Origin of the sequence: Chitinolyticbacter albus (genome assembly GCF_024437655.1) — a bacterium.
GTDB lineage: Bacteria > Pseudomonadota > Gammaproteobacteria > Burkholderiales > Chitinibacteraceae > Chitinolyticbacter > Chitinolyticbacter albus.
This window is the reverse complement of record NZ_JANBVF010000015.1, coordinates 1-57,671: the sequence shown is the minus strand read 5'-3', so window position 1 is coordinate 57,671 and position 57,671 is coordinate 1. Positions and strand designations below refer to the sequence as shown.

42 protein-coding genes and 1 tRNA gene are annotated in these 57,671 nt (G+C 64.6%); 24 read left to right on the top strand and 19 right to left on the bottom strand.

Features of this window, described 5'->3' with window-relative positions; all coding sequences use genetic code 11:
* Positions 1-117: 117 nt before the first annotated feature.
* Genes NLI84_RS10590 through NLI84_RS10570 form a run of 5 tightly spaced genes read left to right on the top strand, consistent with a single transcriptional unit; the run spans position 118 to position 6,593 of the window.
* A complete protein-coding gene (locus NLI84_RS10590) occupies positions 118-2,844 on the top strand; it encodes a DUF2339 domain-containing protein (RefSeq protein WP_255990061.1) in 2,727 nt (908 codons plus the stop codon).
* A complete protein-coding gene (locus tag NLI84_RS10585) occupies positions 2,841-4,142 on the top strand; it encodes a DUF3999 domain-containing protein (RefSeq protein WP_255990060.1) in 1,302 nt (433 codons plus the stop codon). Before NLI84_RS10590 ends, NLI84_RS10585 begins: the two co-directional genes overlap by 4 nt.
* Positions 4,143-4,183: 41 nt before the next feature.
* Positions 4,184-5,470 (top strand): aminodeoxychorismate synthase component I, encoded by a 1,287-nt coding sequence (locus NLI84_RS10580; protein WP_255990059.1) that lies wholly within the window; start codon positions 4,184-4,186, stop codon positions 5,468-5,470.
* On the top strand, positions 5,467-6,291 hold the full coding sequence (gene pabC, locus NLI84_RS10575) for an aminodeoxychorismate lyase (RefSeq protein ID WP_255990058.1): 825 nt from the start codon (positions 5,467-5,469) through the stop codon (positions 6,289-6,291). Before NLI84_RS10580 ends, pabC begins: the two co-directional genes overlap by 4 nt.
* The gene (locus tag NLI84_RS10570) at positions 6,270-6,593 is read left to right on the top strand and encodes a hypothetical protein (protein WP_255990057.1); all 324 of its coding nucleotides are present in this window, start codon (positions 6,270-6,272) and stop codon (positions 6,591-6,593) included. Before pabC ends, NLI84_RS10570 begins: the two co-directional genes overlap by 22 nt.
* 2 nt (positions 6,594-6,595) lie before the next feature.
* On the opposite strand, the gene NLI84_RS10565 is transcribed toward NLI84_RS10570, so the two are convergent.
* Together NLI84_RS10565 and NLI84_RS10560 are read right to left on the bottom strand one after the other, a co-directional pair.
* Positions 6,596-8,125, bottom strand: a complete 1,530-nt coding sequence (locus tag NLI84_RS10565) for a cyclic-di-GMP receptor FimW-related protein (RefSeq protein ID WP_255990056.1) — start codon at positions 8,123-8,125, stop codon at positions 6,596-6,598.
* Between the two features lie 75 nt (positions 8,126-8,200).
* Complete coding sequence (locus tag NLI84_RS10560) at positions 8,201-9,382, bottom strand: aminotransferase class I/II-fold pyridoxal phosphate-dependent enzyme (RefSeq protein WP_255990055.1); 1,182 nt, start codon at positions 9,380-9,382, stop codon at positions 8,201-8,203.
* 120 nt (positions 9,383-9,502) lie between these two features.
* Here NLI84_RS10560 and NLI84_RS10555 point away from each other — a divergent pair, with 120 nt between their 5' ends.
* Complete coding sequence (locus NLI84_RS10555; protein ID WP_255990054.1) at positions 9,503-11,107, top strand: ABC-F family ATPase; 1,605 nt, start codon at positions 9,503-9,505, stop codon at positions 11,105-11,107.
* Between the two features lie 45 nt (positions 11,108-11,152).
* Here the strand turns inward: NLI84_RS10555 and NLI84_RS10550 are convergent, their stop codons facing one another.
* Positions 11,153-13,429, bottom strand: coding sequence for a DNA internalization-related competence protein ComEC/Rec2 (locus NLI84_RS10550; protein ID WP_255990053.1), 2,277 nt, complete (start codon positions 13,427-13,429; stop codon positions 11,153-11,155).
* Positions 13,430-13,525: 96 nt separating this feature from the next.
* Here NLI84_RS10550 and NLI84_RS10545 point away from each other — a divergent pair, with 96 nt between their 5' ends.
* Both NLI84_RS10545 and NLI84_RS10540 read left to right on the top strand, forming a co-directional pair.
* Entirely contained in the window at positions 13,526-14,701 is a 1,176-nt protein-coding gene (locus tag NLI84_RS10545) for a UbiH/UbiF family hydroxylase (RefSeq protein WP_255990052.1), read from the top strand.
* Positions 14,702-14,716: 15 nt separating this feature from the next.
* Positions 14,717-15,475, top strand: coding sequence for a DsbC family protein (locus NLI84_RS10540; protein WP_255990051.1), 759 nt, complete (start codon positions 14,717-14,719; stop codon positions 15,473-15,475).
* 56 nt (positions 15,476-15,531) lie between these two features.
* Here the strand turns inward: NLI84_RS10540 and rquA are convergent, their stop codons facing one another.
* Positions 15,532-16,248: a rhodoquinone biosynthesis methyltransferase RquA gene (gene rquA / locus NLI84_RS10535; RefSeq protein WP_255990050.1), complete on the bottom strand. Its 717-nt coding sequence runs from the start codon at positions 16,246-16,248 to the stop codon at positions 15,532-15,534.
* A 369-nt stretch (positions 16,249-16,617) separates the two neighbouring features.
* Between rquA and NLI84_RS10530 the strand changes: the two genes are divergently transcribed.
* The 7 genes from NLI84_RS10530 to NLI84_RS10500 all read left to right on the top strand — a co-directional run bounded on the left by NLI84_RS10530 (position 16,618) and on the right by NLI84_RS10500 (position 24,134).
* Positions 16,618-17,037 (top strand): VOC family protein, encoded by a 420-nt coding sequence (locus NLI84_RS10530; RefSeq protein WP_255990049.1) that lies wholly within the window; start codon positions 16,618-16,620, stop codon positions 17,035-17,037.
* A gap of 287 nt (positions 17,038-17,324) precedes the next feature.
* On the top strand, positions 17,325-18,926 hold the full coding sequence (locus NLI84_RS10525) for an ABC transporter substrate-binding protein (protein WP_255990048.1): 1,602 nt from the start codon (positions 17,325-17,327) through the stop codon (positions 18,924-18,926).
* A gap of 52 nt (positions 18,927-18,978) precedes the next feature.
* Positions 18,979-19,989: an ABC transporter permease subunit gene (locus tag NLI84_RS10520; RefSeq protein ID WP_255990047.1), complete on the top strand. Its 1,011-nt coding sequence runs from the start codon at positions 18,979-18,981 to the stop codon at positions 19,987-19,989.
* Positions 19,990-19,993: 4 nt separating this feature from the next.
* Complete coding sequence (locus NLI84_RS10515) at positions 19,994-20,899, top strand: ABC transporter permease subunit (protein WP_255990046.1); 906 nt, start codon at positions 19,994-19,996, stop codon at positions 20,897-20,899.
* A gap of 109 nt (positions 20,900-21,008) precedes the next feature.
* Entirely contained in the window at positions 21,009-21,989 is a 981-nt protein-coding gene (locus NLI84_RS10510) for an ABC transporter ATP-binding protein (RefSeq protein WP_255990045.1), read from the top strand.
* Positions 21,982-22,992 (top strand): peptide ABC transporter ATP-binding protein, encoded by a 1,011-nt coding sequence (locus tag NLI84_RS10505; RefSeq protein WP_255990044.1) that lies wholly within the window; start codon positions 21,982-21,984, stop codon positions 22,990-22,992. Before NLI84_RS10510 ends, NLI84_RS10505 begins: the two co-directional genes overlap by 8 nt.
* A gap of 164 nt (positions 22,993-23,156) precedes the next feature.
* Positions 23,157-24,134, top strand: a complete 978-nt coding sequence (locus NLI84_RS10500) for a DUF2860 family protein (protein WP_255990043.1) — start codon at positions 23,157-23,159, stop codon at positions 24,132-24,134.
* A gap of 495 nt (positions 24,135-24,629) precedes the next feature.
* On the opposite strand, the gene amaB is transcribed toward NLI84_RS10500, so the two are convergent.
* Genes amaB through NLI84_RS10485 form a run of 3 tightly spaced genes read right to left on the bottom strand, consistent with a single transcriptional unit; the run spans position 24,630 to position 28,086 of the window.
* Complete coding sequence (amaB, locus tag NLI84_RS10495) at positions 24,630-26,159, bottom strand: L-piperidine-6-carboxylate dehydrogenase (RefSeq protein ID WP_255990042.1); 1,530 nt, start codon at positions 26,157-26,159, stop codon at positions 24,630-24,632.
* Between the two features lie 8 nt (positions 26,160-26,167).
* Positions 26,168-27,286, bottom strand: a complete 1,119-nt coding sequence (locus NLI84_RS10490; RefSeq protein ID WP_255990041.1) for a saccharopine dehydrogenase family protein — start codon at positions 27,284-27,286, stop codon at positions 26,168-26,170.
* Complete coding sequence (locus NLI84_RS10485) at positions 27,283-28,086, bottom strand: DUF1338 domain-containing protein (RefSeq protein ID WP_255990040.1); 804 nt, start codon at positions 28,084-28,086, stop codon at positions 27,283-27,285. The genes NLI84_RS10490 and NLI84_RS10485 overlap by 4 nt, the downstream gene beginning before the upstream one ends.
* A 288-nt stretch (positions 28,087-28,374) precedes the next feature.
* Between NLI84_RS10485 and NLI84_RS10480 the strand changes: the two genes are divergently transcribed.
* Positions 28,375-29,223: a dienelactone hydrolase family protein gene (locus NLI84_RS10480; protein WP_255990039.1), complete on the top strand. Its 849-nt coding sequence runs from the start codon at positions 28,375-28,377 to the stop codon at positions 29,221-29,223.
* A 55-nt stretch (positions 29,224-29,278) separates the two neighbouring features.
* Here NLI84_RS10480 and NLI84_RS10475 read toward each other — a convergent pair whose 3' ends face one another.
* Both NLI84_RS10475 and NLI84_RS10470 read right to left on the bottom strand, forming a co-directional pair.
* A complete protein-coding gene (locus NLI84_RS10475) occupies positions 29,279-29,599 on the bottom strand; it encodes a DMT family transporter (protein WP_255990038.1) in 321 nt (106 codons plus the stop codon).
* A gap of 118 nt (positions 29,600-29,717) precedes the next feature.
* Positions 29,718-30,470 (bottom strand): c-type cytochrome, encoded by a 753-nt coding sequence (locus tag NLI84_RS10470; RefSeq protein ID WP_255990037.1) that lies wholly within the window; start codon positions 30,468-30,470, stop codon positions 29,718-29,720.
* Positions 30,471-30,607: 137 nt separating this feature from the next.
* Between NLI84_RS10470 and NLI84_RS10465 the strand changes: the two genes are divergently transcribed.
* From NLI84_RS10465 to NLI84_RS10440, 6 genes are all read left to right on the top strand, one after another.
* A tRNA-Arg gene (locus tag NLI84_RS10465) sits at positions 30,608-30,684 on the top strand.
* Between the two features lie 156 nt (positions 30,685-30,840).
* Complete coding sequence (locus NLI84_RS10460; protein WP_255990036.1) at positions 30,841-31,164, top strand: hypothetical protein; 324 nt, start codon at positions 30,841-30,843, stop codon at positions 31,162-31,164.
* 138 nt (positions 31,165-31,302) lie between these two features.
* Positions 31,303-33,465 carry a type I secretion system permease/ATPase gene (locus NLI84_RS10455; protein ID WP_255990035.1) on the top strand — a complete coding sequence of 721 codons (2,163 nt, stop codon included), beginning with the start codon at positions 31,303-31,305 and terminating at the stop codon, positions 33,463-33,465.
* Positions 33,462-34,874, top strand: a complete 1,413-nt coding sequence (locus NLI84_RS10450) for an HlyD family type I secretion periplasmic adaptor subunit (protein ID WP_255990034.1) — start codon at positions 33,462-33,464, stop codon at positions 34,872-34,874. The genes NLI84_RS10455 and NLI84_RS10450 overlap by 4 nt, the downstream gene beginning before the upstream one ends.
* Positions 34,871-35,476 (top strand): response regulator transcription factor, encoded by a 606-nt coding sequence (locus NLI84_RS10445; protein WP_255990033.1) that lies wholly within the window; start codon positions 34,871-34,873, stop codon positions 35,474-35,476. Before NLI84_RS10450 ends, NLI84_RS10445 begins: the two co-directional genes overlap by 4 nt.
* Before the next feature lie 119 nt (positions 35,477-35,595).
* Positions 35,596-44,118 carry a retention module-containing protein gene (locus NLI84_RS10440; RefSeq protein ID WP_255990032.1) on the top strand — a complete coding sequence of 2,841 codons (8,523 nt, stop codon included), beginning with the start codon at positions 35,596-35,598 and terminating at the stop codon, positions 44,116-44,118.
* A gap of 61 nt (positions 44,119-44,179) precedes the next feature.
* Here the strand turns inward: NLI84_RS10440 and NLI84_RS10435 are convergent, their stop codons facing one another.
* Entirely contained in the window at positions 44,180-46,102 is a 1,923-nt protein-coding gene (locus tag NLI84_RS10435; protein ID WP_255990031.1) for an EAL domain-containing protein, read from the bottom strand.
* Positions 46,103-46,111: 9 nt separating this feature from the next.
* On the bottom strand, positions 46,112-46,687 hold the full coding sequence (locus NLI84_RS10430; protein ID WP_255990030.1) for a transglutaminase-like cysteine peptidase: 576 nt from the start codon (positions 46,685-46,687) through the stop codon (positions 46,112-46,114).
* Positions 46,688-46,965: 278 nt separating this feature from the next.
* Between NLI84_RS10430 and NLI84_RS10425 the strand changes: the two genes are divergently transcribed.
* Entirely contained in the window at positions 46,966-48,741 is a 1,776-nt protein-coding gene (locus NLI84_RS10425) for a TolC family outer membrane protein (RefSeq protein WP_255990029.1), read from the top strand.
* Between the two features lie 68 nt (positions 48,742-48,809).
* Here NLI84_RS10425 and NLI84_RS10420 read toward each other — a convergent pair whose 3' ends face one another.
* The 5 genes from NLI84_RS10420 to NLI84_RS10400 form a co-directional block, all read right to left on the bottom strand.
* Positions 48,810-49,364 (bottom strand): NUDIX domain-containing protein, encoded by a 555-nt coding sequence (locus NLI84_RS10420; RefSeq protein ID WP_255990028.1) that lies wholly within the window; start codon positions 49,362-49,364, stop codon positions 48,810-48,812.
* 154 nt (positions 49,365-49,518) lie between these two features.
* Entirely contained in the window at positions 49,519-51,489 is a 1,971-nt protein-coding gene (acs, locus tag NLI84_RS10415) for an acetate--CoA ligase (protein WP_255990027.1), read from the bottom strand.
* Positions 51,490-51,665: 176 nt separating this feature from the next.
* Positions 51,666-53,312 (bottom strand): MFS transporter, encoded by a 1,647-nt coding sequence (locus tag NLI84_RS10410; RefSeq protein WP_255990026.1) that lies wholly within the window; start codon positions 53,310-53,312, stop codon positions 51,666-51,668.
* Between the two features lie 267 nt (positions 53,313-53,579).
* The gene (locus NLI84_RS10405; protein WP_255990025.1) at positions 53,580-55,271 is read right to left on the bottom strand and encodes a cation acetate symporter; all 1,692 of its coding nucleotides are present in this window, start codon (positions 55,269-55,271) and stop codon (positions 53,580-53,582) included.
* Positions 55,268-55,579: a DUF485 domain-containing protein gene (locus NLI84_RS10400; protein WP_255990024.1), complete on the bottom strand. Its 312-nt coding sequence runs from the start codon at positions 55,577-55,579 to the stop codon at positions 55,268-55,270. The genes NLI84_RS10405 and NLI84_RS10400 overlap by 4 nt, the downstream gene beginning before the upstream one ends.
* 219 nt (positions 55,580-55,798) lie before the next feature.
* Between NLI84_RS10400 and NLI84_RS10395 the strand changes: the two genes are divergently transcribed.
* Positions 55,799-56,686 (top strand): LysR family transcriptional regulator, encoded by an 888-nt coding sequence (locus tag NLI84_RS10395; protein WP_255990023.1) that lies wholly within the window; start codon positions 55,799-55,801, stop codon positions 56,684-56,686.
* Positions 56,687-56,769: 83 nt separating this feature from the next.
* On the opposite strand, the gene rpmG is transcribed toward NLI84_RS10395, so the two are convergent.
* The 3 genes from rpmG to NLI84_RS10380 all read right to left on the bottom strand — a co-directional run.
* The gene (rpmG, locus tag NLI84_RS10390) at positions 56,770-56,925 is read right to left on the bottom strand and encodes a 50S ribosomal protein L33 (protein WP_013441158.1); all 156 of its coding nucleotides are present in this window, start codon (positions 56,923-56,925) and stop codon (positions 56,770-56,772) included.
* Positions 56,926-56,939: 14 nt separating this feature from the next.
* Positions 56,940-57,173, bottom strand: coding sequence for a 50S ribosomal protein L28 (gene rpmB, locus NLI84_RS10385; RefSeq protein ID WP_255990022.1), 234 nt, complete (start codon positions 57,171-57,173; stop codon positions 56,940-56,942).
* Between the two features lie 89 nt (positions 57,174-57,262).
* Positions 57,263-57,671, bottom strand: a 409-nt coding sequence (locus tag NLI84_RS10380) for a DNA translocase FtsK (RefSeq protein ID WP_284699898.1), incomplete at its 5' end; no start/stop codon positions are given.

Here is a 57,671-nt window from a genome sequence, read left to right as displayed (position 1 = left end):
GCGCCGGGGGGCTGGCTGGATTCCCACCCATGTCGTGTGCTGACATCAAAATTAACATCTCGATGACAGCGCATTGGCCGTGCGATTACCCTTGTTCAAATCTTGGGGGAGATCGCAATGTGGAAAGTCTTGTCCGGCTTGGCCGGGCTGGTGATCTGGGCGCTGAGCGGCGATGCGCCCTGGGCGGTACTGGGGTGGCTATTTGGCGCCTGGCTCGACGATCGCACGCAGGTGAGCGCGCTGACGCGGCGGCTGGAGCGGCTGGAGCAAGCGTCGCGCGGTGCTGAGGCACAGGTCGCGGTCTCGCCGGTGCCGTCGCCAGCCGTCATGCCCGAATCGCGTTCCGTTCACGCCCCTGCGCCTGCCGTCCCGGCGGCCAGCGCGATTGCGCAACCCGCGTCGATCTCACCCCCTCAGGCCGCCGCGCCGCGCCAACCCGAAATCATTCCCGAGCCGGCCTCTGTCGCGGCCGAGCCGCCGCGGCCCGCGATGGCACTTCCCGCCTCGCCGTCGCGCGAGGGACCGGATTGGATCGAGCAATCCGTGGCCGCGGCGCGGAACTGGCTGTTCGGCGGCAACACCGTGGTGCGTATCGGCATCCTCATCCTGTTCTTTGGCGTCGGTTTCCTGATCAAGTACGCGGCCGATCACAGCCTGTTGCCGATCGAGCTGCGGCTGGTTGGTGTCACGCTGGGCGCGATCGCGCTGCTGGTGATTGGCTGGCGCCTGGTGGAGGCGCGCCGCGGCTACGCATTGATCCTGCAAGGCGGCGGCGTGGGTCTGCTCTACCTGACCGCGTTTGGCGCACTCAAGCTGTATCAGCTGTTGCCGCCGGCCTTCGCGCTGGCGCTGATGGTGGCGTTCTGCGGTCTGTCAGCGTGGCTCGCGATCCGCCAGGATGCGCGCTCGCTGGCGGTGATGGGTTCCATTGGTGGTTTTCTCGCGCCTATCCTCGCGTCCACTGGCAGTGGCAATCATGTGTTGTTGTTCAGTTATTACGCCTTGCTCAATGCCGGCATTTTCGCCATCGCCTGGTTCAAGGCCTGGCGGCCGCTCAATCTGGTCGGCTTCGTGTTCACGTTCGGCATCGGCACTATCTGGGGGGCGCAGTCGTATTCCCCTGCGCTGTTCGCGTCGACCGAGCCCTTTTTGCTGCTGTTCTTCGCGTTCTATCTCGCCATCTCGGTGCTGTACGCATTGCGCCAAGGCGCAACCCCCAAGCGCATCGTCGATTGCTCGCTGGTATTCGGCACGCCGCTGGTGGGTTTTGGCCTGCAGGCGGCGCTGGTGGCGGATTTCGAATTCGGCCTGGCGTTCAGCGCGCTGGGCCTCGCTGCGATTTATCTGGCGCTGGCGGCTTGGCTGTTCCGCCGTCGCGATACTGGGCTGACGCTGTTGGCCGAGTCGTTCCTGGCGCTGGGCGTGATCTTCGTGACGCTGGCGATCCCGCTGGCGCTTGATGCGCGTTGGACCAGTGCGGCCTGGGCGCTGGAAGGCGCGGGGGCGGTATGGATCGCGCTGAAGCAGCAACGGCGGCTGGCGCTGGGTTTTGGCTTGCTGCTGCAGCTCGCCGCCGGGGTGGCGTTGCTGATCGATTCGCAGCCGGTAGCCGACATTGCCTGGCTCAATCACCGTTGCGTGGGCGGGGTGTTGCTGGCCGCCAGCTGGTTGTTCAGCGCGTGGCGATTGCAAACAGTGCCAGGCGGGCTCAAGCGCGGCGTGTCGGTTGCGTTTGGCGTGTTGGGGCTCGTGGCCTGGCTGGTTGCGATCCTGGTCGAGGTCGATCGTCTGGGCCTGCCTCAGTTCACCGCGGGCCTGTGGCTGGCGACGGCGACCAGCCTGCTCGCCTGGCAAGCGGCGGTGCGACTGCGCTGGCCAGATGCGCGCTGGCCTGCCTTGCTATTGCCGCTGGTGCTGGGCTGGATTGCCTTCGTCGACGCCATGCACGCATTCGATCGCTATCAGCCCGACTGGTGGCAGCCGCTGCGCGGCTGGGCTGCCCTGGCCTGGCCCGCGGCACTGGCGGCGGCCTGGCTGCTGCTCAAACGGCTGGCCGACAGCTGGCTCGCGGCCTTGCTGACCCTGCTGCACGCTGTCCTTGCAGTGCTGACCACGCTTCTGGCGGCATTCGGGCTGGCGGCTCTGGTGGCGCAGTGGCTGCCAGCCGGCGACTGGGCCCGTGCGGCCTGGGGGAGCGTGGTCGCCGCCGCCGTGCTGCTGTTGCGTGGCCCCTTGCATCGACGCCAGGGCTGGCCGTGGCACGAACAGCAGGCGGCGTATGCGATGCATGCGGCCGGCGTGTTGGCGGCGCTGGTCGCGCTGTGGACGCTGCCGGCGGCCACTTTCTCCGGAGTCATGGTGCCGTTGCCCTATCTGCCGCTGGTCAATCCCGTCGATCTTGCGACGGCGCTGGTGCTGTTGGCGATCTGGCGCGCGCTGCCGGTGCTGCGGCCGGCCGGGGCCGAGCGTGCCGGCCAGTCGGTCCTCGCTGGCCTCGTCTTCATCTGGCTCAACGCGGTGGTGCTGCGCAGCGTTCATCATTGGGCCGACGTGCCGTGGACGGTGGAGGCGCTGGCGCGCTCGACGCTGGTCCACGCGGTGCTGTCGCTGTTCTGGACGATACTGGCGCTGGCGGTGATGCTGGTCGCCAACCGTCGCGTGTGGCGCGTCGTCTGGTTTGCTGGTGCTGCGCTGCTCGCGGTGGTCGTCACCAAGCTGTTCCTGGTCGACCTGTCGCAATTGTCCGGCGTGACCCGCATCGTGTCCTTCCTCGGCGTGGGCGTGCTGTTGCTGCTGATTGGTTACGTGTCGCCGTTGCCGCCAACTCGCAAGGAGGCGCCATGAGAGCGTTGCTGTTGCTGCTGGCCAGCGCCGCCTGCGTCGCCGATAGCCTGGCGCCCGAGCAATTTGCGCGCTATGTGCCGCTGCAAACCCAGTCATCGGCTGCGTTGTACCAGGCCACGCTGAGCGCGGACGTCTATCGCCATGCCATTGCGGCGGATCTGTCGGATCTGCGCGTTTTCAATGCCGCGGGCGAGAGCGTGCCGTACTCGCTGGAGCAGGTGCTGCCCACGCCGGTGCCCCAGGCCGAGGTCAGCCTGCCTTTCTTTGCCGAAAGTCGGCAGGCGGAGGCGAGCGCCAGCGTGGCGGTCAGCGTGCGGGCCGGGACTGATGGCACGCTGGTTTCCGTGCAGCCGGGCAAGCCGGTACCGCTGGCCGGGGCGCAGACGGTGCTGGTCGATGCCAGCCGGCTGAAGCGCCCACTCGCCGCGCTTAGCCTCGATTGGGCCGAGCCGCGCTTTCAGGGCGCGTTGCAGGTGGATGCCAGTGATGACCTCTCACAATGGCAACAGGTCGCCAGTGGCGAGCTGCTGCGCCTGTCCCTGGCCGGGCAGAAACTGGAGCAACGCCGCTTGCCGCTGGGCGAACTCTCCGCCCGCTATCTGCGGTTGCGCTGGCAGGGCAGCGCCCCCACGCTCACGGCGGTGCGGGTTACGCCGAGCGTGCCACCGCCCGCCCCTACGCGGGCCTGGCTGGCTGCGCAGCCGCTGCAATCGAACGAGGCGGGGATCTACCGCTTCGCGCTTGCCAACGTGGTGCCGGCCGACCGCCTGCGCATTGTGCTGCCGCAAGCCAACACCGTGGCCAATGTCACGCTGGAAGCGAGGATGCAGTCGAGCGGACCGTGGCATGCCGTCGCGCGAGCGCGGCTCTATCGGCTGCACCAGGCTTCGGGCGAAACACGGTCGGGTGATCTCATCGTTCCCGCTCGGGTATTTCGCGAGTGGCGCATACGTGTCGACGGCGGTGCTGTCGCAATCGGGCAGGGGCAACCGGGCTTGTCGCTGGGCTGGGTGCCACAACGGCTGACCTGGCTCGCGCGCGGCCAGCCGCCGTTTGTGCTGGCCTATGGCCAAAGAGGCCTCACCGGCGCCGCGCAGCCTGCTGCCAGCCTGCGCATCAACGGCAGCCGGCCTGCGCCGGCCACGCTCGGGGTGCCACGCGACGGTACACTGCAGGTGGCGCCACTGATCGAGCGCGAACTGCTGCGCCGTGGCGTACTGTGGGCGGTGCTGCTGGCGGGGGTCGGCGTACTGGGTTGGATGGCCTGGCGGCTGGGCCGGCGCGGTGACGGTATGTGACGGCGCGGCGAGGCGTGGCGGCGGCTTGATACAATCGCGCCATGTTCTCGCAAGTCCTGTCCGTCCCGCCTGACCTCGCCGCGCTCGCCGCGGCCCGGCCGGCTCTCTTTCCTGCGCTGTTCCAGTCCTCGCAAGATCGGGGTTGGGACATCCTGTTCGCCCTGCCGCAATCGCGGCGCTGCTTTGCTGCGCACGAGCAGCAGGCCTTTCTCGACGAGATGGCCCGCCTGCCGCTGGCCGGCGCCCCCGCCGCTGCGCTGCCTTTTGTGGGTGGCTGGGTGGTGTACGCCGGCTACGAGCTGCTGGAGGCGTTCGAGTCCACGGTACCGGCGCATGTCGAGCCCGGGCCGCGTGCCGCGCTGATCCGTTGCCCGGCAGCGGTACTGGTCGAGCGCGATACACAACGCGCTTGGCTGGTGGCCGAGACGGCGGCGCAGCTGGCCGAGCTCGCCGCCCTTGTCGAAGCGACGCCGGCGTGGCAACCGGCCCCGCTGGCCGTGGCCACGGTGAGCGAGGACGACCCGCAGGCCTTTCTCGATGGGGTGGCGACATGCAAGCGCTACATCGTCGAGGGCGATGTGTTCCAGGTGAATTTGTCGCGCGGCTGGGATGTGGGGCTCGCGGCGGGCGGGGCGCACGATCTTTACGCAGCGCTGCGCCAGGCTAATCCGGCACCGTTCTCGGCGCTGGTCGATCTGGGGGAAGGGCGGCATATCGTCAGCTCGTCGCCGGAACGACTGGCGAGCGTGCGCGGCGATGTGGTGCAGACCCGGCCGATTGCCGGCACGCATCCGCGTGGCGCCACGCCCGACGAGGACGCTGCGCTCAAGGCGCGGCTGCTCGACACGGTAAAGGAGCGCGCCGAGCACATCATGCTGGTCGACCTGGAACGCAACGACCTGGGGCGCATCGCCGTGCCCGGCTCGGTGCAGGTCGATGAGCTGATGGCGGTGGCGAGCTATGCCTTCGTCCACCATATCGAATCCAATATCCGCGCCCGGCTGGCGCCCGGCACCACGCCACGGGCACTGCTGCGCGCGCTGTTCCCCGGTGGCACCATCACCGGCTGCCCCAAGGTACGCTGCATGCAGATCATACGTGAACTCGAAGACCGGCCGCGCCAGGCCTACACCGGCAGCGTCGGTTACATCGGTGTCGATGGCCAAGCCGATCTCAATATCCTGATCCGCAGCTTCATGCAGAGCGGATCGCAACTTTATTTCCGCGCCGGCGCCGGTATCGTTGCCGATTCCGATCCCGAACGCGAACTGCAGGAAACGCGGCACAAGGCGCGTGGCCTGTTGCGGGCACTGGGGGTGGCGGGATGAAAATGATCAATGGCGTGGCCGGCGAAGCGCTGGCACTGGCCGATCGCGCATTCCAGTTCGGCGATGGCGTATTCCGCACGCTGCGCTGTGACGCGGGTGGCATCCGTTTCTGGGCTCGGCAATACGCCAAGCTCGCGGCAGACTGTGCGGCGCTCGGCATCGCGGCGCCGCCGCGCGAAGTGCTGGAAGCCGATATCCGCCAGCTGGCGCCGCAAGACGGCGCGATCAAGCTGATCGTTACGCGTGGCGAGTCACAGCGTGGCTATGCGGTGCCGGATGCCTGTACGCCCAATCGCGTGGTCCAGGTGAGCGCGTTGCCACCCGTTTGGCCCGCTGAGGGCGCGCGGGTGCGCTGGTGCGACATCCGTGCCGGTTGGCAGCCGGCGCTGGCTGGCGTCAAGCACCTGAACCGGCTGGAAAACGTGCTGGCACGGCGCGAATGGTCCGACCCGGCCATCCAGGAAGGTCTGCTGCTTGATCGCGATGGGCATGTGCTCGAAGGGGTGATGAGCAATGTGCTGGCACTGTCGGGCCGGGTGCTGTTCACGCCCAGGCTGGATGACGCTGGCGTTGCCGGCGTGATGCGATCGGTGGTCGCCGACGTGGCGGCGCGCAATGGCATTGCGATTCGGGAAAAGGTACTGACGCCAGCTGCAGTGATGGCTGCCGACCGACTCTATTTATGCAACAGCCTGATCGGGCTCGTTCCCGTGCGCGAGCTCTCTGGCCAGCATTGGGGCGTGCATGCGCTCGACAGCGTGCTGCAGGCGGGACTTGCTGTGATGACCGAGGAGGAAACGTGGTATTCGTCCGAACCCTGATGTTGCTGGTGTTGACGGCCAGCATGCATGCCGCCATGGCGGCAGATACGTCGTACAGCCCGGCCAAGCTGGCCGAGCTCGATCGGCAGCGCTGCGAGAAGCTGATCAACGAGCGCGCGCTGATCGACAAGCGCCTCACGCGCGAGCGCAAGCCGTACAACGTGCGCAAGATGGAGGCACGGCGCGATGAGATCGACGCCGAGTATGCGCGCTACGGCCGCTGCGCCAAGGTGATGGTGCCTAAACCAACGCCGACCACGCTACCTGCTATCACACCGACGACCCAACCCAAGGCGAAGTAACGTCAGGCCGCGAGGCGTTGCAGCACGGAGAAGCGCGAGATGGCGGCGTAGCTGGTTTGTTCCAGCGCCGGATCGAGCCGGATACGATAGCTCTTGCCCTGTGCCGATAGCTGGAACTCGCGGTTGGCCGCAAAGAAGGTCTGCGGCAGCATCAGGAAGCGTCCTTGCGTGGTGGCACCAGTCTCTGGCGAATACAGGCCGAAGAAGCTGCGTTCGCTCTGCGTGGGCTTGAGTTCGACCACCAGCGGGTTGGACGCGAGATTCTCGATGCCCACCTCTACCTGGCCGTCCCGGCGCCGCGTGATGCGGCGGATCACGCCGATGACAAGGCCGGGCCCTTCCTGCTGGCCCAGGCCGACGATCTCGCCGACCAGCAGCCTGTCGTCGCCCTTGCCGCTGTAGTTCACGCCGTAGCCGCCTGCGCTCTCGTTTGCCACTTCCCAGTGCTCGGTATCGACCCGGCGAGCCTGGCCGGCCGGCGCGCGCAAAAAATGGATCACATCCTCCAGGCCGCGCACTACCTGCAGCCGCTTGCGCGCAAGATGTCGCTCGTACCGCCGCACCGGTGCCGGTACGTCGCGCGACCACAGGTTCACCAGATTGAGCATCAGCGCGAGATTGCCAGGCTCCGCCGATTCGATCGGCAGGCCGTGATCGAGTGGGCTGTCACCGCGCAGCAGCTGATCGTGCACCTCACGTACATGCAGTACCAGCGCCTCGGTGAACCAGTAGCGCCAGTTGTCGCCCACCATATCGCGGCGTAAGCGCTTGGGCGCCGAGGAGCCGGCGATATTGACGGCGAATAGCTGGCGATTGGGCCGGATCAGCATTTCCAGTTCCATGCGACCGGACCAGCGCTTCAGCCATTGCGCCGCGAGTTCGATCTGGGCCGGTTGCAGTTTGTCCGGCTGCGACAGCGTGAGCATCATCGCCTGCATGTACTCACGGCGGGCGTCGGTCAGCTCGGTATTGGCATAGGGTTGCAGCGGCGCGATGGCAAACTTGTGCTCTTCGGCGTAGTGGTACAGCCGGTGCAGGTTGCGCCACACCTTGGCGTCGACCTCCATGTAACGCAGATGGGCCCACTTCACTTCCTGGTTGTAGTGAGAGAGCGCACGCAGCGCGAAGATCTGCAATTGCACGTCCAGGCCACGGGCGCCGGTTTGGCTCGCCTGCTTGATGCACAGCCGGTATGCCTCGCCCACCTGGTGCCAGTAGGTGAGGATGGACGGCAGTACCTGGTGGGGCGCGACATGATCGTCGATCAAGCGACCGAAATAGACGTCGATCAGATGGTTCTGCAGCGCGCGTGCCTTGTCGTCCAGATAAGGCACGGTGCGCATCCGCTCCTTCAGGCTGACGCGTGCATTGGCGTTCAACTGCTTGAGCGCCTTCACGATCTCGATATGGGCTTGCAGGATGTCGCTCTCGGGGAGCTCCTGCATGAACATCGTCGCCGATTTGAAATCGTGCACGCCTTCTTGCGGTCCGCGATTGAACAGCGCACCGATGAGGCCTTTGAAGTCGAACATGGTGCTTCGCCCCCCACTCTTTAAGCTCGCGTTTGCCGCGAATATTGTCGTTATTTTTAAGGTTAAGGGAGGCTGTCAGCTTCTGCAACCGCGTGCCAACGAGCGGCGTAATCGCTCTGCTGCCTCGAGCAGGCGCGGCACGGGCTGCGTATAGGCAAGGCGCATGAATAAAGGGTTGCTGCCGAAGTCGCGGCCAGGTGTCAGCGCGATGCTTTCCGTATCGAGCAGATGTGCGGCAAGCGTCTCGGTGTTGTCAGTAAAGGCACTGCAGTCAGCCCACAGATAGAAGGCACCTTGCGCCGGCGCAGGCAGTGTCAGTCCGATGTCGGTTAAAAGCTTACAAAGAACGCGACGACGCTGGTCAAGCTCGGCGCGACGCGCTTCCAGCAAGGCCAGCGTGTCCGGCCCGAAGGCCGCGAGCGCAGCATATTGCGCTGGCGTGGGGGCGGCGAGGAACAGGTTCTGCGCCAGTTTTTCCAGTTCCGGAATAGCCCATTCCGGGGCGACCAGCCAGCCCAGGCGCCAGCCTGTCATCTGGAAGAACTTGGAGAAACTATTGACGATGAAAGCGTCGGCAGCGACCGTCAGCGCCGTTTCGTGCGCGCGCTCGTACACCAGGCCCTGGTAGATTTCGTCGACGATCAACGCGATGTTTTTCTTCCGACAAACGGCAGCCAGTTCGGCGATTTCGGCAAGTTCCAGCACCGTGCCGCTAGGGTTGGCGGGGCTGGCGACCAAGGTCGCGACGGTGCACTCGCCGGCATGCTGTTCGACATGGCGCGCCAGCAACTGGAAGCGGCTGTCGGCGCCCACCGCAATATTGACGGGCCGGCCCTCGCACAGCGTGACCAGGTGGCGGTTGCACGGATAGCCGGGGTCGGTGAGCAGCACCTCGTCGTCGCGCCCGACGAGGAGCGCGAGGATCAGCTGCAGTGCGCCGGAGGCGCCGGGGGTGACGATGATGCGGCGTGGATCGATGCTCAGACCGAAGCGGTCCTGATAAAAGCCGGCGATGGCTTCGCGCAGCTGCGACAGGCCGCAGGCACCGGTATAGAAGGTGTGCCCGGCACGCAAGGCCGCGATGCCGGCCTCGACGATCTGTGGTGGCGTGGCGAAATCGGGCTCGCCGACCTCCAGATGGATCACGTCGCGGCCCTGGGCTTCCAGCTGCTTGGCCGCTTCCAGAATACGCATTACGTGGAAGGGCTCGATATCGGCCAGGCGCGGGGCAAGGCGATGGGGGTGGGCGTGGCGCATCGGGTCAGCTCGCTATGATAAAATCCAAAACTTTCAGCGTTTTGCGGCCATTTTGGCGGCGGGCGCATACCGGATTTTATTCGCTTCGCCTACCGGCGGGGCGCGAGGAAACCCCAGCAGATGATCAGTACTTCCAATATCACCATGCAGTTCGGCGCCAAGCCGCTGTTTGAAAAAGTCAGCGTCAAGTTTGGCGACGGCAACCGTTATGGCCTGATCGGCGCCAACGGCTGCGGCAAATCCACTTTCATGAAGATCCTCGGCGGCGATCTGGAGCCCTCCGCGGGCAACGTGGCGCTGGAGCCGGGCGTGCGCCTGGGCAAGCTCAAGCAGGACCAGTTCGCCTACGAAGACCAGCGTGTGATCGACGTGGTGATGCAGGGCCATGTGGAGCTGTGGGCGGCGATTCATGAACGCGATGCGATCTACGCCAACCTCGAGGCGACCGAGGACGACTACATGCGTGCCGCCGAGCTCGAAGGCAAGGTCGCCGAATACGACGGCTACACCGCCGAAGCACGGGCCGGCAGCCTGCTGATGGGCGCCGGCATCCCGATCGAGCTGCACAACGGGCCGATGTCCGAAGTCGCGCCGGGCTGGAAGCTGCGGGTGTTGCTGGCGCAGGCGCTGTTCAGCAATCCGGACGTGCTGCTGCTGGACGAGCCGACCAACAACCTGGACATCAACACCATCCGCTGGCTCGAGGAAACGCTGAACCAGCGCGAATCGACGATGCTGATCATCTCGCACGATCGCCACTTCTTGAACCAGGTGTGCACCCACGTTGCCGACGTCGACTACGGCGAAATTCGCATCTATCCGGGCAACTACGACGACTACATGCTGGCCAGCACCCAGGCGCGCGAACGCCTGTTGGCCGACAACAGCAAGGCCAAGGAAAAGGTCGCCGAACTGCAGGCCTTTGCCGCGCGCTTTGCCGCCAACAAGTCCAAAAGCCGCCAGGCCACTTCCCGCCTGAAGCTTGCCGACAAGATCAAGGACAACATGGTCGAGGTGAAGCCGTCCTCGCGCCAGAACCCGTATATCCGCTTCGATCTGGAAGACAAGCAAAAGCTGCACCGCCAGGCCTTCGAGGCGAACAACCTCTCCAAATCGTTCGACAAGCCGCTGATCCAGAGCCTGAGCCTGATCTTCGAAGCCGGCCAGAAGCTGGCGGTGATCGGCGGCAACGGCGTCGGCAAGTCGACGCTGATGAAGTTGCTGGTAAACGAGCTCAAGCCCGACGCGGGTTTCATCAAGTGGGCCGATAAGGCTGAACCCGGCTACTTCGCGCAGGATCACGAAGAGGATTTCGCCGAGGACATCACCCTCTTTGACTGGATGAAGCAGTGGGGCCAGCCGGGCGACGACGACCAGGTGATCCGCGGCATACTCGGCCGCCTGCTGTTCGGCGGCGACGACGTGAAGAAGTCGGTGAAGGTGCTGTCCGGTGGCGAGAAGGGCCGCATGCTGTACGGCAAGCTGATCCTGCAGCGTCCCAACGTGCTGCTGATGGATGAGCCGACCAACCACATGGACATGGAATCGATCGAATCGCTGAACCTGGCGCTCGACCTGTACAAGGGCACGCTGATCTTCGTTTCGCACGATCGCCAGTTCGTGTCATCGCTCGCGACTCAGATCCTGGAGTTGAACGGCGACGGCACGTTCACCCACTACCTCGGCGGTTACGAGGAATACCTGCACAGCCGCGGCCTGGAATAAGCACTCGGCGCAGCATCAGACAGCCACCGTTCGCGGTGGCTGTTTTCATTGCGACTGCGTCGTTGCCTGCCAGCGCCAATAGCGCGGCGTACGCGTGCGCCAGCCCCAGGCGTCGATGGTGTCTCCCACTTCGAACACCAGCGCGCCGTCATGATCGGTGCGCAGCGCTTGCGCGCCGTGTGCGGCGTAGCGTTCGACGATGATGCGGTTAGGGTGGTGGAAGCGGTTGAGATAACCGGCCGAGTAGGCGACCCACGCCGGCTCGGTGGCTGCGATCAGCGCTTCACTGGACGATGAGCGGCTGCCGTGGTGCGGCGCGACGACGATGTCGGTATCGGCCAGATCGGCTTCGACCAGTTGCAACTCCTCGGAGCGGCCGATGTCGCCCGGCAACAGCAGCGCATGGCGACCGTTGTCGATGCGTAGCACGCAGCTCATAGCGTTGTCGTCGCGCCCGGCGTAGTCCGGGTGGGGCCAAATGAATTCGAACGTCACCCCATCCCAGCGCCAGCGTTGCCCTGCCATGCAGGGCGCGTGCGGCGCTGGCCGCATCCGGGCCGGATGCTGCGTGGGCAACCGGCTGGACCAGCGCGTGACCGGCAGCGTGGCGAGCAACGCATCGGCGCCACCGGTATGGTCGTTGTCGTCGTGCGAGACGACGAGGACATCGAGGCGGGCGACGCCCATGGCCCGCAAGCTGGGCAGCAGATAGCGCTGGGCCGCGCCGGGCGGGCCCGTGTCGTACAGCAGGATGCGATTGCGCGTCTGTACCAGCACTGCAAGCCCTTGGCCCACATCCAGGATCGTGGCGCGGTAATGCCCGGCCGGTAGCGCCTCGCCCTGCGGCACCAGCATGGGCAACAGGAAAATGGGCGCCAGCCAGCGCCCCGGCAGGCCGGCAGGCAGCAACAAGAGCAGGACACCGCATGCCGCCGGCAGCAGAGTCCATAGCGGCGGGGCGGGCAGGCTGATGCTGGCGTGGGGCAGTGCGGCAAGCTGGGCGAGCAGCCAGTCGGTCAGCGCGAACAGCCGCTCCGCGCCGACCAGCAGCAAGCCGCTGGGATCGAGCGTGCCGACGAGCGCCAGCGGCGTGACCGCCAGGCTGACCAGGGGGATCGCCACGGCATTGGCCAGCGGGGACACCAGCGGTAATTGCTGGAACAGGAACAGCAGCAGCGGGAATGACGCCAGCGTCGCGGCCCACTGGGTACCCGCCCAGACACGCAGCCAGTGCTGGCGACCATTGCGGTTGGCCGACAGCCACAGCAGCGCACCCACGGTCAGGAACGACAGCCAGAACCCCGGCGACAGCACTGCGAACGGATCGACCAGTACGACGAGGCCCAGCGCCAGGGTCCAGATCAGGCTCAAGGGCCACAACCGGGCGCTGAGCAGGCACAGGCCCGCCAGCGTCAGCATCAACAGCGTACGCTGGGTCGGCACGGCAAAGCCCGCCAGCGTGCTGTAGCACAGCGCCGCGATCATGCCGGCAACGAGCGCGGCCCGTTGCGCCGCGATGCGCGCCGCCAGTCGCGGCAGGCGCCGCCAGCCCCATCCGGCCGCCCAGGCGACGAGGCCCGCGACCATGGTGATATGCAAACCACTGATGCTGATCAAATGCGAGATGCCAGTCGTGGTGAAGCGCTGCCACTGTTCGGGCGGGATGCCCGCTTGCTCGCCCACCACCAGCGCAACGATCACCGGCGCATATGGGCGAGCGGCCAGCTCCGCCCGGATGTGGTTTGCGATCACGACGCGGCCCCGGTCTATCGTCGCGCGCCAGGCATGGCCAGGCAGACGTTGCCCGGCTTGTACATTGGCTGTGGCGCCTATGCCTTCCTGCAGCATCCAGCGCTCCAGGTCGAACCCACCGGGATTGACCGCGCCGTGCACCTGCTTGAGCTTGAGCGCCAGTTGCCAGCGCTCTCCCGTACGCGGCTTGGCCGCCGGGCCGTACCAGCTCGCCTGGATGCGGCGCGGCAGACTGGCGTCATCGGGCACAAAGAGAAAGCGTATACCGTGCAATGTCGGCTGGGGCAGGCCGGCAACGTGGCCTTGCACCGTGATTGTCCGGCCTTCCTGGCGCTCGTCCAGCCGGTCGGCCAGTCGCGCTTGCGCCCTGAGGTCGGCCCAGCCCCAGCCCGCTGCGGCGCAGGCGATGACCAGCAAGGCTGTACGCCAGCGCGGGCACCAGGCAGCGCATGCCAGGGCGATGCCTGCCAGTAGCAGGGCGGGCCAGAGTGGCGGCAGTGTCGATGGCACCTGCAGCAGGCAGGCACCAAGCACGAAAGCCAGGATGGGAAGCAGGGCGCGGAGCAACACCTGCTCAGCCTAGACGGTGTCGATGCGTATGGCATGGCCGGCGCTACCGACTTTCCCGGGCTCGCCGCGCCGCGCGGGAGCCGGTACACTCGGCCCATGCATACTTACGATGCCGATCTGATCATCGTCGGCGGTGGCTTGGTGGGCGCCGCGCTGGCTGCGAGCCTCGCGCAGACGCCGTTATCGGTACTACTGCTGGAAGGGCGGGTACCGCAGTTCGACTTCGACCCCGCTTCGTGGGACGCGCGCGTCTACGCCATCAGCCGTGCCAGCCGGCGCCTGCTGACCGGCATCGGCGCCTGGCAAAGGATGAACCCGGCTCGCCTGCAAGCGGTGTCGACGATGTGCATCTTTGGCGACGATGCCCGCTCGCGCCTGGAATTCGCCGCCCCCGAGGCCGGTGTCGATGAGCTCGCCGTGATCCTGGAGAACCGTGAACTGCAGCGCGCGCTGTGGCAAACGGTCGCCGAGCTACCCAATGTGACGGTACTGGCCCCGGCCACACCGGCGGCACTGGCGGTCGATGCCGATGCCGCGACAGTGACCCTGGCCGATGGCCGCGTATTGTGCACTCGGCTGGTGGTCGGCGCCGATGGGGCGCAGTCCTGGGTGCGTACCCAGATTGGCAGCGAGGTTGCGGCGCACTCTTACGACCAGTGGGGTGTGGTCGCCAATTTCGAATGCGACAAGCCGCACCTGGGCGTCGCGCACCAGTGGTTCTTCGACGACGGTGTGCTGGCCTGGTTGCCGCTGGCCGGATCGCGCATGTCCATGGTCTGGTCATGTGGCGACGCGCAGCGCCAGCACCTGTTGGCGCTGGAGCCGGCTGCGCTGGCGGAGTGCGTCGCCGCGGCCGGCGGTCGTCGTTTGGGCGCCTTGCGTCAGATCGGCGCGACGGCAGCCTTTCCCTTACAGTTGAATCGCGTGTCCCGGACCGTGGCTGCGCGGGTCGCCCTGATCGGCGATGCGGCGCACACCGTGCATCCGTTGGCCGGGCAGGGCGTGAATCTGGGCTTTGGCGACGTCGCGGAACTTGCGCGCGTCCTGTCCGCCGAACTCCCGGCGCGTTGTGGCGACTATCTGGTGCTGCGGCGCTACGAGCGTGCCCGACGCGAGCCGGTGGCGCTGATGCGGACCGCGTGCGACGGCCTGCAAAAGCTGTTCAACAATAAAAACCCGCTGCTCAAGACCCTGCGTAATGTGGGGCTGGGGCTGACCGACCAACAGGCATGGCTTAAGCACAGACTGATCCGCCATGCCATGGATGCCTGAACCAAGGAATTACCCATGCTGATCTCGAACCGTTTCATCCGCACCGCCATCGCAGGCGGCCTGATTGCGCTGACCGCCTGCTCGGCCTCGGCCGACACGGCCAAGGAACCCAAGGAAGGCAAGGCGCTGCGCACCAGCCTCGAAAAGCAGTTGCAGGGGCGCAAGGTGCAGAGCGTGCGCGCCACGCCGCTCAAGGGCATTTACGAAGTCGTGCTGGAAGGCCGGCAGATCGTTTACACCGACACCAAGGGCCAGTACCTGCTGATTGGTGATCTGGTCGACGTGGCCAAGAAGCAGAGTCTGACCGAAGCGCGCATGGCTGAGCTGATGAGCACCGATTTCTCCAAGCTACCGCTGGATCAGGCCATCGTCGACAAGCGGGGCAATGGTAGCCGCAAGCTGGCGGTGTTCTCGGACCCGGACTGCCCGTTCTGCAAGCGGCTGGAGCGCGAAAGCCTCAAGGATGTCGACAATATCACCGTCTACACCTTCCTCTTCCCGCTGCCGATGCATCAGGATGCTGGGCGCAAATCGGCGCTGATCTGGTGTGCCGCCGATCGCAAGCAGGCCTGGCATGACTGGGTGATGAACGAAACGCTGCCGGAAAACGGCAAGACCGATTGCGCGAATCCGGTTGAAGCCAACCTCAAGCTTGGTGAGTCGCTGGGCATCACCGGTACGCCGGCGCTGATCTTCGCCAACGGCCGCATCACCTCGGGCGCGATGCCCAAGGAACAGCTGGAGCAGGCGCTGGCCGACGCTAGCAAGAAGTAAGTAACGCACCAGTAAAAAACGCGGCCTCGGCCGCGTTTTTTGATTGCCGCATAGCGTTAGGGCGCCGTCTTGCGCCGCGCGATCACGCACTGGTAGACCCCGCCGAACAGCGTGGTTTTTTCCCAGTGGTAGTCGTCGGCCTGGCTGGCGTAGTCGCGGATTTCCTTCAGCCAGAGCGCGTGCGCGAATGGCTCCAGCCAGGCGTTGATGCCGCGCAGCAGCCAACCAATCGGCTGCCAGCGAGCCGGGCGGTGATAGTCGACGAACACCGCTTCGCCACCGTCGGCAAGATGGGCCAGCATATTGTCGACGACGGCCCGCTTGATCTCCTCCGGCACCTCGTGCAGCAGGAAGAAACTGCAGACGAGATCGTAGCGACCCTCACTGCCAAATTGCGCGGCGTCCGCCCGCAGCACCCTTGCCCATGGCGTGCTGGCCAGCTTGGCCTCTGCTCGCTCCAGCTGGGCGGGCGCCACATCGGTCAGATGGAACGTCCCTTGCGGCCCGACCCGATCGGCCGCCCGCTCGATCAGATCGCCATAGACATGGGCAACCTGCCACACGCGGCTACCCGGACGGATGCGATCGAGATAGCGCCGCATCAGCCTGCCATCCTGGCCGAACAGCAACGTCTTTACCACCGAGGGGCGATCGAGCAGCCGTACGTGCTGCGGATTGACGTAGGCCCAGTCGTAGACATCGACCAGGTAGTCGGGCACGCCATCGTAGTAGTCGGCAGGCAGGGGCGTGTGGGTGGCTTCGATCTGCGGCATGGCGTGGGCTCCAGTGTTTGGCTACAGGCTAGCGGCCCGCATGACGACGCGATTTGCGCTGGGCCAAGTTCCGGGTGATGTAGTCGCCACACTTTCACTACCACTTGTCGGCGTGGTGTATCCGACGGAGGCATGCAAACGGCATTTTGCTGCGTAGCGCGATACACATCACAAAAGCGCACCAAGCTCTGGGAGGAGATCACGATGGACGAATTCAAGGCGGCCTGGATCAAGGCCGGATGGATCGCGTTGTCATCGGCCGGCGTCGCATCGGCCATCACGCTGCTGCTGCAGGGGTTGCGCGGCTGATCGTCACGGTCGCAGCAGGCGCTGTACCATCGGCGTTTTCCATCCGGGTAGGGAAGCTTGATGCGGCCGCGACTGAATCTGATCTTGCTGGGCGTGTGCGACGTGGCGCGCTCCACCGCATTCTTCGAGGCACTGGGCTGGCCGCGCGCGGCGTCCAGCCATGCCGGCTTCGTCAAATTTGATCTGGGCGGGGTGGTCCTCGCCATCCAGTCGCGCGATGACTTTGCCCGTGATGCGGGTTACGCCGATGCGCAGGGCAACGGCTTTGCCGGTATCGCGCTGGCCTATATCGCCCGTCATCCCGACGACGTGCCGCGTGTACTGGCCCGTGCAGTGGCGCTCGGGGCCGAGCTCGTCAAACCGGCCACCAAGAATGCCTGGGGCGTGGCCGGTTATTTCCGCGACCCGGACGGGCATTTGTTCGAAGTGCTGTACGAGGACGGCTGGCAGTTCGATGCCGTCGACAACCTCGTCGTCTGATCGCGCCGCGGCAGCGGCAGGCCCGTGCGCTGGCGTGCGTCGCCATGTTCGTCTATGTCCTTAGGTAGGCCTGATCGGTAGTCGGCAGCGGGCGTCAGCAAGACGATGTCTGCCACTTGGCGTTGTCAGCCTTGTCCTGCATCAACGCGCTGTCCGGCAAAGTTTTCTTAAAGTAGAGCCTGTTTCGCGCCATGCCACCGCTGGCGGGTATCCCCGTTCGCGGCCGCTGGCGCCGGCCATCGCTAGCCGAGCCTTGCCATCCCTTCAACGATTACGCGGAGTCTGCCATGCGTCGTACCCCGTCCTTCCTTGTGCTCGCCGCCGCTGTCGCGGCCCTGGCCACCGGTAGCGCCGTCGCCGCCTCCGGCAAGACGCTGATCTTCTGCTCCGAGGGCAGCCCGGCCGGCTTCGATCCGGCGCGCTACACCACCGGCACCGATTTCGACGCCTCCGCAGAAACCGTCTTCAACCGTCTGACCGAATTCGTCCGCGGCGAAACGGCCATCCGGCCGGGACTGGCCGAAAAATGGGCCGTCACCCCGGATGGCCTGAACTACACCTTCACGCTGCGCCGTGGCGTGAAGTTCCACACCACGCCTTATTTCAAGCCCACGCGCGAATTCAATGCGGATGACGTGGTGTTTACCTTCCAGCGCCTGATCGACAAGAACCATCCGTTCAACAAGGCCGCGCCGGCGCAATATCCCTACGTGACCGACATGGGCATGGATACCAATATCGCCGCCGTCGAAAAGGTCGATCCGTACACCGTGCGCTTCAAGCTCAAGGCCGTGGACGCGGCCTTCCTGCAGAACCTGGCGATGTCGTTCTCGTCGATCCAGTCCGCCGAGTACGCCAGCCAGCTGCTCAAGAGCAACAAGGCGGGCCTGATCAATACCCAGCCTATCGGTACCGGCCCCTTCGTGTTCAAGAGCTACCAGAAGGATGCGGTGATCCGTTTTGACGCCAACTCCGATTACTGGAACAAGAAAGAACTGCTGCTCGACAAGCTGATTTTTGCCATCACGCCCGACGCGTCGGTGCGCTACCAGAAGCTGCAAAAGGGCGAATGCCATGTGATGACCTATCCGCGCCCGGCGGATCTGAAGGCGATGCAGGCCAATCCGAAACTGCAGGTGCCACAGCAGGCCGGCTTCAACCTGGGCTGGGTGTCGTACAACACCAAGCGCAAGCCGTTCGACAAGGTCGAGGTGCGTCAGGCGCTCGATATGGCGATCGACAAGAAGGCCATCATCCAGGCGGTCTACGCCGGCGCCGGGCAGTTGGCGACCAACCCGATGCCGCCCACCCAGTGGTCGTACAACAAATCGCTGAAGGATGCGCCGTACGATGTGAACAAGGCCAAGGCGCTCTTGAAGAAGGCCGGCGTCGAGAACCTCAGCTTCACGCTGTGGGCGATGCCGGTACAGCGCCCGTACAACCCCAACGCCAAGCTGATGGCCGAGATGATCCAGGCAGACTGGGCCAAGATCGGCGTCAACGCCAAGATCGTCACCTACGAATGGGGTGAATACATCAAGCGTGCCAAGGCCGGCGAGGACGACACCATGCTGATCGGCTGGAGCGGCGACAACGGCGATCCGGACAACTGGCTGGGCGTGAATCTGGGTTGCTCCGCTGTCGGCGGCAACAACTATGCGCAGTGGTGCTACAAGGAGTTCGACGACCTGATCGTCAAGGCCCGCGCCCTGAGCAGCCAGGCCGAGCGCACCAAGCTCTATGAGCAGGCCCAGGTGATCTTCAAGCGCGAAGTACCATTCACGCCGATCGCGCATTCCACCGTCTACATGCCGATGAGTAAGCAGGTCCTGGGCTACAAGATCAGTCCGCTTGCATTGCATTCGTTCTACGGCGTGCGCCTCAAGTAACCGCAACGGGGGCCGGCCCCGCGCCGGCACCACGCCGCGAGAACCACCACTCATGATCCAATTCCTGCTCAAGCGCCTCGGCGTGGTGATTCCCACTTTCCTGGGGATCACCGTGCTGGCCTTTGCGTTGATCCATGTCATCCCCGGCGACCCGGTGCTGGTGATGCTGGGCGAGCGCAACATCGATCCGACCTACTACCGCGAGGCCATGCATAGGCTCGGTCTGGATCTACCGTTGTGGCAGCAATATCTGCACTACCTGGGGAATTTGCTGCAGGGCGATTTGGGCACCTCCATCAAGACGAACATTCCGGTGCTGCAGGAATTTCTGGCGCTATTTCCTGCCACGCTGGAATTGTCGCTGGCCGCGATGGGGTTTGCGCTGGTGTTCGGTCTGGCCGCCGGGATCGTGGCCGCGGTGAAGCGTGGCACCGTGGTCGATCACACCGTGATGGGCGCGGCGCTCACCGGCTATTCGATGCCGATCTTCTGGTGGGGGCTGATCCTGATCATGGTGGTGTCGGTCCATCTGGGGCTGACTCCCGTTTCGGGCCGCATCGACATCGAGTACGACATCGCACCGATCACCGGGCTGATGTTGATCGACACGCTGATCTCGGGCGAGCCGGGCGCGTTCGTCTCGGCGCTGGAACACCTGATCCTGCCGGCCATCGTGCTCGGTACCATCCCGCTGGCGGTGATCGCGCGCATGACACGCTCGGCGATGCTGGAAGTGCTGCGCGAGGATTACATCCGCACCGCGCGTGCCAAGGGGCTGTCGCGCAGCCGCGTCATCCTCAAGCATGCGCTGCGCAACGCGCTGATGCCGGTGGTCACCGTGATCGGCTTGCAGGTGGGCACCATGCTCGCCGGCGCCGTGCTCACCGAAACCATCTTCTCCTGGCCTGGCATCGGCAAATGGCTGATCGATGCCATCGGCGCACGCGACTATCCGGTGGTGCAGGGCGGCATCCTGCTGATTGCCAGCATGATCATCCTCGTCAACCTGCTGGTCGATCTGCTGTATGGCGTGATCAACCCCCGCATCCGGCACGCGAGGTAAGCGGATGAATACCCCACTTCAAGCCACGCTGCCCACGCCCGATTTCCCGTCGCCGCTGGCTGAATTCTGGCGCGGCTTTGCGCGCAACCGCGGTGCCAGCGCCGCACTGGCCTTTATGCTGCTGCTGGCGCTGGCTGCGCTGTTCGCGCCCTGGATCGCTCCGTATAGCCCGATCGAACAATACCGCGACGCGCTGCTCACGCCACCGGCCTGGGCCGAGGGTGGCAGCTGGCGCTTCATCCTGGGCAGCGACGAGTTGGGGCGCGACATCCTGTCGCGGCTGCTCCACGGCGCGCGTATTTCCTTGTGGATCGGCGTGGTATCGGTGCTGTGCTCGATGATCCCGGGCGTGGTGCTGGGCCTCCTGGCCGCGTTCTACCCCACGCGGCTGGGCATCCTGATCATGCGGCTGATGGACATCATGATGGCCTTGCCGTCGCTGCTGCTGGCTGTGGCCATCGTCGCGGTGCTGGGCCCGGGCCTGGGCAACACCATGATCGCCCTGGCCATCGTTTCGCTGCCTTCCTACGTGCGGCTGACCCGCGCCTCGGCCATGACCGAGCTGACGCGCGATTATGTTGTCGCCTCACGGCTGGCCGGCGCCGGCACGCTGCGGCTGATGTTCAATACCGTGCTGCCCAACTGCATGGCGCCGATCATCGTCCAGGCCACCCTGGGTTTTTCCTCGGCCATTCTTGATGCCGCAGCGCTGGGTTTCCTGGGGCTGGGCGCTCAGCCGCCGCTGCCCGAGTGGGGCACCATGCTGGCGGCCGCGCGCGACTATCTCGAAAGCGCATGGTGGGTGGTGACCATGCCTGGCCTCACCATCGTGCTGACGGTGCTGGCGCTTAACCTGATGGGCGACGGCCTGCGCGACGCGCTTGATCCGCGGCTGAAGCAAAATGATTAACGCCCGCCCGATTGCAACTGCTGGCGCGTGGGCGCCATGCCTGGCCCGGAGCGGGTGAATCATGCCCACTACTCATACACTCGACATTGCCAACGCTGGCGGAAGCTCCATGCTGCTGGACATCAAAAATCTCGACGTCACCTTCGGCGCTGGCGACAATCCGTTTCGCGCCGTTGCCGGCGTGGATCTACAAGTGGCTCCCGGCGAGATCGTCGGCATCGTTGGCGAATCGGGTTCTGGCAAGAGCGTGACCATGCTGGCGGCCATGGGCCTGATCGACGCGCCTGGCAGGGTCACCGCCGACCGGCTCAGCTTCGCGGGGCGCGATCTGCTGACGATGAAGCCGCGTGAGAAGCGCGCCATCGTCGGTGCCGAAATCTCGATGATCTTCCAGGACGCGCAAACCAGCCTGAACCCGGCCTATGCCGTGGGCGACCAGTTGCTGGAAACGCTGGCCGAACACCAGAACCTGAAAGGCGCCGCAGCGCGCGCGCGCGTGCTGGAGCTGCTGGAGCAGGTGGAAATCCCCGACGCCAAGTCGCGCCTGTCCGCCTATCCGCACCAGCTCTCCGGAGGCATGAGCCAGCGGGTGATGATCGCCATGGCGATCGCCTGCAATCCCAAGCTCCTGATCGCCGACGAGCCAACCACCGCGCTCGATGTCACGGTGCAGGCGCAGATCATGGAGCTGCTGGTCAACCTGCAGCGCCAGAACAATATGGGGCTGATCCTGATCACGCACGATCTGGCGGTCGTCGCAGAGGTCGCGCAGCGGGTGGTCGTGATGTACGCCGGCGAAGTGGTCGAGCAAAGCCCGGTGCCGGACATCTTCAACACGCCGCGTCACCCGTACACTCAGGCGCTGCTCTGCTCCATCCCGGAACACAGCAAAGGTGCGGAGCGCCTGGCCACGCTGTCCGGCGTGGTGCCCGGGCGGTACGACCGTCCCAAGGGCTGCCTGTTGAGCCCGCGCTGCCCCTATGTGCAGCCGGTCTGCCATAACGAACATCCACTCTTGGAGGCGACGCATCGTGGCAGCGCCCGCTGCTTCTTCGCTCTGGACGACGCCGGGAGGCCCAGCCATGGTTGATCAGCTGCTGCCCACTCCCCCCGTAGCCACCACGCCGGAGGCGCCGGTGATGATCGCCCGCGCGCTGTCGCGCCACTACAGCGTCTCGCGCGGCCTATTCAAGGGCCACGCCATGGTGAAGGCGCTGAACGACGTCTCGTTCGAGCTGGCGCGTGGCCGCACGCTGGCGGTGGTCGGCGAATCGGGCTCGGGCAAGTCCACGCTGGCGCGTCAGCTCACGCTGATCGAAGAACCCAGCGGCGGCAGCCTGCAGATCGGGGGCGTCGAGATCGCCGGGGCCAGCCGCGCCGAGCTGCGCGCGCTACGGCCCACGGTGCAGATGGTGTTCCAGAACCCCTACGCGTCGCTGAACCCGCGCAAGCAGGTCGGGGCGATGCTGGCCGAACCGTTGCGGCTCAACACGACCTTGAGCGCGGCGGAACGCGAGGAGCGGGTGCGCGCAATGCTGGCCAAGGTCGGCCTGCGCCCCGAGCACTATCAGCGCTATCCGCACATGTTCTCCGGCGGCCAGCGCCAGCGCATCGCCGTCGCGCGCGCCATGATGCTGCAGCCGCGCACGGTGGTCGCCGACGAGCCGACCTCGGCGCTAGATGTGTCGATCCAGGCGCAGATCCTCAACCTGTTCATGGACCTGCAGGACGAGCTCGGCACCGCTTATGTGTTCATCAGTCACAACCTGGCGGTGGTCGAGCACGTGGCGGACGAGGTGATGGTGATGTACTTCGGCAGCACCGTCGAATATGGCGACAAGGCCGCCGTGTTCGAGCGGCCGCTGCATCCGTACACCCGGGCGCTGATGTCGGCCACGCCGGCCATCCACAAGGAAGACCGGCAGATCAAGCTCAAGCTGGTGGGCGAGCTGCCGTCACCGCTCAATCCGCCGACTGGCTGCGCCTTCCATACCCGCTGCCCGTTCGCCGCCGAGCGCTGCCGTGCCGAAGTGCCGGTTTTGCGCCCGTTCGAGGGTAGGTTGGTCGCCTGTCACCGGGTCGAGGAAATCTAGGCCGCAGGCTGCGGGCGAGCAGGTTTGCCCGGGTGTCTGCTGCTTAGGCTTGGGTTGATATTAGCTTTCCATTAACTTTCACGCCTGTCGGGTGTCGGCGTATCGTAGCCAGAATGGCAACAAGATTGCGCTAAGCTCGGACCTCCGATTCCGTGGAGTTTCCCATGCCGCTGCGCCAACCGGCCGTCCTGCTTTCCTGCCTGCTGTTTCCCGCCGCCTGGGCCGCCCAGCTGCCCGACCCGGGCTTTCGCGGCAACGTGAGCCTGCACGCGGGCTGGGCCGAGGAGCGCTCGCAGTCCAATACCGACAGCAACCAGCGCATCAGCGCGTTGGGGCGCGCGCCTGAAAGCGACGACACGGTGCTGGTATTGCCGATGTGGGAGCTCGCCTACCGCTTCGAAGGCTTTGCCGGCGAAGTGTATTTCGAATCGGCGCTGGGCGGCATGGCGGACGATTTCTATATGGAAGCGGGCTACCGGCATTACCTGCCCGATGGTTCGCGGCTCGGCGTCGGTCTGATTCCCGGCGTGCCCGCGCGCGATGCCTGGGAAGACCCGTTCGCGCTCAATGTCGATCGGGTCGAGACCGACATGACCGTCTCCGGCGCCATGCTCCATTACGACGGCATCCTGGGTTCCGGTCTCGCGCTGGAGCTCGGTTGGGGCGAGCGCAAGCTAGACGCCGAGCGCAGCGGCCAGCAAGGCTACAGCGTGGCGCAGCAATCGCAGCTGCGGCGGGAGGGCGATCTGCTGTACGCTGCGCTCGGCTACGATTTCGAGTTGGGCAAAGAGACCCAGCTCAATGCCAAGCTGCGCTATCTCGACGACAACGCCGACGGCGTAGCGCTGGCCAACCAGCGGGTGGGGCTGGAGGTCGAACTGTCGCACATGGTCGGGCGTCATACCTGGCTGATCGGTGGCGAGTGGACCGAGCGTGAGTACGACGCCACGCACCCGGTGTTCGACCGGACGCGCGACGACACGCTGTGGGGCGCGTCGCTGGCTTATATCTACGCCGAACCGTTCTCGTGGCCGCAGACTTCGCTGATTGCGCGTGCGGGCTGGAGCGAGCTCAATTCCAATATCGATTTCTACGACGAGGAAAACATCCTCGTCTCGCTCGGCATTGGCTACGACTTCTGAGCGCCTGTTATTTCTTCGTGGCCTTTCAGCGATCGATCACCGACACCAGGAGCCCGGCAAAGCCGGGTTCTCGCCCTCTCTGACGGGGAAACAGCGGCGCTCGCTGTTCGATTCCACACCCCCCGCCCTCGCCGCCGCTCGTCAGCGGTCCGGTTTGAGCCCTGCAGATACCAGGACGGCATAGCGGGGCTGTGCCGACTCAGTTGCCAAGACCGGCTTCTGAGCGCCCGTCATGTATTCGTGGCCTTCAGCGGTCGATCACTGATGCCTGGAATCCGGCAAAGCCGGGTTCTCGCGCGCTCCGACGGGGAAACAGCGGCGCTCGCTGTTCGATTCCCCCTGCACGCGCTGCGCTCCCGGGTTCCAGGCGGCTGACGCCGCCAAGAACACCAGTCGCCGCCGCCGCGAGGGGCCTCGCCCTCGCTCGTTAGCGGCCCGGGTTGAGTCTGATGGAAGCAGATAGCAGAGCAGGGCAACAACAGCGTCAATTTCGGCTCAGTCGCCAAAGCGCACGCCTTGCGCCAGCGGCAGCGCTTCGCCGTAGTTGATGGTCTGGGTGGCGCGTCGCATATAGGCGCGCCAGCTGTCCGAGCCGCTCTCTCGCCCGCCGCCGGTGGCCTTCTCGCCGCCGAAGGCGCCCCCGATCTCCGCCCCCGAGGTGCCGGTGTTGATATTGGCAAGGCCGCAGTCGGAGCCGGCCGGGCCGAGAAAGCGCTCGGCATCAAGCAGATCGCGGGTGAAGAGGGCGCTGGACAACCCCTGCTCGACGGCGTTGTTGAGCGCAATCGCCTCGTCCAGCGTGTCGTACACCAGCACGTAGAGGATGGGCGCAAAGGTTTCCTCGTGCACGATGCCGCCCTGCATCGGCATGCGCACCAGTGCCGGGTACACGTAGACGCCGCCGGCCGGCACGCCATCGACCACGCGCGTGCCGCCAGCCAGCAGCGTGCCGCCTTCTAGAACTGCCTCGGCCAGCGCAGCCTGCATGGCGGACCAGGCGGCTTCGTTGATCAGCGGCCCGACCAGCGTGGCGCGGTTGCGCGGATCACCGACCATCAGGCTGCGGTAGGCGGCGACGAGGCGCGGCAGCAGCGTATCGATCACGTCGCGATGCACGATCAGCCGGCGCAGCGTGGTGCAGCGCTGGCCGCAGGTGCCGGCGGCGGCGAACACGATGGCGCGCACGGCGAGTTCCAGATCGGCGCTGGGGCCGACGATGGCGGCGTTGTTGCCACCCAGTTCCAGCAGGCTGCGCCCCAGCCGCGCCGCGACCACGGGGGCCAGCTGGCGGCCCATCGCGACCGAACCAGTGGCGGACACCAGCGGCAGCCGCGGGTCGGCCGCCAGCTGCTGGCCGACCTCGGTGCTGCCGTTCAGGAGTTGCACCAGCGCCGGCGGCGCTTCGGCGCAGTCCACCATCGCGTCGAGCACGATGCGCACGGCGGCGAGCGCCGACAGCGGCGTCTTCTCCGAGGGTTTCCACAGCACGCTGTCACCGCAGACCAGCGCCAGCATCGCATTCCATGCCCATACCGCCACCGGAAAATTGAACGCGCTGATCACCGCGACCGCTCCCAATGGCAGCCACTGCTCGCTGAGCCGGTGCTCTGCGCGCTCGCTGGCGATGGTCAGGCCATAAAGTTGCCGCGACAGCCCGACCGCGTAGTCGCACAGGTCTATCCATTCCTGCACTTCGCCCTCGGCCTCGCTGACGATCTTGCCGGTCTCCAGCGTGACGAGCTGCGCCAGCGCGGGCTTGCGTTGCCGTACCAGTTCGCCGATGCGCCGCACCAGCTCGCCGCGGCGTGGCGCCGGCACCGTGCGCCAGGCGCGAAAGGCAGCCTGGGCAGCACTGATGGCCTCGCTGAGCTCGGCCGCGCTGGCGTAATCGAGCGTGCCCAGTACCGCGCCATCGATGGGGCTGGCGAGGTCGCGCCCCTGCGCGGCATAGCGGGCGTGGCCGGCGATCACCGCCGCCGGCCAGCGTTGGTCGATCTGCCAGTCCGCAAGATTCAGGGTATTCATCGTCGGGTTCATACCGGCAGCTCCTCGGCGTAGCGGTCGACCGCGTAGTAGTGGCCGAAGCGGTTTCCCAGAAAGGCGGTCAGCGGCACGGCTTCCTGCCTGACGAAGCCACGCGCGGGCAGCTGGCCGGCAAAATGCAGATCGAGCACGGCACACAGGCCCGCCGCCGTCGTGAGCTGGATGGCCGACCATGCTTCGCCGAACAGCTCGCGGTGATAGATCTTGCGCGCATCGGTCAGTTGGCGGAACTGACCGTGCAGCTGGCCCGATACGGTGACGAAGATCAGCACCACATCCTGCTGGGTGATCGGCACGGCCGTCTCCAGCAGCGATTTGAGCACGCGTCGTCGCGCGCGGCTGCTGCCCAGTTTCAATCCGTTGACCAGAAAATCCATCAGATACTGGTGGCCGGCGTAGCGCGCGGTCTTGTAGTCGATGTCCTCGGCCTGGCCCGCGTAGGTTTCGCACAGCGTGCCCAGGCCCCCCGAGGTGTTGAACGCCTCGTATTCGACGCCGTCGAGCGCGAAGTGCTCCAGGCCTTCCAGCGCCTGCAGCTCGATACGCTTGCCGTGACGCAGCGCCTCGCAGGGATTGCAGTATTCGTTGATCAAGCCGTCGGTCGACCAGGTGAGGTTGTACTTGATGGCATTGGACGGGTATTGCGGCAGTGCGCCGACCCGCATCTGCACGGTCTGCACCTGGGCGAAGCGCGCCATGGTCGCCGCGGTGAGAATGCCGACGAAGCCAGGCGCCAGCCCGCATTGCGGCACGAACACCTGGCCGGCCTGCGACGCGGTGGCCACGCGTCGCACTACACGGGTCGTGGCGACGTCTTCGGTCAGATCGAAATAGCTGACCCCGGCCAACAGCGCCGCGCGCGCAATGACCGCGTTGGCATCGAAAGAAGTGGCCGACACCACGGCGCGCTGGCCGGACAACGCGTCTGCCAGCGCTTGCGGGCGACGCACGTTGAGCAGCCGTGTATCGACCGGCGCCCGTGCGGCGAGACGGACCAGCGCTGCTTCGTCGCGATCTGCCACCGTCACCGCGTAGTCGCCCGAATGCACCAGCAGCTTGGCGATGCTGGCGCCGATCTTGCCGGCGCCGATGACGAGTACCGGGATCATGTCGCCCCCGGCTGGCGATTTGTCGATTCGAAGATGCGGCTGGCGCTGGCGGCGACAAAGCCCTGGTACAGCGCCCCGCTGGCATCCCGGTAGCGGCGGGCGAACTCGTAATAACAGGTCGGGATGGGGTGGATGTCGCCGTCCGCGAAAGCGTAGTCCTGCTGGTCGGCGAGCGTCGCGGCCTGCTCCAGCAGCTGCGCAGGCGTGCCCTTGATCACGCCGCCAGCCGTGTTCATCGGGTAGCCGGCGGCCTCGACCGTGGCCACCACCTGCTGCAACGTTTGCGGTGGCGCGAGCCGGTGCACCGCGATGGTGTAGTGATTGGCGTGAAAGCCATGCACGGCGAGCCAGGCGGCGTATTCGCTCTCCAGCGCCAACGCCTGGTAGTCGTTCCAGCTCGGGGCCGGCCAGGGACGGCCGGACCAGAATACCGATGCATCATCGGCATGGTCGGGCGGTACCTGGACGAGCAGGCGCTCGATGATGGCGCGCGCGGCAGGCGACAAGGCGGCGACATGCAGCTCGGACAGAAATACCAGCGGGTCGTTGTCGTCGGCCGGGATGTAGCCCCAGGCGCAGAGATGTTTGTCCGCAAAGGTGTAGGGCGCCTGGCGGCGGTAGCCGAGTTCGAGCAACCGTTGTTCCAGCGCGGCGAGCGCGACGGGCGCGGCATCGAAGGTGCGAAAGGCGACATGGTCGTTGATCACCGCCTCGCCGAACAGCGCCCTGATCCGGGCGGACTGCGGGGCCAGCGCCGCGTAGTCGTCCCACAGCGAATTGAAGAAGCGGCGCGTGTCCATGGCCGGCTCCTTGCATGGCGATACTTCACCATAGGCCGGTGTGGCCGCGCTTCACACCCGATCGACAGCGCCGCTTCGTGTAGCGGACCCCGATTGCGCGCGTGGCTGCCATGGCACGTTTCGGCAAGATACGGGTGAACTCTTTGCGGCAGTTGCTATTTTGTACTGGATGCCTATTGCCAGCGCGCTGCAAGCGCTTGCACTATCAGCCGTTGCACGATGATGTCGCGAAGCTGGCAATGTCTTTCACCCGTTTCCGTACCGACCCTTGCCCAAGGAGCAGACACGATGAACGATCCCCTCAAGCAGTTCGCTACCGACCGCCGCACCTTTCTCGCCGGCAGCCTCGCTACCGGATTCGCGCTGGCGGCCGGCCCCGCTGCCGCCACGGCCATCCGCACCGATAGCACCGGCCTGATCGCAGGGCCGATCCATATACCGCGCGGCGATGTATCGTTGCCGGCCTACCGCGCCCAGCCCGAGAGTGCGAGCGGCCCGCTGCCGGTCGTGCTGGTGATCCAGGAAATCTTTGGCGTGCACGAGTACATCCAGGACGTCTGCCGGCGCCTGGCCAAGCAAGGCTACCTGGCCATCGCGCCGGAGCTCTATTTCCGCCAGGGTGATGCAACGAAGTACAGCGATGTGCCGACGTTGATCAGCGAACTCGTGTCCAAGGTGCCGGACGATCAGGTGCTGGCCGACCTCGACGCGACTGCCGCCTGGGCGGCGGCCAATCATGGCGACGCCAATCGCGTCGCCATCACGGGTTTCTGCTGGGGCGGGCGCATCACCTGGCTGTATGCCGCGCACAATCCCAAGCTCAAGGCCGCAGTCGCCTGGTACGGCCGCTTGGTCGGGCAACCTTCGCCGAACAACCCCAGGCACCCGATCGAGGTGGTCAGCGCACTTAAGGCGCCGGTGCTGGGGCTGTATGGCGGCAAGGACCAGGGCATCCCGCTGGAGAGCGTCGAGCAGATGCGTGAGGCGCTCAAGCGCAATCGCAAGGCCGGGCAGTTCTACGTCTACGACGAAGCAGGCCATGCCTTCCACGCCGACTACCGCCCCAGCTATCAGGCGGCCGCAGCGCAGGACGGGTGGAAGGAAATGCTGACCTGGTTCAAGCGCTACGGCGTTTGAGCACCGCACAACAAAAAGCCGGCGCATGCCGGCTTTTTGATCGACCACAGCAGCGTCAGCTGACGGCCTTCAGCCCCATCACGCCGACCACGATCAGCGACAGGAACGCGACTCGCGCCATACCGAGTGGATCGCCGAACCAGATGATGCCGCCCAGGGTCACGCCGATTGCACCGAGCCCGGTCCAGATCGCGTAGGCGGTGCCGGCCGGGATGCCGCGCATCGCGAACGACAGCAAGGCCATGTTGAGAAAGGACAGCAGCACCGATCCCGCAACCACCCAGGGGCTGGGGTGGGTCTGCACATACTTGAGCGATAGCGCCCAGACGATTTCGGTGAACACGGCCACACCGAGCACCAGCCAGTAATTCGTCAATGAATCACTCCTGCGGGCTCGACAACGAGAGGCGAGCCAGCGGAAACCCGGAAAGAGCTGGTTGACTTGGAAATGAAACGGGCGACCTGAGCCGCCCGTTACTATGATCCGCTTGGACTTATTTGGCGGCGTTGATCATATAGAGCGCGGCCGCCTTGAATTCCTCGTCCGAACCCGAATAACCGCCCTTGGGGGGCATCGCGTTGAGGCCCTTGATCCCGGTGGCGATCGCCGCATCGGCGCCACCCTTCAAACGGGGCGCCCAGCTGGCCTTGTCGCCGAACTTGGGTGCACCCGAAATACCGGCGGCATGGCAGGCCATGCAGACGGTGTCGTAGATTTCCTTGCCCTTGGTGGCCGGATCGATCGCGCCACCACCGGCTGCGGCAGCCACTTTGGGTTCTTCGAACTTGCCGCCTGCGGCATTGCCCATGAAGGCGACTGCGCGCTTCACTTCGTCGTCGGTCAGGTCGGCTGCGCCGCCCTTGGCCGGCATCGCATTGAGGCCGCCGATCGCGTGCTTGGACAGCGTGTCAAAGCCCTGGGCGATCCGGGCACCCCAGGCGCCTGCATCGCCAAACTTCGGCGCACCGGCGAGACCAGCGTCATGACAGGACATACAGACGGCTTCGTAAACAGCCTTGCCACTACGCGCGCCGGGCGCTGTGGCATCGACCACCTTGACTGCACCGATCGGTTGCAGGCGGGCCGAAATGGCTTCGCCAGTCATTGTCGACAGGCCGAGATCCACGCCACTACCCGACGTGAACAGCTTGGCCACCAGAAAGATCAGCAGCGGAAAACCGATCAACGCTGCCACGATCATGCCTACTACTTTTTGTGCGCCGCTAGCGACATTGGAACCGCCCATGCTGCCATCCCTGGTCTTGTTGGAGTGGGTAAATGCATACCTTCGAATAACCGCGCGGATTATACCGACAAAGCCTTGTACCAGAAAGCTGCGCATGGACGCACCGTCCGATTCGCGCTATGATCCGCAGCCTTGACGCGCTCGTAGCTCAGTTGGATAGAGTGTCAGTTTCCGAAGCTGAAGGTCACAGGTTCGATCCCTGTCGGGCGCGCCAACTCCCTCCTGTATGCCGTACTCCCTGCTTCCCGCAGCCTTCTACGCGGTGAATGCCCGTAGTTGCCCATGCGACGCTTGCGCGATTGCTGACGGGTATTAAAGAAATCGACTCCCCTGCATGCTAAATTGTCAGCTACCGGATACGGAGCTGATCATGCCTTACGCCCAACGCGGTGCCGACGGCCACATCGTGGCCTTGTACGCTCAAGCGCAGCCCGACGCGCAGGAGTTCGTTCCCCATGCCAGCCCGGACGTACTCGCTTTTCTCGGGCAGGAGGGCGACAAGGCCTTGTTCGGCGAGCTCGACATCGAGTTCGTGCGCGTGATCGAAGATCTGATCGACGTCCTGATACTGAAGAACGTATTCAAGCTGACCGACCTGCCGCCGCAGGCCCAGGCCAAGTTGCTGGCGCGGCAGCGCCTGCGCAAGCGGCTCAATGGTCCCATGCTGCTGAGCGGCGGCAACGATGTCATCTGAAGGGGAGGCGCTGGCAGAGATGAGACCGGTGCCATCAATCTATCAAGCTATGGTGGTGATTGAAGCGCGTATGCAGACATCGACAATCAACATGGTCCGCGAGAGACCGTGCCAAGTGGCCAACCAGGGTGCTTGCCGATGAAGGAAGCCGAACAAGCTCAGCACACCGATTGGCAGGTGCAGGGGCATCACAGCCACTTTGATCCGCTGCTCGATTGTTTGGTCGAGATCACGCGCATCCATGGCTCACCCTCGACCCGCGAGGCGCTGTCCGCCGGCTTGCCACTGGTGGATCAGCGCATCACGCCTTCGCTGCTCGCACGCGCCGCCTCACGTGCCGGCTTCAGTGCCCGCGTGGTAAGGCGAGGGCTGGCCGAGCTGCCGGACCAGTTGATGCCGATGATCCTGCTGCTCGACAACCGCGAGGCGTGCGTGTTGCTGGAGCACCTGCCGGGCGATCGGCTACGCGTGCGTTTCCCCGAGAGCGGTGAGGCCGGAGAGGACATGAGCCGGCGCGAGCTGCAGAAGCGTTACAGCGGTATCGCCATCTTCGTGCGACCGCGTTTCCGCTTCGAGGCGCGTGCGCCGGAGCTCGGAAAAATCCGCGAGCGGCACTGGTTCTGGGGTGTGGTGTTCGAGAACTGGCGGCTTTATCGCGACACGCTGCTTGCCGCGTTTCTGGTCAACCTGTTCGCGCTGGCCATGCCGCTGTTTTCGATGAATGTGTACGACCGCGTCGTGCCCAACCATGCCACCGAAACCTTGTGGGTGCTGGCGCTGGGCGCCTTGTTGATCCTGGTTTTCGATTTCGTGTTGCGCACGGTGCGCGGCTATATCGTCGACGTGGCATCCAAGCGCATCGATGTGAAGTTGTCCGCGCTGATCATGGAGCGGGTGCTCGGCATCCGGATGGAATACCGGCCGGCGTCGGTCGGGGCGTTCTCTGCCAACCTGCGTGCGTTCGAATCGGTGCGCGATTTCATCGCCTCCGCCTCGGTGACCACGCTGATCGATCTGCCCTTCGTGCTGGTGTTCCTGCTGGTGCTGGTTTGGCTGTCGCCGTGGTTTTTGCTGCCGCCACTGCTGGGCATGCTGCTGATCATTGGTTTTACCTTTCTTGCGCAGAGCAAGATGCACGAGATGGTCGAACTGACGCAGCGCGCTTCTTCGCAGCGCAATGCGGTGCTGGTGGAGAGCCTCGTCGGTATCGAGACCATCAAGGCGACCTGCGCCGAGAGCCATTTCCAGCGGCGCTGGGAACGTGCCACCTTGTTCATCGCGCAGATCGGCGGGCGGCTCAAGCTCTTGTCGACCACCACGGTGAACTTCGCCAGCTTCATCCAGCAACTGGTCAACGTGGTCACCGTCATCGTTGGTGTCTACCTGCTGATCGATGCGCAGATTTCGATGGGCGCGATCATCGCCGCGTCCATGCTGTCCGGCCGCGCGCTGGCGCCGCTGGGGCAGGTGGCGGGCGTGATGATGCAATACCAGAACGCGCGCACCTCGCTCGCCGGGCTCGAATCGCAGATGACGCTGCCGATCGAATTGCCGAACGAAGCCAATTTCCTGCATCGCAAGCAGTTCAAGGGCGAGATCGAGTTTCGCGAAGTCGGATTCGGCTACCAGGATGGCCAGCAGGTGCTGCGAAATGTGTCGTTCCGTATCCAGGCGGGCGAGCGCGTCGGCATCATCGGCCGAATCGGCTCGGGCAAGACCACCATCGAAAAACTGCTACTGGGGCTATACCACCCGAGCTCGGGCTCGGTGCTGGTCGACGGCATCGATACCCGCCAGATCTATCCGGCCGAGCTGCGGCATGCGATTGGCTACGTGCCGCAGGATCCGCTGCTGTTCTATGGCACGCTGCGCGAGAACATCGCGCTGGGCGCGCCGTTCGCCGATGACGCCATGATTCTGGCTGCCGCCGCGGTGGCCGGGGTCAGCGAGTTTGCCCATGCGCATCCACGCGGCTTCGATATGCCGGTGGGCGAGCGTGGCGAATCGTTGTCTGGCGGCCAGCGCCAGACGGTAGTGATCGCGCGCGCACTGCTCAACGATCCGCCCATATTGTTGCTCGACGAGCCAACGAGCTCGATGGACCACCAATCCGAAGAGCGCCTCAAATCGCAGTTGCGTGCGCTGATCGCGCGCAAGACGGTGCTGCTGGTCACGCACCGCACCTCGCTGCTCGATCTGGTGGACCGGCTGATCGTGCTCGATCGTGGCACCATCGTGGCGGACGGGCCCAAGGCGCTGGTGGTCGAGGCATTGCAACAGGGCAAGGTGGGGCGCGGATGATGGCCAAGCTGATCAATCTCTGGCGTCGTGGGCTGGATCAAATATTGCAGGTCAGTTCGGCCTGGTTCGATCGTTATCTGTTCGCCAACGAGCGGCGCGACGTGGCCGCTGCCGATTCCGATTTCATCGCCGATGCCGACTGGGCCATCATCGACCAGAACCCGCGCGGCTCGCGCGTGCTGGTCTGGCTGGCTGCCGCGGCGCTGCTGGCGCTGCTGTTGTGGGCTGCGCTGGCGAAAGTGGACGAGGTGACGCGCGGCGAGGGCAAGGTGATCCCGTCGCGGCAGATCCAGATCGTGCAGAGCCTCGATGGCGGCATGGTGCAGGAAATCCTGGTGCGCGAAGGTCAGCAGGTGGCCAAGGGCCAGTTGTTGCTGAAGATCGATCCGACGCGCTTTGTCTCGTCGCTGAAGGAGAACCAGGCGCAATACCTGTCGCTCAAGGCCAAGGCGTCGCGGCTGGAGGCGCTGGCATCGGGCAAGGAATTCACCGTGCCCGACGAGGTGACGCAGCAGGCGCCCGATCTGGTCGAGCAGGAGCGCTTGCTCTATCAATCGCGCGTGGCGGAGCTCGATGCCTCGGTGGGCGTGGCGCGGCAGCAACTGGCGCAACGCAGCCAGGAAATGAACGAGGTACGCGCCAAGCGCGATCAGGCGGCGCAGAGCTACGATCTGACGCGCCAGGAGCTCGAGGCCACCAAGCCGCTGCTCAAGAGCGGTGCGGTCTCCGATGTGGAGGTGCTGCGGCTGGAGCGCGATCTGGCCCGCTACCGCGGTGAGCGCGATACCTCGGCAGCGCAGCTCCCGCGCATCCAGTCGTCGATCGCCGAGGCCGGCCGCAAGCTGCAGGAGGTGGAACTGATATTTCGCAACCAGGCCAGCAGCGAACTTTCCGAAACGCTGGGCAAGCTCGCCAGCCTGACCGAAGGCAAAGTGGCGTTGGCCGATCGCGTCAAGCAATCGGACGTGCGCTCGCCGGTCAAGGGCACGGTGCAGCGGCTGCTGGTGAATACCGAGGGCGGCGTGGTCCAGCCGGGCAAGGACGTGATCGAGATCGTTCCGGCCGACGATGCGCTGCTGCTGGAAGCGCGTATCCAGCCGCGCGATATCGCCTTTCTGCGCCCCGGGCAGCCGGCACTGGTCAAGTTCACCGCCTACGATTTCGCTACCTACGGTGGGCTGGAAGCCACGCTGGAACAGATCTCAGCCGACACCATCACCGACGACAAGGGCAATGCCTTTTACGTGGTGAAGGTGCGTACCAAGACCAGCTATCTGGGGCACGCGGCACAGCGCATCATTCCGGGCATGGTCGCCGAGGTCGATATCCTCACTGGCAAGAAGACCATCCTTTCCTATTTGTTGAAGCCCGTGCTGCGGGCCAAAGCCAATGCGCTGACCGAGCGATGACGATCACGCTGCTTTCCCACGATATTGCCTTGTTGGCACACTGGCAGCCTCTGAGCGAGGCGTTGCCACGCATCACCATGGATCCGGCGCCGCTGCTTGATAGCCTGCCCGCCCAATCGCTGGTGCTTTGCGATCTGGATTGCGCGCGCCTACCTGCCTTGTCGGATCCGCGCTGGTTGGCGTGGAATGCATCGTTGCGCATCATCGCCGCCAGCAGTGCGCCCAGGCCCGATGAGAACGTGGCCGCGTTGGCCGCAGGGTTTCGCGGCTATGCCCATGCCTTTGCGCCGGTGGCCGATTGGCGGCAGATCGTCGCAACCGTGCGCGCCGGTGGAATCTGGATCGGCCCCGACGTCATGGCGCGACTGCTGGGAACCTTGCATTTTGCTGTCAAAGATGTCGGAGGCGCGTGGCGGGAAAAATTGTCACCCAGGGAGGCGGATGTGGCCGAACGGGCGGCTCAGGGCTTAGCCAACAAGCAGATCGCGCGCGAGCTCAACATCACCGAGCGCACGGTTAAAGCGCACCTTGGCGCAGCGTTCGCCAAGCTCGGTGTGCACGACCGGCTGCAGTTGGCGCTGCTGATCAAGGGGGTGGGTTGATCGGGGGTGTTTGCATGTAAGTGTGTGCCGGAGTGGGGCACTGTACTTCGGTACAATAGGTTTGTTTGCTGACGATGGCTAGGCTGTGATTCATCCCTTATTGGAATTCGGATCCCGCCATGGCCACCCCCTACGATCACGCCTCCATCGTTCGCATTCTGGGCGCCGCCTATGTGCGCGACGCCAGCGGCAAGCTCACCGCGCTCAAGCCGGGTGACCAAATCGTCGAGCAGCAGGTGCTGGTCACGGCGCCCGATGGCAGCGTGGTGCTGCAGCTACCCAATGGCGAGCAGCTGACCGTGGGTTCGGACCGCAGCGTGCTGATCGACGCGGCGTTGCTGGGTTCGGCGCCGGCCGATGCGCTCGACGCCGCGCTGGCAGAAGTGAACGCGGAAACGGCCAAGGTCGAACAGTTGTTGGCGCAAGGCGGCGATCTATCGACCGAACTGGATCCGGCCGCGGCTGGTCTCAACGCCGGGGCCGGGCAGGAGAGTGGCCACTCCTTTGTCCGCCTGATGCGCATCGCCGAATCGCTGGATGGGTCCACCTTCAATTTCGAACCGGTTGCGGCGGATCCATTAGCGGAACTCGAGCGGCAAGGCGCGGCAGCGGGCACCGACACCATCGCTGACGCGACTACCAGCAACGGAGCGGACACCGGTGCACCGACGCCGGCCCCGATCGCAACGCCCACACCGATCCCCACCCCGACGCCTGTTCCGGGCAATTCGGCGCCTATCGGCAACGACGCTTTGGTGACCACGGTGGAAGATGCGCCGATCACGGGACAGCTGACCGCCAGCGACGTCGACGGCGATGCGCTGAGCTTCAGCAAGGGCAGCGATCCGGCCAACGGCACCGTCACGGTCAACCCGGATGGCAGCTGGAGCTACACGCCGAACGCCAACTACAACGGCAGCGACAGCTTCACCGTCACGGTGAGCGACGGCATGGGCGGCACCGATACCGTCACGGTCAACGTCGGCATCACCCCGGGGACCGACGCGCCGGTGCTGACCGCCAGCAACGGCTACCCGCGGGGCAACGACCTTGCCGTCACCACCTTCGAAGACACCCCCGTCACCGGACAGCTGACCGCCACCGACGTCGACGGCGATGCGCTGAGCTTCAGCAAGGGCTGCGATCCGGACAACGGCACCGTTACTGTCAACCGGGAGGGTAGCTGGAGCTACACGCCGAACGCCAACTACAACGGCAGCGACAGCTTCACCGTCACGGTGAGCGACGGCATGGGCGGCACCGATACCCTCACGGTCAACGTCGGCATCACCCCGGTGAACGACGCGCCGGTGCTGACCGACAGCAACGGCAACCCGCTGGGCAACGACCTTGCCGTCACCACCAACGACGACACCCCCGTCCCCGGCCAGCTGCCCGCCACCGACGTCGACGGCGATGCGCTGAGCTTCAGCAAGGGCTGCGATCCGGACAACGGCACCGTTACTGTCAATCCGGATGGGAGCTGGAGCTACACGCCGAACGCCAACTCCACCGGCAGCGACAGCTTCACCGTCACGGTGCGCGACGGCATGGGCGGCACCGATACCCTCACGGTCACCGTCGGCATCACCCCGGTGAACGACGCGCCGGTGCTGACCGACAGCAACGGCAACCCGCTGGGCAACGACCTTGCCGTCACCACCAACGAAGACACCCCCGTGAACGGCCAGCTGACCGCCACCGACTTTGACGGCGATGCGCGGAGCTTCAGCAAGGGCAGCGATCCGGTCAACGGCACCGGTACAGTCAATCCGGACGGTAGCTGGAGCTACACGCCGACCGCCAACTACACCGGCAGCGACAGCTTTACCGTCACGGTGAGCGACGGCATGGGCGGCACCGATACCCTCCCGGTCAACGTCGGCATCACCCCGGTGAACGACGCGCCGGTGCTGCCCGACAGCAACGGCGGCCCGCTGGGCAACGACCTTGCCGTCACCACCAACGAAGACACCCCCGTGAACGGCCAGCTGACCGCCACCGACTTTGACGGCGATGCGCTGAGCTTCAGCAAGGGCAGCGATCCGGTCAACGGCACCGTTACAGTCAATCCGGACGGTAGCTGGAGCTACACGCCGAACGCCAACTACAACGGCAGCGACATCTTCACCGTCACGGTGAGCGACGGCAAGGGCGGCACCGATACCGTCACGGTCAACGTCGGCATCACCCCGGTGAACGACGCCCCGATCGCCGCGCCGGACAGCAACACCACCGCTGAGGACACCCCGCTGACGGTGACCGCCGCCAATGGCCTGCTGGCCAACGACAGCGATGTCGACGGCAACCCGCTGACGATCACCCAGTTCTCGGTTGCCAACGTAGCGGGCACCTTCACGGCTGGCCAGACCGCCACCATTGCCGGTGTCGGCAGCCTGACCATCAACGGCAACGGCAGCTACAGCTTCGTGCCGGCCGCCAACTATAACGGCCCGGTACCGGTGGCGACCTATACCGTCTCGGACGGCACCACCACCGCGACCAGCACGTTGACGTTGAACGTCACCGCCGTGGCCGACCCGACCGTGACCGCCCCAGACACGCTGACGGTGACCGAGGACTCTGGTCCCCGCACCGGCAACGTACTGAGCAACGACAGCGATGCAGATGGCCCGCTGTCGGTGTCGCAGTTCGTGGTCTCGGGCACCACCTACACCATCGCCGCCGGGGGCAGCGCCACCGCCACGCTGGCTGGCGTCGGTACCCTGGTGATGAACAGCAACGGCAGCTACAGCTTCACGCCGGCGACCGACTACAACGGCACCGTGCCGCAAGTGACGTATACCGCTACCGACGGCTCCAGCTCGGCGACCAACACGCTGACGATCAATGTGACGGCGGTGGACGATCCATCGGCGCTGGTTGCGGATACCAAGACCGTCGCGGAGGACAACGTTGCCAGCGGCAATGTGCTGAGCAACGACAGCGATGTCGACAACGTGCTGACCGTCGCCAGCTTCACCGTGGCCGGTATCACCGGCAGCTTCACGGCTGGCCAGACCGCCACCCTGGTCGGCGTGGGCAGCTTCTCCCTGGACAGTAATGGCGACTACATCTTTACCCCAGTGGCGAACTGGAACGGCAACGTGCCGCAGGTCGACTACACCACCAGCACCGGTTCGAGCAGCACGCTGAACATCACGGTGACGGCGGTGAACGATGCGCCGATTGCCGCGCCGGACAGCAACACCACTGCTGAGGACACCCCGCTGACGGTCACCGCCGCCAATGGCCTGCTGGCCAACGACAGTGATGTCGACGGCAACCCGCTCACGGTCACCCAGTTCTCGGTCGCGGGCGTCACCGGCAGCTTCAACGCCGGCCAGACCGCCACCCTCGCCGGTGTCGGCAGCCTGACCATCAACAGCAACGGCAGCTACAGCTTCGTGCCGGCTGCCAACTACAACGGCACGGTGCCGGTAGCGACGTATACCGTCTCGGACGGCAGTACCACCGCGACCAGCACGCTGACACTCTCCGTGACGGCGGTGAACGATGCACCGGTACCACAAGCTGTGACGGCTAGTGGCAATGAAGACACGGTGATCGCGGTCAACCTGACCGGTACCGATGTCGACGGCACCGTGGCGAGCTTCAAGCTCTCCGGGCTGCCGGCCAACGGCACGTTCTACAGCGATGCGGCCGCAACCAACCCGTTGACGCTGTCCAGCGTGATCACCGCCAGCAGCAACGGCGCGACGATCTACTTCAAGCCGAATGCGGACTGGAATGGTACGAACACCTTCCAGTACAGCGCCACCGATAACAACGGCCTGGTATCGACCGGCAATGCCACTGGTACGCTGACGGTCAATGCGGTGAATGATGCGCCGGTTGCCGTGAACGATCCGGGCAGCTTGAGCGGGCTATCAGCGCAGTACTACGCCTATCACGAGGGCACGGACGGCGCGAACCTGACATCGTTGACCATGGTGCGCAATTTCATTGCGGCCAACACGGCCGATGCGACCTTCGTCGCCAAGGGCCTCAACTACACGCTGGGCAATGGTGATCTGGGCGGCAATGGCAACCTGCAAAACTTCCTGGGTACCGACGCGACTACGCTCAACGTCGATCCGGAAAACAGCAGCGACGCCATCATCCGCATGGCCGGCACCGTGCAGCTCGCCGCCGGGACCTACAACTTCAAGGTCACGGCCGACGATGGCTACACCATCCTGATCGATGGCGTGGTGGTGGCGCAGGTCAATCTCAACCAGTCGCCGACCGGCACCGTGCACGCTGCCTTCACGATCGCCGAAGGTGGCGCGCATACCGTCGAGATCCTGTACTGGGATCAGGGGGGGCAGGCGGTGTTCAAGCCGGAGCTCAGCAGCAATGGTGGCGCCAGTTACCAGTCGCTGGGCAGCTACACACTGGCGCAGGAACAGCCGGCGTTCGTCACGACCGAGGACAATGCGCTCACCATTACCGCGGCGAAGTTGCTCAGCAATGATAGCGACGTCGACGGCGATACCCTGAGCATTGTCTCGGTGCAGGGCGCCACCCATGGCTCGGTGGCGCTGGTGAACGGCAATGTGGTGTTCACGCCGGCGAGCAACTACTACGGCCCGGCTTCGTTCACCTACACGATTTCCGACGGGCACGGTGGCACCAGCACGGCCACGGTCAACCTGAACGTGACCTCAGTGAATGATGCGCCAGTGCCGCAAGCGGTGACAGCCAGCGGCAATGAAGACACGGTGATCGCAGTCAACCTGACCGGTACCGATGTCGACGGCAGCGTAGCGAGCTTCAAGCTCACCGGCCTGCCGGCCAATGGCACCTTCTACAGCGATGCTGCAGCGACCAACCCGCTGACGCTCGCCAGCGTGATCAACGCCACCGGCAATGGCGCGACGATCTACTTCAAGCCGAACGCGGACTGGAACGGTACGAACACTTTCCAGTACAGCGCCACCGACAACAACGGCCTGGTGTCGACCGGCAATGCCAGCGGCACCATTACCGTGAACGCGGTGAACGACGCCCCGGTCCCGCAAGCGCTCACCGCGAGCGGCAACGAAGACATGGTGATTGCGGTCAACCTACGTGGCTCCGACGTCGATGGCACGGTGGCAAGCTTCAAGCTCACCGGCCTGCCGGCGAACGGCACGTTCTACAGCGATGCCGCAGCCACCAACCCGCTGACGCTCGCCAGCGTGATCAACGCCACCGGCAATGGCGCGACGATCTACTTCAAGCCGAATGCGGACTGGAATGGTACGAACACCTTCCAGTACAGCGCCACCGATAACAACGGCTTGGTGTCGACCAGCAACGCGACCGGCACGCTGACGGTGCTCTCGGTGAACGATGCCCCGGCCCCGCAAGTGCTCACCGCGAGCGGCAACGAAGACACGGTGATTGCAGTCAACCTGCGTGGCACCGACGTCGACGGCACGGTGGCAAGCTTCAAGCTCACCGGCCTGCCGGCCAATGGCACGTTCTACAGCGATGCCGCAGCGACCAACCCGCTGACGCTCGCCAGCGTGATCAACGCGACCAGCAATGGCGCGACGATCTACTTCAAGCCGAATGCGGACTGGAACGGCAGCAATACCTTCCAGTACAGCGCCACCGACAACAACGGCTTGGTATCAACCAGCAATGCAACGGGCACGCTGACGGTCAATGCGGTAAACGATGCGCCGACCACCACGGGTGGTGCGGTGACCGGCACCGAAGACACGCCGCTGGTGCTGAACTGGAGTCAGTTCAATGCCAGCGACATCGATACCGCGGCCAGCAGCCTGTCGGTGAAGATGATCGGCCTGCCGGTCGACGGCACGCTGCAGTACAACAACGGCAACGGCTGGGTGGGCGTAACGGCCAACCAGCTGATCAGCAAGGGCGATATCGACGCCGGCAAGCTGCGCTTCGTGCCGGATCTGCACGAATCGGGCAGCAACGCCTACAGCACGGTCGGCACTGGCGATCAGAAGACCGATTACGCCAAGTTCACCTACCAGATCAGCGATGGTGGCGCCGTCAGCAGCACCGCCACCATGACGGTGGATATCGCGCCGGTGGCTGACAAGCCAACGCTGACGCTCAATGCACCGGGCGTCCAGACCGTGCTCAGCACCAGCTGGGAATCGGTTGCCAATAGCGATAACTCGTCCGAGGGCGTGAATGCCGCCACGCTGGAAGGCTGGACGCTGGTGACCACGCCCGATTCGTTCGCCGGTGGCGTCAATCGGTTCGAGGTCTGGTCGAGCGGTGACCAGATCACCAACCAGGCCGGCAACCTGATCACCGGTGTCGGCGCGCCGGGTAGCAACGGCAACTGGCTGGAACTGAACAATGCATCGTCCAGCAGCCTGCCGCAGACCCTCGGCATCGAGCGCAGCATGAGCACCGCGGTGGGGCAGGTGTATACGCTGTCGTTCGATTACGCTGGCCGTTCCGGCTATAGCAGCGCCTATACGCAGATCGCCATCGTGGTCGATGGCGTGAAGGTGGCAACCTACTCGAGCACCAGCCCGCAAGGCGGCCTGAACTGGGAAGAACTGAAGTACAGCTTCACCGGTGATGGCAATGCCCACACCATCCGCATCATCACCGACGCGACGAGCTTCGATACTTCCGGCCGCGGCGCGATGATCGACGACATCAAGATCGAATCGAGCTCAGGGCTTGTTGCGGGCAATGCCAGCGGCGGCAAGACCGAAGTGGCGCTCGCCAACTACGTGAGCGGCCAACGGGTCGATACCGACGGTTCGGAAAGCCTGACCTATCGCTTCACCGGCCTGCCCACCGGCGCCGTGATCATCACGTCCGGCAATGGCACGGGTTATCCGATCAGCAGTGGTGGCATCACCATCTCGGCGGCCGAGCTCGCCTCCGCTAAGCTGGTGCTGCCGAGCAGCTATACCAGCGGCACGCTCAATATCGGCGTGTCGTCGATCGCGACCGAAGGTGCCAATGCCAGCAGCGACAGCACCAGCGGCACGCTCACGCTGAACGTGATGGCAATGGGCCTTGCCAAGACGCTGGTCACCGATACCGGCTCGCCGACGGCCGCGGCCGACAGCTACACCACGCCGGAAGACCAGAGCCTCACCTTCAACCCGCTGTCCAACGACACGCTGCGCGATGGGGCCCGCATCGGTGGTTTCACCCAGCCGGCCAATGGCAGCGTCACGCTCAACGCCGATGGCACCATGACCTACGCGCCGCCGCCCAATTACAGCGGGGCGACCACGTTCAGCTACACGCTGATCGATGGCAATGGCCAATCGAGCACCGCGACGGTCACGCTCAATGTCAGCCCGGTCAATGACGCGCCGGTGGTCGACAGCCACAGCATCGTCGCCAAGGAAGGCGTGCCGACCGCACTGGCGATCGCTGCGCCGACCGATGCCGACGGCGACAGGCTGACCGTCACCATCACCGGTCTGCCAGTGCAGGGCACGGTGATGACCGAGGGCGGCACGGTGCTGCAGAACGGCCAGGTGATCTCGGCCAGCCAGCTGCAGAACCTGGTCTACCTCAGCCCGACCACCCTCACCACGACCACCAATGTGGGCAACCTCAGCTACACCGTCAGCGATGGCACGACCAGCATCAACGGCGCCATTGCGATCTCGGTGACCGACAATCCGAACGTGATCACCGGGCACGACGGGGTTGGCACCTATTACGTCGCCGGTGCCGAAGCGGGCGCGGGTAACACCATCGACGTGGCGAGCGCCGCCTACAACCCGGGCAATGGCCAACCAGGCGGTGGGTACGATCTGCGTGCCGTGACCACTACGGGCAAGGATCAGGTCATCTTCACCGGCGGCAGCAACGATCACGTCGAAGCCGGTGCCGGCAACGACATCATCTTCATGGGCGAAACGCAGAGCAACGACAATTCGGTGTTGACGACCACGCAGGCCGAGCTGTTCACCGGCTCGCGCAACACGTTCATGACCGCGGCCGAGAGCAGCCTGCTCAATAGCAGCGACAAGCTGGTGCAAAGTGTCGTCAACCAGACACAGCCGGTTGCCGACCTGGCCAACGCCGGCAGCGGCGACGATGTGGTGTATGGCCAGGGCGGCACCGATGCGCTCTACGGCGGCGCTGGCGACGACAAGCTATACGGCGGCGATGGCATCGATGCGTTGCGCGGCGGTGCGGGCCACGACCTGATCGTGGGTGGTTCCGGCAGCGATCTGCTGCGTGGCGACGCCGGGGACGACGTGTTCAAGTGGACGCTGGGTGACCAGTCGGGCACGCCGGGAGTGGCCAACAGCAATGGGCTCTATCTGGCCTCGTCAGTGAAGACCGCGTTGGGTGCGACCGATGTGATCCTCGACTTCAGCACCAGTACCGCCAGCGGCAACAACGACAAGCTGGATCTGCGTGATCTGCTGCAGGGCGAATCGCATACCGGGACCAATGTCGGCAACCTCAGCGACTACCTGCACTTCGAAACCGTGGACAACTCGGCTGGGAGCAAGAGCACCATCGTGCACATCAGTCACGACGGGGACTTCTCCAGCGGCTACAAGGGCGGTTCGGCCGAGGATCAGACCATCGTGTTGCACGGCGTCGACCTCGGCGCCACCGGCAGCAACGATGCGTCGGTGATCCAGGATTTGCTGACCAAGGGCAAGCTGATCACCGATTGAAGGCAGCAGCAAACTGAAACGGCGCTCCACGGAGCGCCGTTTTTCATCACGGGAGCCGCGATCAACGCGGTTCGCGACGGGAGGTGACCGGCCCGGTCATGCCCTGCACGCCCAGTTTGGCGAGCATGTCCCATTCGGCGTCGGTCTGTACCCCCTCGGCGATGCTCATCAGGCCATTGCCCTGTGCAACGCCGACGATGGCCTTGATCAATTGCTGGTTGCCGGTATGCATCTCGATGCCCTGGACGAAGCTGCTGTCGAGCTTGAGGTAATCGAGCTGCAACTCGTAGAGCTGAGGAATGCTGCCGAAATGGCGGCCGAAATGTTCGATCCCGACCTTGCAGCCCAAGGGCCGCACCCGCCGGGCGAATTCGGCCAGCGCCATCATCTCGTCGCGAAAGCCGAATTCGTTCACTTCCAGCCACAGGCGACTCGTCTGTGCCTTGTGGCCGCGCAGCAGCGCCAGCAGTTTGTCGACGAACTGGGCATCGGCAATCGAAACGGCGGACAGGTTCACCGCGACATCGTCCTGACTGCGTTCCAGCTCCGCACACGCCAGGCGTACCGTTTCCAGATCCAGCACGCTGGTCAAGCCCAGCCGGCTGGCCATGGGCATGAAGGTTCCCGCGGTCAGCAGCTGGCCATCGGCCTGTTGCAGCCGCAACATCATCTCGCGATGCCACAGGGTGCCGTCCTGCCGCAGCACGGGGTAAGCGGCGAGGCGGAATGCGCCTTTATCGAGCGCGCGGCGGATTTCCGCCTGCCACTCCTGGCCGGAGCGTACCGGCGGGGTCGCGTCGCGTTGTGCAAGCTGGATGCCGTTGCGGCTGCCTTCGGCCTGGGCCAGCGCTTCATCGCAACGGGCAAGCACGGTGCCGATGGCTTCGCTCGCGCGGTAGGGGGCGATGCCGATGGCTGCAAGATCAGGCTGGTCGGCCAGTTCCGCGCGGCGCAACTCGGCGAGCCCGGCCTGCATGCGCTGTGCCAGGTCTTCGGCGAGCTCGGCCTGCTCGCCCGGCAGCAGGACCGCGAAATCGGCGCCATTGAGCCGTGCCAGCAAAGCATCGGGCTGCGCGCTCAGCGCCACGCCCAGCTTGCCGGCCACCGATTGCAGGAACTGGTCGGCACGCTCGCGGCCGAGCCGGCGGTTGAGGCCGATCAGATCGTGCAGCCGCAGCAACAGCAGCGCGCCGTCGGGCGCGGACTCCTCGTCGCCCAGCGCCTGGGCGAGGCGTCCCATGAAGAAGTTGCGGTTGGGCAGCTGGGTGAGCGCATCGCGATTCGCTTCGCTGCGCAGTGCATCGATGCGCGCCGCCTGCTCGGCGAACATGGTCTTGACCCGCTCGACCATGGTGTTCATCGCCTGCACCACGGCGCGCAGCTCGGTCACCCGCGGCACCGGGATGGTGACGAAACGGCGCTCGCTGATTGCCTCGGCCTGGCCCACCATCTGCACGATGGGGCGTTTCACCCACAGAAACAGCCGGTGCATCACCAGCCCGGACAACAGGCCGGCGCCGCCAATCAACAACAGCAGCTTGAAGGCACCGTCCCACAGCGCCTGCTGGGCAAAGCGCGAGTGCGCGATCACGGTGACCCGCCCGGCCTGCTGCCAGCCATCACTCACCTCGGCCTGCCCGGTCGCGACCTCGATGGGGAACAGCTCGATGAACCATTGCGGCACCTGGCCTGCCTCGCCCGAATTGGCGCGCTCGGAGATCACCTCGCCGTCGACGTTGCTGTAGCGCACCAGCGCGAAGTGGCCGCTATCGAACAGTGCGGACACCATCAGCTCGATGGTGGCTGCATCCTTGGGCTGCTGGGTCATCGATAGCGCGAGACTCGCCGCGCTATCGGTGCTTTGCGCGTAAAGCTGCTGTTCCAGGTAGTTGCGCGCCGTGTAGAGATTGACGACGGCACTGCCGAGGAAGGCGACCACGGTGGCGGTGATGACCAGCAGCCAGAGTTGCCGGAGCAAAGACATATGCAATCCTCAAGGGTCGTAGCCTTGCGCCTGCATGCGCAAGATCAGGTTGGTCCACCGCGATAGTCGCTCGACCGGCGCCGGAGCGGCGCCGCCGACGTAGACACCGTCGCGATTGAAACTGAAGACGGGTAGCAGATCGGGCCGGCGCGACGCTGGCCTGATTTCGCCGATCAGGTTGTCGAGTACCAGCGGCTCCGCCTGTGGCGTGGCATAGTAGGTCAGCACCATGTGGGCTTGCGTGATCTTGCTCTGCGCGCCGCCGATGCGCGCCTTGACGTAGGTGAGCCGCAGGCGGGCCGGATCGACGCCGCTCTCGACCAGCGTGAAGTACTTGGCGATGGTGAAATCTTCGCAGTCCCCGCTGGCCTTGGCGAATGTTTCCAGTGGCGTAGCCCAGTAATCGGCTTCACCCCAGAGCGTAATGTCGTCTAGAAAAGCGATACGGCGATTGAAAAGCTCGTTGACGCGTTGCAGTCGGATCTCGTCGCCGCTGGCATTGCGTAGTTCCGCGACCAGGCGCCGCCATTCGGCGAACAAGGGCAAGGGCTTGTTGCCCGTCTGTTCGTTGAGGAAGGCCTGCATGCGCGAAACATTGACCGCAGCAACGGCGAGCCCCAGCGAGAGCGTAATCGTAAGGATTATGCTGAATGTGTGGAAAGGAGCGTGGCGGTAAACAGGGCTGGTTTGCACCTGGGTAAGCTCTATGCTGACTCGCTATTCTTGATGGATGCCATATGACCGGCTGGTAAAGCCCCTGGTTTTCCCGATGGTGGGCCAGGTTTGGCAGAGCTTCTCTGGTAAGATTGCGCCTAAATAATTGTTTATATTGTCAGCATACATAAAATCGTTAAGGGGTACCGATGCTCCGCCCTCTCACCCTCGCCCTCTCGCTCACCGTCGTCGCGGCTGCCGCACCTGCTGCCAGCCTCAACGATGCGGTCGAGAAAACCATCCTGCGTAATCCGGATGTCAAGACGCGCTGGTACCAGTTCCGCGCCAGTACTGAGGCGCAACAGATCGCCAAGGCGGGGTATCTGCCTCGCGTCGATCTGCAGGCCGGTGCCGGCCGCGCTTGGCAACATGATGAGGGTAGCAGCAAGGATGGCTATTACAACCCGAGCGCCTCGCTGGAACTGCGTCAGATGCTGTTCGACGGGTTTGCCACGCGCGATCAGGCCCGGCGTCTGGGCTACGACAAGCAGGTATCTTACTTCGAACTGCTGGCGGCCACCGATGATTACGCGGTCCAGGCCATTGCAGCGTACTACGACGTGCTGCGCTATCGCGAGCAGGTGGAACTGGCGCAACGCAATCTCAATACCCACCAGGACATCTACAAGCTGATCGAGGAGCGCACGACTGCCGGGGTGGGGCGCCGCGTCGATCTGGAGCAGGCGTCTGGCCGCCTGGCATTGGCCGAATCCAACCTGATGACCGAGCAGGCCAATCTCTACGACGTGTCGGCGCGGTATGCGCGACTGGTCGGCGAAGAAGCGGGCGAATTGACCCGTCCCGAGTCGCTGGAGGCCGCGTTGCCATCGCAGTCCGAACTGCTGGGGCTGGCCATCCGGCAGAACCCCGCCTTCAAGGCCTCGATTGCGGCTATCCGTTCGGCGCGCGCCGGCGTGGGCGTGAGCAAGTCCGGCTACTGGCCGACGCTGGAACTGCAGGCGAGCCAAGGTTACGAGCGCAACCAGGACGGCATCGACGGCGACTACCACGACAGTCGGGTAATGCTGATGCTCAACTACAACCTGTTCAACGGCGGCGCCGACCGCGCGCGCGAACGGCAATCGCTGGAGCAACTGAACGCGTCGTTCGAAGTGCGGGACAAGGCTTGCCGCGATATCCGCCAGAGCACGACCATCGCCTGGAACGACGTGCAGCGGCTCAATCGCCAGCTCACTTACCTGGCGCAGCACGAACTCTCCACGCGCAAGGCGCGCGATGCCTACCGCCAGCAGTTCGATATCGGCCAGCGCACACTGCTCGACGTGCTCGACACCGAAAACGAGTTGTTCGATGCCGCCCGTTCGCTCGCCAACGCCCATGTCGATCGCGAGGTCGCGGTGGCGCGCGTGCTGGCGCAGGCGCACCTGTTGCTGCCCACGCTGAAGCTGGCGCCGCTCGACGCCAACATCGATCCGAACGAGCTCTCCGGCAGCGAACTCAACGACGAGCAGATCGGTTGCAGCCTCAATCTGCCCGACAGCTCGGCGCAGTATGCGGCGCCGTTGCCGACGGCGCTCGCGCCGGAAGCGGTGAAGCCCGCACCCGCCGCAGCCAAACCGGTGTCGTCGCAACCGGTCCTGCAGGCGATCGAGGGCTGGTCACGCGCCTGGGCCAGCAAGGATGTCGCGGCCTACCTCGGTTATTACGGCGGCGAATTCAAGCCGGAGAACGGCCTGGATCGCGCGGCCTGGCAGGCGCAGCGCGAAGAGCGCCTGGGTCGGCCGGGCTCTATCTCGGTGAAGCTGGAAGGGGTGCAGGTGCTCAGGCAATCGACGCGTGCCGCCGAGGTGCAGTTCGCGCAGGTCTACACCGCCGATGGCTACAACGATCGGGTGCAAAAACAATTGCTGCTGTTGCTGGAAGGCGATCGCTGGAAGATCGTGCGCGAACGCGTGCTGCAATAGACGGGTAGGGCAAGTCGCAGAAGAAAAAAACGGGCGCCATGGGCGCCCGTTTTGCATCTGGTCTGGGTTCAACGCGGACCGGGCTGCTTGTGTTGCAGCCAGAACAGGCCGGCGATGGTCTTGGCGTCGGTATGGTGGCCGCTGAGAACGCCGTCGGCCAGCTCTTCCCGGCTCATCGCGACGGTCTCCACGAATTCGCCTTCATCGAGTTGGGCTACGCCGGCGGTGAGCCCGCGCGCAATAAAGAGATGAATCTCCTCGGTGGTGTAGCTGATGATGGGGTGCAGTACGCCCAGGTATTCCCATTCGCGCGCGGTGTAGCCGGTTTCCTCCAACAGCTCGCGCTGGCCGCAGGCCAGCGGAGTTTCATCCGGATCGAGCTTGCCGGCCGGAAATTCCACGAAGACGCGATCGAGCGGATAGCGGAATTGGCGCTCCATCAACAGTCGCCCGTCGTCGAGCACCGGGATCACCATCACCGCGCCAGGATGGACCACGTATTCACGCGTGGCCGAGCTGCCGTCGGGCAGGCGCACGGTATCGCGGTTGATATGCAGCAGGGCACCGTCGAAGACGCGCTCGCTCTCGACTCGGGTTTCGATCAGGTGCTGGTCATGGGCCATGGCGGGAACCGGTTGAGGGGATGGCCGATTGTCCATGGCGTGGTGGCCAGTGGGAAGGGGCGCGATTGGCGTGCGCGCAAAAAAAAGGCCCACCGTGAGGTGGGCCTAAGGTTACTGCCGTGACTGGTTGCTGAGAGCGCGGGCTACGCCCGGATCACAGTGCGCTATGGCGCAGTTGCTCCAGGATGGCCGGGTTTTCCAGCGTCGAGACGTCCTGGGTGATCTCCTCGCCCTTGGCGATCACGCGCAACAGGCGGCGCATGATCTTGCCCGAGCGGGTCTTGGGCAGGTTGTCGCCGAAGCGGATCTCGTCCGGCTGGGCGATCTTGCCGATCTCGTGGGCCACCCACTCGCGCAATTCCTTGGCGATCTTCTTGCCTTCCTCGCCTTCGGGGCGGGCACCCTTGAGCACGACGAAGGCAACGACCGCTTCGCCCTTGATCTCGTGTGGCTTGCCGACCACGGCGGCTTCGGCCACCAGCGGGTTGGCAACGAGCGCCGATTCGATTTCCATCGTGCCCAGGCGGTGACCGGAGACGTTCAGCACATCGTCGATGCGGCCCATGATCCAGATGTAGCCGTTCTCGTCGAAGTGGGCCGAATCGCCGGCGAGGTAGAGCTTGCCGTTGAAGTCGTCCGGGAAATAGGTCTTCTTGAAGCGCTCGGCATCGTTCCAGATGGTGCGCACCATGGAAGGCCACGGCTTCTTCACCACGAGGAAACCGCCCTTGCCCGGCTCGACCGGGGCACCGGCCTCGTCGACGATGTCGGCGATGATGCCCGGCAGCGGCAGCGTGCACGAACCCGGCTTGGTCGCCACGGCGCCCGGCAGCGGCGCGATCATGTGTGCGCCGGTTTCGGTCTGCCACCAAGTATCGACGATGGGGCAGCGGCCGCCGCCGACAGTCTCGTGGTACCACATCCAGGCTTCGGGGTTGATCGGCTCGCCGACGGTACCCAACAGGCGCAGGCTGGAGAGGTCATGCTTCTTCGGCAGATCGCCGCCGAGCTTGATCAGCGAGCGGATGGCGGTCGGCGCGGTGTAGAAGGTGGTGACGCTGTGCTTTTCGATCATCGACCAGAAGCGGCCGGCGTCCGGGTAGGTCGGCACGCCTTCGAACACGACTTGCGTCGCGCCAATGGCGAGCGGGCCGTAGGTGACATAGCTGTGGCCGGTGACCCAGCCCACATCGGCCGTGCACCAGTAGACATCCGACTCCTTGTAGTCGAATACCCACTTCATGCTGACGAGCGCGCCCAGCAGATAGCCGCCGGTGCTGTGCTGGATGCCCTTGGGCTTGCCGGTCGAACCGGAGGTATAGAGGATGAATAGCGGATGCTCGGCGTCGACCCATTCCGGCTCGCACTCGTCCGCCTGACCCTTGACCAGGTTGTGCCACCAGATGTTGCGCTCTTCGGCCCAATGCTCCGGCTTGGCGCTGGTGCGCTGGAACACGACGACCTTCTGTACCGATTCGCAACCCCCGAGGCCCAGCGCCTCGTCGGTGGTTGCCTTCAACGGCACGGCCTTGCCGCCACGCACCGATTCGTTGGCGGTGATGACCACCTTGGCTTCGGCATCGGCGATGCGATCACGCAGCGCGCCGGCCGAGAAGCCGCCGAACACCACCGAGTGGATGGCGCCGATGCGGGCGCTGGCCTGCATGGCCACCACGGCTTCGATGCCATGCGGCATGTAGATGACCACGCGGTCGCCCTTGGTGACGCCCAGGCTCTTGAGGCCATTGGCGAACTGGCAGACGCGATGATGCAGGTCGCGATAGGTGACCTTGGTGACCGAGCCATCATCCGCTTCGAAAATGATGGCGACCTTGTTGGCGCGCGCTTCGAGGTGACGGTCGATACTGTTGTACGACACGTTGAGGATGCCATCCTCGAACCACTTGAAGTAGGGCGCGTTGTCCTGATTCAGGACCTTGGAGAACGGCTTCTTCCAGGTGATCAGCTCACGGGCCTGATCGGCCCAGAAGCCTTCGTAATCGGTGCTGGCCTTGTCGCACAGGGCGTTGTAGCCCTCCATGCCGGAAACATTGGCCTTGACGCGGAAATCGTCGCTCGGCGGGAAAAGCCGGGTTTCCTTGAGGACGGAATCGATGCTGCTCATTGCTGCTCCTTCTTGCCACAAGTGTCAGTAACGCGATACTGGGCGCTAATGTAAAACCCTTAGCGATGCGAATCCAATCGTGTTTTCTGATCCGACGTATCAGTTCTATTGATGTGCGGTGCACTTTTTTGGTGCAAAAACAGGGCGCCGCAGCGCCCTGTACAAAGTTGCATGACTCAATCGTTGGCGTAGATATCGCGATCCTTGGTCTCAGGCACGCAAAAGAGGCCGATCACGAAGGTCGCCAGCGCCACCACGATGGGGTACCACAGCCCGTAGTAGATGTCGCCGGTGGCCGCGACCATGGCGAAGGCCACCGTCGGCAGGAATCCGCCGAACCAGCCGTTGCCGATGTGATAGGGCAGCGACATCGACGAGTAGCGGATGCGGGTGGGGAAGAGCTCGACCAGCCAAGCCGCGATCGGACCGTACACCATGGTCACGAACAGCACGAGGATGGTCAGCAGTACGATCACCATCGGCGTGTTCATCTGCGCCGGATCGGCCTTGGCCGGGTAGCCGGCGCTGCTCAGCGCGGCGCCGAGCGCGCCGTTGAACTCGCCAGCCTTGGCGGTGAACTCCTCCTTGGTGAGCGATTCGCCCTCGAAACTCTCGATCCGCGTGCTGCCAACGGTGACCGATGCCACCGTGCCAGCCGGCGCTGCCGCGTTGGTGTACGGAATGCCCTTCTTCGCCAGTGCCGACTTGATAAGGTCGCACGATTGCTTGAAGGAAGCCTTGCCGATCGGATCGAACTGGAAGGCGCAGCGTGTCGGGTCGGCGGTGACGACCACGGGCGAGGCCGCGACGGCCTGCTCCAGAGCCGGATTGGCGAAGTGGGTGAGGCCTTTGAAAATGGGGAAGTAGGCGATTGCGGCGATCAGGCAGCCCGCGAGGACGATGCGCTTGCGGCCGATCCGGTCCGACAGCGAGCCGAAGATGATGAAGAACGGCGTGGCAATCGCCAGCGACACGGCAATCAGGATGTCGGCGCGGTTGGCTTCCACCCCCAGCGTCTTGGTCAGGAAGAAGAGGGCATAGAACTGCCCGGTGTACCAGACCACGGCCTGGCCGGCCGTACCGCCGAACAGCGACAGCAGCACCACCTTGAGGTTGGGCCAGCGCAGGAAGGCTTCGGTCAGCGGTGCCTTGGAGTGACGGCCTTCCTCCTTCATCTTCTTGAACACCGGCGATTCATTCAGCTGCAGCCGGATATAGACCGACACGATCAAGAGCAGGATGGAAACGAGGAAAGGCACGCGCCAGCCCCAGGCTTCGAAATCCTCCTGGCCGAAGCTGTTGCGACAGACCCAGATCACCAGCAGCGACAGGAACAGGCCCAGTGTCGCCGTGGTCTGGATAAAGCTGGTGAACAGCCCGCGCTTGCCGTGCGGTGCATGTTCGGCCACATAGGTGGCCGCGCCGCCGTATTCGCCGCCGAGCGCCAGGCCCTGCAGCAGCCGCAGCACGATCAGGATGACGGGCGCGGCAACGCCTATGGTCGCGTAACCGGGCAGGATACCGACGATGGCGGTGGACGTGCCCATGATCAGGATGGTGATCAGAAAGGTGTACTTGCGACCGATCATGTCGCCCAGGCGGCCGAACACGATGGCGCCGAACGGCCGCACCGCGAAGCCCGCCGCAAAGGCAAGCAGCGCAAAAATAAACGCCGTCGTCTCGTTGACGCCGGCGAAGAAGTGTTTGGCGATGATGACGGCGAGCGAGCCGTACAGATAGAAGTCATACCATTCGAACACGGTGCCCAGCGAGGACGCGAAGATGACGCGCTTCTCGTCCTTGGTGATGGGTTGCTTTTCCATTGGCATCTCCAGTGCTCCCGCTGTTGCGGGTGTGGTGTTATGAGATTCCGTCACCGCGGCGGATGACTGTGACTGACTCTATGAAGCAAGTCCTATTCATTCCAATCGCATTTTCTGATGCACCAAATCAGCTTTCATGATGGTGCGGTGCGTCAGCATTGGGCATCAGAGCGCCGACGTTTGCCCCATCACGTGCCGATGGCTATGTGATACGCGCCCCAGGACGCGACCGAGGCCGCGCCCTGGGGCGTACGCGTTGCAAGGTACTCAGTGTTGGGCTGCACCTTCCGCGCCGATGCCGGTCATCGCGCGGATGAACTGTGGCAGGAACAGCGCTTTTTCCCGGGCGCCCCGTGCGCTCGTATCGAGCACGGAAACGATCCAGATGCTGATGAAGGCGAGCGGCATCGAGAAGATGGCCGGGTTCTCGTAGGGGAAAATCGCCGCGGCGTGCCCCAGTGTCTTCACCCACACCGCGGGCCCGAGCACGATCATCACCACGGCGCTGATAAGGCCAACCAGGCCGCCGATGACGGCGCCACGCGTGGTCAACCCTTTCCAGAACATCGAAAGGAACAGCACCGGGAAGTTGGCCGAAGCGGCGATGGCGAACGCGAGGCCGACCATAAAGGCCACGTTCTGGTTCTCGAACACGATGCCGAGCACGATGGCGACGATGCCGAGCACCACGGTGGCGATCTTGGAGACGCGGATTTCGCGCGCTTCGTCGGCATGGCCGCGGGCGAACACATTGGCGTAAAGGTCGTGCGACACCGCCGAGGCGCCCGACAGCGCCAGACCCGACACCACCGCGAGGATGGTGGCGAAGGCCACGGCCGAGATGAAGCCGAGGAAGTAGTCGCCACCGACGGCGCCCGCCAAGTGCACCGCCGCCATGTTGGCGCCGCCAATCAACTGCTGTACCGGGTTGCCGTCCTTCATGATGGTCTCGGTGAACTCGGGCTTGCCCAGCACCAGCATGATGGCGCCAAAACCGATGATGAAGGTCAGGATGTAGAAGTAGCCGATGAAGCCGGTGGCAACGAACACGCTCTTGCGCGCTTCCTTGGCGTTCTTCACCGTGAAGAAACGCATCAGGATGTGCGGCAGGCCGGCGGTACCGAACATCAGGCCCACGCCCAGCGAGATGGCGTCGACCGGATTGGAGACAAGGCCGCCCGGGCTCATGATGGCCAGCGCCTTGGGGTGGCCCGCCACGGCGGTCTGGAACATGGCTTCGAAGCTGAAGCCGCTCGCCGCCAGCACCATCACCGCCATGAAGGTGGCGCCGGCCAGCAGCATGATGGCCTTGATGATCTGTACCCAGGTCGTGGCCAGCATGCCGCCGAAGGTCACGTACAGCACCATCAGCACGCCGACCATGATCACCGCCGAGCTGTAGCTCATGCCGAACAGCAGCTGGATCAGCTTGCCGGCGCCGACCATCTGCGCGATCAGGTAGAGCGCCACTACCACCAGCGTGCCGACGGCGGCAAAGGTGCGCACCGGCGTCTGCGCCAGGCGATACGAGGCGACGTCGGCGAAGGTGAACTTGCCAAGGTTGCGCAGCCGCTCGGCCACGAGGAAGGTGATGATGGGCCAGCCGACCAGGAAGCCGATCGAGTAGATCAACCCGTCAAAGCCGCTCGTCATCACCAGCGCCGAGATGCCGAGGAAGGAAGCCGCCGACATGTAGTCCCCGGCGATGGCAAGGCCATTCTGGAAGCCGCTGATGCCGCCGCCTGCAGCGTAGAAGTCCTTGGTCGAGCGGGTGCGCCGGGAGGCCCACCAGGTGATGCCGAGCGTGAACGCCACGAAGATGAAGAACATCACGATGGCGTGCCAGTTAAGGCTGCGCTGCTGCACCGCACCGCTGATGGCATCGGCGGCAAGGGTGGGCAGCGTTGTGCAAAGCAGTGCCGCCGCTGCGGCACCGCGCGAACGCAGGGGGCTGATCATGAGTGCACCTCTTTCACCAGTTCGGCGTTGAGCTGGTCGAACTCGGTGTTGGCGCGGCGCACATAAATGCCGGTGATGACGAAGGCCGACACAATGATGACGACGCCAGCCGGAATGCCGATGGTCGTGACGCTGCCGGCAAAGAGCGGCGTGCCGAGCGTGGTGGGCGAAAAGGCGATGACGAGGATGAAGCCGTAGTAGATGGCCAGCATCACGATGGACAACAGCCAGCCCAGGCTGGTTTTCTTGCGCACGAGCTCGGTGAACTTGGGGTTGTCCTGGATTCGTCGAATCAGGGTTTCGTCCATGCTTGTCTCCAGTTGAGGCACGGTCGGGACCGCGCCAGTCGGGACAATCTAGAATTCCGGTCAAGATGCTTGCCAATCGCAATTTCTGATATTGCTGATCAGCAATCCTGATGGTGCGCCGCAAAATTCTTGTCAGCCCGCCGTCCGCTTGGCTTGGCGCGCCAGCGCGTCGCTGCCCCCAAATGAGACAGCCTGCGCCAAACTGGGGATAATCCTTATATGGAAATCTACCAACTCCGCACTTTTGTCGCGGTGGCTCAGCAGGGACACCTGACCCAGGCCGCCGAGTTGCTGCATCTGTCTCAGCCCGCCGTTACCGCCCAGATCAAGGCGCTGGAGGAAGAGCTCGGCATCGCGCTGTTCGAGCGCTACCCAGGCGGGGTGCAGCTCACCGAAGCGGGTAAATTATTGCTGCCCGACGCCGAGCGCATCCTGGCGTTGTCGCGGGACATGCTGCACCGTTCACGGGCGATGGCGGGCGAACCCAAGGGCAAGTTGCGCATCGGCACCATAGGCGTGCCGGCGCGGCTCAAGCTCGGCCCCCTCTTGGCGGTGCTGCGAGATCGCTACCCCTTGATCACGGTGCAGACCCAGCACGCGATCTCGGGTGTGGTGCTGAATGACGTGCGCAAGAAGGTGCTCGATGGCGGCTTCTACTTGGGGCGCAATCCGTACCAGAACGTGAACACGCTGGCACTCTCCGAATTGCGTTTTTGCGTGGCCATGCCCGCCGCCTGGGCCGATCAGTATGGCGATGCGGATTGGCGGACGCTGGGACAGGCGCCGTGGCTGGGGCTGTCGCAATTCACCAGTTTGTCGTCCATCACGCAGGAATTGTGGCGCGAGCGCAATATCGCCCCCAAGAAGGTGGGGGAGTTCGACGAGGAAGCGACGCTGGTCGAGATGTTGAAGTCCGGTGTCGGTATCTCCATCCTGGCCGAGCGCACGGCGCAGCGGTTTGCCGCCGACGGCTCGATCGCCTTATGGCGCGGTGGCGAGATCGTGATCTCGGCCCCGTTGCAGTTCATCTACTCGGCCGAGCGCGAGATGGATCCGCTGATCGGCATGCTGCGCGAAGCATTGCGCGAGGTGTGGTCGCTGGGCTGATACGGCTGGGCTCGTTTCTCCAGCACAACAAAAACCCTGCCTAGGCAGGGTTTTTGTTCAAATCCCAGCAGCCAGGGAGCGGCTTACTTGAGCTTGGTTTCTTTGTACATCACATGCTTGCGAGCGACGGGATCGAACTTCTTGATCTCCATCTTCTCAGGCATGGTGCGCTTGTTCTTGGTCGTGGTGTAGAAGTGACCAGTACCGGCGGACGATTCGAGCTTGATCTTTTCACGCATGATCGGTCAACTCCTTACAGTTCGCCACGGGCGCGCAGATCGGCCAGGACGACATCGATGCCGTTCTTGTCGATGGTGCGCAGGGCAGCGTTGGAAACGCGCAGGCGTACCCAACGGTTTTCGCTCTCAACCCAGAAACGGCGCGATTGCAGATTCGGGAGGAAGCGACGCTTGGTCTTGTTGTTGGCGTGGGAAACATTGTTCCCGGTTACCGGACGCTTGCCGGTAACGATGCAGACTCGTGCCATGATTGAAGTTCCCTGACTTCCGGAAAAACCGAGTTTATAGCACGGATGGGCAGGCCGGTTCAAGTCGAGTTTCCCAGCTGTTGCATCCGCTACTCGGACGGCGGGACCAGCACCGTGCGGTTGCCATTGGTTTCCATCGGGCTGACGAGCCCCGCGTTTTCCATCTGCTCGATCAGCCGCGCGGCGCGGTTGTAGCCGATGCGCAGCTGGCGCTGTACTGACGAGATTGACGCCTTGCGGCTCTTGATGACGAAGGCCACGGCCTCGTCGTAGAGCGCGTCCGCTTCCGGATCGTCGCTGCCACCGCCTTCCCACGGGGCACCACCTCCGCCGGCGGCCTCAGCCTCGAAGCCGCCATTGAGTATGCCCTCAATATAATTGGGCTCGCCCAGACTCTTGAGGTACTCGGCGACCTTGTGCACTTCCTCGTCGGCCACAAACGCCCCGTGCACCCGCTGCGGGTAACCGGTTCCCGGCGGCAGGTACAGCATGTCGCCC

Bases quoted from the DNA above. Each gene is read 5' to 3' on its own strand.
- pabC (WP_255990058.1), top strand. From the start codon at position 5,467: ATGAAAATGATCAATGGCGTGGCCGGCGAAGCGCTGGCACTGGCCGAT.
- NLI84_RS10525 (WP_255990048.1), top strand. From the start codon at position 17,325: ATGCGTCGTACCCCGTCCTTCCTTGTGCTCGCCGCCGCTGTCGCGGCC.
- rpmG (WP_013441158.1), bottom strand. From the start codon at position 56,925: ATGCGTGAAAAGATCAAGCTCGAATCGTCCGCCGGTACTGGTCACTTC.
- NLI84_RS10400 (WP_255990024.1), bottom strand. From the start codon at position 55,579: ATGGACGAAACCCTGATTCGACGAATCCAGGACAACCCCAAGTTCACC.
- NLI84_RS10580 (WP_255990059.1), top strand. From the start codon at position 4,184: ATGTTCTCGCAAGTCCTGTCCGTCCCGCCTGACCTCGCCGCGCTCGCC.
- NLI84_RS10515 (WP_255990046.1), top strand. From the start codon at position 19,994: ATGAATACCCCACTTCAAGCCACGCTGCCCACGCCCGATTTCCCGTCG.
- NLI84_RS10455 (WP_255990035.1), top strand. From the start codon at position 31,303: ATGAAGGAAGCCGAACAAGCTCAGCACACCGATTGGCAGGTGCAGGGG.
- rpmB (WP_255990022.1), bottom strand. From the start codon at position 57,173: ATGGCACGAGTCTGCATCGTTACCGGCAAGCGTCCGGTAACCGGGAAC.
- NLI84_RS10585 (WP_255990060.1), top strand. From the start codon at position 2,841: ATGAGAGCGTTGCTGTTGCTGCTGGCCAGCGCCGCCTGCGTCGCCGAT.
- NLI84_RS10460 (WP_255990036.1), top strand. From the start codon at position 30,841: ATGCCTTACGCCCAACGCGGTGCCGACGGCCACATCGTGGCCTTGTAC.
- NLI84_RS10480 (WP_255990039.1), top strand. From the start codon at position 28,375: ATGAACGATCCCCTCAAGCAGTTCGCTACCGACCGCCGCACCTTTCTC.
- NLI84_RS10405 (WP_255990025.1), bottom strand. From the start codon at position 55,271: ATGATCAGCCCCCTGCGTTCGCGCGGTGCCGCAGCGGCGGCACTGCTT.
- NLI84_RS10440 (WP_255990032.1), top strand. From the start codon at position 35,596: ATGGCCACCCCCTACGATCACGCCTCCATCGTTCGCATTCTGGGCGCC.
- NLI84_RS10510 (WP_255990045.1), top strand. From the start codon at position 21,009: ATGCTGCTGGACATCAAAAATCTCGACGTCACCTTCGGCGCTGGCGAC.
- NLI84_RS10530 (WP_255990049.1), top strand. From the start codon at position 16,618: ATGCGGCCGCGACTGAATCTGATCTTGCTGGGCGTGTGCGACGTGGCG.
- NLI84_RS10565 (WP_255990056.1), bottom strand. From the start codon at position 8,125: ATGTTCGACTTCAAAGGCCTCATCGGTGCGCTGTTCAATCGCGGACCG.
- NLI84_RS10430 (WP_255990030.1), bottom strand. From the start codon at position 46,687: ATGCAGGCCTTCCTCAACGAACAGACGGGCAACAAGCCCTTGCCCTTG.
- NLI84_RS10560 (WP_255990055.1), bottom strand. From the start codon at position 9,382: ATGCGCCACGCCCACCCCCATCGCCTTGCCCCGCGCCTGGCCGATATC.
- NLI84_RS10410 (WP_255990026.1), bottom strand. From the start codon at position 53,312: ATGGAAAAGCAACCCATCACCAAGGACGAGAAGCGCGTCATCTTCGCG.
- amaB (WP_255990042.1), bottom strand. From the start codon at position 26,159: ATGAATACCCTGAATCTTGCGGACTGGCAGATCGACCAACGCTGGCCG.
- NLI84_RS10555 (WP_255990054.1), top strand. From the start codon at position 9,503: ATGATCAGTACTTCCAATATCACCATGCAGTTCGGCGCCAAGCCGCTG.
- NLI84_RS10500 (WP_255990043.1), top strand. From the start codon at position 23,157: ATGCCGCTGCGCCAACCGGCCGTCCTGCTTTCCTGCCTGCTGTTTCCC.
- NLI84_RS10450 (WP_255990034.1), top strand. From the start codon at position 33,462: ATGATGGCCAAGCTGATCAATCTCTGGCGTCGTGGGCTGGATCAAATA.
- NLI84_RS10485 (WP_255990040.1), bottom strand. From the start codon at position 28,086: ATGGACACGCGCCGCTTCTTCAATTCGCTGTGGGACGACTACGCGGCG.
- NLI84_RS10505 (WP_255990044.1), top strand. From the start codon at position 21,982: ATGGTTGATCAGCTGCTGCCCACTCCCCCCGTAGCCACCACGCCGGAG.
- NLI84_RS10395 (WP_255990023.1), top strand. From the start codon at position 55,799: ATGGAAATCTACCAACTCCGCACTTTTGTCGCGGTGGCTCAGCAGGGA.
- NLI84_RS10470 (WP_255990037.1), bottom strand. From the start codon at position 30,470: ATGGGCGGTTCCAATGTCGCTAGCGGCGCACAAAAAGTAGTAGGCATG.
- NLI84_RS10490 (WP_255990041.1), bottom strand. From the start codon at position 27,286: ATGATCCCGGTACTCGTCATCGGCGCCGGCAAGATCGGCGCCAGCATC.
- NLI84_RS10590 (WP_255990061.1), top strand. From the start codon at position 118: ATGTGGAAAGTCTTGTCCGGCTTGGCCGGGCTGGTGATCTGGGCGCTG.
- NLI84_RS10520 (WP_255990047.1), top strand. From the start codon at position 18,979: ATGATCCAATTCCTGCTCAAGCGCCTCGGCGTGGTGATTCCCACTTTC.
- rquA (WP_255990050.1), bottom strand. From the start codon at position 16,248: ATGCCGCAGATCGAAGCCACCCACACGCCCCTGCCTGCCGACTACTAC.
- NLI84_RS10545 (WP_255990052.1), top strand. From the start codon at position 13,526: ATGCATACTTACGATGCCGATCTGATCATCGTCGGCGGTGGCTTGGTG.
- acs (WP_255990027.1), bottom strand. From the start codon at position 51,489: ATGAGCAGCATCGATTCCGTCCTCAAGGAAACCCGGCTTTTCCCGCCG.
- NLI84_RS10420 (WP_255990028.1), bottom strand. From the start codon at position 49,364: ATGGCCCATGACCAGCACCTGATCGAAACCCGAGTCGAGAGCGAGCGC.
- NLI84_RS10445 (WP_255990033.1), top strand. From the start codon at position 34,871: ATGACGATCACGCTGCTTTCCCACGATATTGCCTTGTTGGCACACTGG.
- NLI84_RS10425 (WP_255990029.1), top strand. From the start codon at position 46,966: ATGCTCCGCCCTCTCACCCTCGCCCTCTCGCTCACCGTCGTCGCGGCT.
- NLI84_RS10540 (WP_255990051.1), top strand. From the start codon at position 14,717: ATGCTGATCTCGAACCGTTTCATCCGCACCGCCATCGCAGGCGGCCTG.
- NLI84_RS10435 (WP_255990031.1), bottom strand. From the start codon at position 46,102: ATGTCTTTGCTCCGGCAACTCTGGCTGCTGGTCATCACCGCCACCGTG.